The organism is Xanthomonas sp. NCPPB 2632, assembly GCF_041228075.2.
Classification (GTDB): Bacteria; Pseudomonadota; Gammaproteobacteria; order Xanthomonadales; family Rhodanobacteraceae; genus Luteibacter.
In genome coordinates this window covers 2925311-2979774 of record NZ_CM192979.1, presented here as the reverse complement: position 1 = coordinate 2979774, position 54464 = coordinate 2925311, and the positions used below count along the sequence as shown (strand labels likewise).

General features: G+C 66.7%; 60 protein-coding genes (1 of these 60 cut by a window edge). 24 read left to right on the top strand and 36 right to left on the bottom strand.

All coding sequences use genetic code 11. From position 1 onward, the window contains the following. Window positions 1–18 precede the first annotated feature (18 nt). The 7 genes from AB8808_RS12560 to AB8808_RS12530 all read right to left on the bottom strand — a co-directional run bounded on the left by AB8808_RS12560 (window position 19) and on the right by AB8808_RS12530 (window position 8332). On the bottom strand, window positions 19–708 hold the full coding sequence (locus AB8808_RS12560; RefSeq protein WP_285401520.1) for a secreted signal peptide protein: 690 nt from the start codon (window positions 706–708) through the stop codon (window positions 19–21). Window positions 709–770: 62 nt separating this feature from the next. Then, complete coding sequence (locus AB8808_RS12555) at window positions 771–1598, bottom strand: hypothetical protein (protein WP_369929838.1); 828 nt, start codon at window positions 1596–1598, stop codon at window positions 771–773. A 114-nt stretch (window positions 1599–1712) separates the two neighbouring features. Further along, complete coding sequence (locus AB8808_RS12550; RefSeq protein ID WP_369929836.1) at window positions 1713–3416, bottom strand: outer membrane protein assembly factor BamB family protein; 1704 nt, start codon at window positions 3414–3416, stop codon at window positions 1713–1715. Further along, window positions 3413–4318, bottom strand: coding sequence for a dienelactone hydrolase family protein (locus tag AB8808_RS12545; protein ID WP_285401525.1), 906 nt, complete (start codon window positions 4316–4318; stop codon window positions 3413–3415). Before AB8808_RS12545 ends, AB8808_RS12550 begins: the two co-directional genes overlap by 4 nt. A gap of 32 nt (window positions 4319–4350) precedes the next feature. After that, window positions 4351–4917: a 2OG-Fe(II) oxygenase gene (locus tag AB8808_RS12540; RefSeq protein WP_369929833.1), complete on the bottom strand. Its 567-nt coding sequence runs from the start codon at window positions 4915–4917 to the stop codon at window positions 4351–4353. 2 nt (window positions 4918–4919) lie between these two features. Next, complete coding sequence (locus AB8808_RS12535; RefSeq protein ID WP_285401529.1) at window positions 4920–7061, bottom strand: peptidase domain-containing ABC transporter; 2142 nt, start codon at window positions 7059–7061, stop codon at window positions 4920–4922. Next, window positions 7058–8332: a beta-barrel domain-containing protein gene (locus tag AB8808_RS12530; RefSeq protein ID WP_285401531.1), complete on the bottom strand. Its 1275-nt coding sequence runs from the start codon at window positions 8330–8332 to the stop codon at window positions 7058–7060. The genes AB8808_RS12535 and AB8808_RS12530 overlap by 4 nt, the downstream gene beginning before the upstream one ends. Before the next feature lie 190 nt (window positions 8333–8522). Between AB8808_RS12530 and AB8808_RS12525 the strand changes: the two genes are divergently transcribed. After that, the gene (locus AB8808_RS12525) at window positions 8523–9188 is read left to right on the top strand and encodes a response regulator (RefSeq protein WP_285401533.1); all 666 of its coding nucleotides are present in this window, start codon (window positions 8523–8525) and stop codon (window positions 9186–9188) included. A 417-nt stretch (window positions 9189–9605) separates the two neighbouring features. Here AB8808_RS12525 and AB8808_RS12520 read toward each other — a convergent pair whose 3' ends face one another. From AB8808_RS12520 to AB8808_RS12435, 18 genes are all read right to left on the bottom strand, one after another. Then, on the bottom strand, window positions 9606–10184 hold the full coding sequence (locus AB8808_RS12520) for a cysteine dioxygenase family protein (protein WP_369929829.1): 579 nt from the start codon (window positions 10182–10184) through the stop codon (window positions 9606–9608). 89 nt (window positions 10185–10273) lie between these two features. Next, window positions 10274–11380 carry a homoserine O-acetyltransferase MetX gene (metX, locus tag AB8808_RS12515; RefSeq protein ID WP_285401537.1) on the bottom strand — a complete coding sequence of 369 codons (1107 nt, stop codon included), beginning with the start codon at window positions 11378–11380 and terminating at the stop codon, window positions 10274–10276. Window positions 11381–11436: 56 nt separating this feature from the next. Further along, window positions 11437–12135, bottom strand: a complete 699-nt coding sequence (locus tag AB8808_RS12510; protein ID WP_369929826.1) for a tetratricopeptide repeat protein — start codon at window positions 12133–12135, stop codon at window positions 11437–11439. Continuing rightward, complete coding sequence (locus AB8808_RS12505; protein ID WP_369929825.1) at window positions 12132–12647, bottom strand: cytochrome c-type biogenesis protein; 516 nt, start codon at window positions 12645–12647, stop codon at window positions 12132–12134. The genes AB8808_RS12510 and AB8808_RS12505 overlap by 4 nt, the downstream gene beginning before the upstream one ends. Beyond that, the gene (locus AB8808_RS12500; RefSeq protein WP_369929823.1) at window positions 12644–13189 is read right to left on the bottom strand and encodes a DsbE family thiol:disulfide interchange protein; all 546 of its coding nucleotides are present in this window, start codon (window positions 13187–13189) and stop codon (window positions 12644–12646) included. Before AB8808_RS12500 ends, AB8808_RS12505 begins: the two co-directional genes overlap by 4 nt. Continuing rightward, window positions 13186–15144: a heme lyase CcmF/NrfE family subunit gene (locus AB8808_RS12495; protein ID WP_369929821.1), complete on the bottom strand. Its 1959-nt coding sequence runs from the start codon at window positions 15142–15144 to the stop codon at window positions 13186–13188. The genes AB8808_RS12500 and AB8808_RS12495 overlap by 4 nt, the downstream gene beginning before the upstream one ends. Continuing rightward, the gene (gene ccmE / locus AB8808_RS12490; protein WP_369929819.1) at window positions 15141–15626 is read right to left on the bottom strand and encodes a cytochrome c maturation protein CcmE; all 486 of its coding nucleotides are present in this window, start codon (window positions 15624–15626) and stop codon (window positions 15141–15143) included. The genes AB8808_RS12495 and ccmE overlap by 4 nt, the downstream gene beginning before the upstream one ends. Continuing rightward, window positions 15610–15810, bottom strand: a complete 201-nt coding sequence (gene ccmD / locus AB8808_RS12485) for a heme exporter protein CcmD (protein WP_354512713.1) — start codon at window positions 15808–15810, stop codon at window positions 15610–15612. The genes ccmE and ccmD overlap by 17 nt, the downstream gene beginning before the upstream one ends. Continuing rightward, window positions 15807–16577 (bottom strand): heme ABC transporter permease, encoded by a 771-nt coding sequence (locus tag AB8808_RS12480; protein WP_369929816.1) that lies wholly within the window; start codon window positions 16575–16577, stop codon window positions 15807–15809. Before AB8808_RS12480 ends, ccmD begins: the two co-directional genes overlap by 4 nt. Before the next feature lie 66 nt (window positions 16578–16643). Continuing rightward, entirely contained in the window at window positions 16644–17330 is a 687-nt protein-coding gene (gene ccmB, locus AB8808_RS12475; RefSeq protein ID WP_369929814.1) for a heme exporter protein CcmB, read from the bottom strand. Then, the gene (ccmA, locus tag AB8808_RS12470) at window positions 17327–17956 is read right to left on the bottom strand and encodes a heme ABC exporter ATP-binding protein CcmA (protein WP_369929812.1); all 630 of its coding nucleotides are present in this window, start codon (window positions 17954–17956) and stop codon (window positions 17327–17329) included. Before ccmA ends, ccmB begins: the two co-directional genes overlap by 4 nt. Beyond that, entirely contained in the window at window positions 17953–19356 is a 1404-nt protein-coding gene (locus AB8808_RS12465) for an FAD-dependent oxidoreductase (RefSeq protein WP_369929811.1), read from the bottom strand. Before AB8808_RS12465 ends, ccmA begins: the two co-directional genes overlap by 4 nt. Window positions 19357–19443: 87 nt before the next feature. Beyond that, on the bottom strand, window positions 19444–19947 hold the full coding sequence (gene phaR / locus AB8808_RS12460; RefSeq protein ID WP_369929809.1) for a polyhydroxyalkanoate synthesis repressor PhaR: 504 nt from the start codon (window positions 19945–19947) through the stop codon (window positions 19444–19446). Window positions 19948–20118: 171 nt separating this feature from the next. Then, a complete protein-coding gene (locus AB8808_RS12455) occupies window positions 20119–21690 on the bottom strand; it encodes a DHA2 family efflux MFS transporter permease subunit (protein ID WP_369929807.1) in 1572 nt (523 codons plus the stop codon). Then, window positions 21687–22886, bottom strand: coding sequence for an HlyD family secretion protein (locus AB8808_RS12450; protein ID WP_369929805.1), 1200 nt, complete (start codon window positions 22884–22886; stop codon window positions 21687–21689). Before AB8808_RS12450 ends, AB8808_RS12455 begins: the two co-directional genes overlap by 4 nt. Next, on the bottom strand, window positions 22883–24343 hold the full coding sequence (locus AB8808_RS12445; RefSeq protein ID WP_369929803.1) for an efflux transporter outer membrane subunit: 1461 nt from the start codon (window positions 24341–24343) through the stop codon (window positions 22883–22885). The genes AB8808_RS12450 and AB8808_RS12445 overlap by 4 nt, the downstream gene beginning before the upstream one ends. Continuing rightward, entirely contained in the window at window positions 24340–24855 is a 516-nt protein-coding gene (locus AB8808_RS12440) for a MarR family winged helix-turn-helix transcriptional regulator (protein ID WP_369929801.1), read from the bottom strand. The genes AB8808_RS12445 and AB8808_RS12440 overlap by 4 nt, the downstream gene beginning before the upstream one ends. Before the next feature lie 67 nt (window positions 24856–24922). Next, window positions 24923–25690, bottom strand: coding sequence for a TatD family hydrolase (locus tag AB8808_RS12435; RefSeq protein ID WP_369929799.1), 768 nt, complete (start codon window positions 25688–25690; stop codon window positions 24923–24925). Between the two features lie 144 nt (window positions 25691–25834). Here AB8808_RS12435 and AB8808_RS12430 point away from each other — a divergent pair, with 144 nt between their 5' ends. Continuing rightward, window positions 25835–26437 carry a glycine zipper 2TM domain-containing protein gene (locus tag AB8808_RS12430; protein WP_369929797.1) on the top strand — a complete coding sequence of 201 codons (603 nt, stop codon included), beginning with the start codon at window positions 25835–25837 and terminating at the stop codon, window positions 26435–26437. Between the two features lie 33 nt (window positions 26438–26470). Next, the gene (locus AB8808_RS12425) at window positions 26471–26938 is read left to right on the top strand and encodes an outer membrane lipoprotein (RefSeq protein WP_036140980.1); all 468 of its coding nucleotides are present in this window, start codon (window positions 26471–26473) and stop codon (window positions 26936–26938) included. A 167-nt stretch (window positions 26939–27105) separates the two neighbouring features. On the opposite strand, the gene AB8808_RS12420 is transcribed toward AB8808_RS12425, so the two are convergent. Both AB8808_RS12420 and ygfZ read right to left on the bottom strand, forming a co-directional pair. After that, window positions 27106–27540 (bottom strand): cell wall hydrolase, encoded by a 435-nt coding sequence (locus AB8808_RS12420; RefSeq protein WP_036140981.1) that lies wholly within the window; start codon window positions 27538–27540, stop codon window positions 27106–27108. A gap of 496 nt (window positions 27541–28036) precedes the next feature. After that, on the bottom strand, window positions 28037–28819 hold the full coding sequence (gene ygfZ / locus AB8808_RS12415) for a CAF17-like 4Fe-4S cluster assembly/insertion protein YgfZ (protein ID WP_369929794.1): 783 nt from the start codon (window positions 28817–28819) through the stop codon (window positions 28037–28039). A gap of 126 nt (window positions 28820–28945) precedes the next feature. On the opposite strand from ygfZ, the gene AB8808_RS12410 reads away from it, so the two are divergent. From AB8808_RS12410 to lolD, 9 genes are all read left to right on the top strand, one after another. Then, window positions 28946–29113, top strand: a complete 168-nt coding sequence (locus AB8808_RS12410; RefSeq protein WP_369929792.1) for a DUF1674 domain-containing protein — start codon at window positions 28946–28948, stop codon at window positions 29111–29113. Window positions 29114–29171: 58 nt separating this feature from the next. Next, window positions 29172–29564 carry a succinate dehydrogenase, cytochrome b556 subunit gene (sdhC, locus tag AB8808_RS12405; RefSeq protein WP_369929790.1) on the top strand — a complete coding sequence of 131 codons (393 nt, stop codon included), beginning with the start codon at window positions 29172–29174 and terminating at the stop codon, window positions 29562–29564. Next, entirely contained in the window at window positions 29561–29947 is a 387-nt protein-coding gene (sdhD, locus tag AB8808_RS12400; protein ID WP_285401573.1) for a succinate dehydrogenase, hydrophobic membrane anchor protein, read from the top strand. Before sdhC ends, sdhD begins: the two co-directional genes overlap by 4 nt. A gap of 3 nt (window positions 29948–29950) precedes the next feature. After that, window positions 29951–31735 (top strand): succinate dehydrogenase flavoprotein subunit, encoded by a 1785-nt coding sequence (sdhA, locus tag AB8808_RS12395; protein ID WP_369929788.1) that lies wholly within the window; start codon window positions 29951–29953, stop codon window positions 31733–31735. 21 nt (window positions 31736–31756) lie between these two features. Then, entirely contained in the window at window positions 31757–32542 is a 786-nt protein-coding gene (locus AB8808_RS12390; RefSeq protein ID WP_285401577.1) for a succinate dehydrogenase iron-sulfur subunit, read from the top strand. A gap of 214 nt (window positions 32543–32756) precedes the next feature. Beyond that, window positions 32757–33005 (top strand): FAD assembly factor SdhE, encoded by a 249-nt coding sequence (locus tag AB8808_RS12385; protein ID WP_369931254.1) that lies wholly within the window; start codon window positions 32757–32759, stop codon window positions 33003–33005. Further along, window positions 32938–33411 (top strand): hypothetical protein, encoded by a 474-nt coding sequence (locus AB8808_RS12380; protein WP_369929785.1) that lies wholly within the window; start codon window positions 32938–32940, stop codon window positions 33409–33411. The genes AB8808_RS12385 and AB8808_RS12380 overlap by 68 nt, the downstream gene beginning before the upstream one ends. Before the next feature lie 143 nt (window positions 33412–33554). After that, window positions 33555–34796: a lipoprotein-releasing ABC transporter permease subunit gene (locus tag AB8808_RS12375; RefSeq protein ID WP_369929783.1), complete on the top strand. Its 1242-nt coding sequence runs from the start codon at window positions 33555–33557 to the stop codon at window positions 34794–34796. Continuing rightward, window positions 34789–35481: a lipoprotein-releasing ABC transporter ATP-binding protein LolD gene (gene lolD / locus AB8808_RS12370; protein WP_369929781.1), complete on the top strand. Its 693-nt coding sequence runs from the start codon at window positions 34789–34791 to the stop codon at window positions 35479–35481. Before AB8808_RS12375 ends, lolD begins: the two co-directional genes overlap by 8 nt. Window positions 35482–35504: 23 nt before the next feature. Here the strand turns inward: lolD and AB8808_RS12365 are convergent, their stop codons facing one another. Next, window positions 35505–36254: an anti-sigma factor family protein gene (locus AB8808_RS12365; RefSeq protein WP_369929779.1), complete on the bottom strand. Its 750-nt coding sequence runs from the start codon at window positions 36252–36254 to the stop codon at window positions 35505–35507. After that, complete coding sequence (locus AB8808_RS12360; RefSeq protein ID WP_369929777.1) at window positions 36251–36772, bottom strand: sigma-70 family RNA polymerase sigma factor; 522 nt, start codon at window positions 36770–36772, stop codon at window positions 36251–36253. The genes AB8808_RS12365 and AB8808_RS12360 overlap by 4 nt, the downstream gene beginning before the upstream one ends. Window positions 36773–36903: 131 nt before the next feature. Here AB8808_RS12360 and AB8808_RS12355 point away from each other — a divergent pair, with 131 nt between their 5' ends. From AB8808_RS12355 to AB8808_RS12345, 3 genes are read left to right on the top strand one after another with little or no spacing between them, the layout of a single operon-like run. After that, window positions 36904–37986, top strand: a complete 1083-nt coding sequence (locus AB8808_RS12355; RefSeq protein ID WP_369929776.1) for a catalase family peroxidase — start codon at window positions 36904–36906, stop codon at window positions 37984–37986. Then, window positions 37983–38525 (top strand): cytochrome b, encoded by a 543-nt coding sequence (locus tag AB8808_RS12350; RefSeq protein ID WP_369929774.1) that lies wholly within the window; start codon window positions 37983–37985, stop codon window positions 38523–38525. The genes AB8808_RS12355 and AB8808_RS12350 overlap by 4 nt, the downstream gene beginning before the upstream one ends. Window positions 38526–38549: 24 nt before the next feature. Then, window positions 38550–39581, top strand: coding sequence for an aminopeptidase (locus AB8808_RS12345; RefSeq protein ID WP_369929772.1), 1032 nt, complete (start codon window positions 38550–38552; stop codon window positions 39579–39581). A gap of 19 nt (window positions 39582–39600) precedes the next feature. On the opposite strand, the gene AB8808_RS12340 is transcribed toward AB8808_RS12345, so the two are convergent. Continuing rightward, complete coding sequence (locus AB8808_RS12340; protein WP_369929770.1) at window positions 39601–40689, bottom strand: alkene reductase; 1089 nt, start codon at window positions 40687–40689, stop codon at window positions 39601–39603. Window positions 40690–40852: 163 nt separating this feature from the next. Between AB8808_RS12340 and AB8808_RS12335 the strand changes: the two genes are divergently transcribed. The 3 genes from AB8808_RS12335 (at window position 40853) to AB8808_RS12325 (ending at window position 44244) form a co-directional block, all read left to right on the top strand. Next, on the top strand, window positions 40853–42142 hold the full coding sequence (locus tag AB8808_RS12335; RefSeq protein WP_369929768.1) for a dicarboxylate/amino acid:cation symporter: 1290 nt from the start codon (window positions 40853–40855) through the stop codon (window positions 42140–42142). Continuing rightward, window positions 42126–42260: a DUF2256 domain-containing protein gene (locus AB8808_RS12330; protein WP_081916541.1), complete on the top strand. Its 135-nt coding sequence runs from the start codon at window positions 42126–42128 to the stop codon at window positions 42258–42260. Before AB8808_RS12335 ends, AB8808_RS12330 begins: the two co-directional genes overlap by 17 nt. A gap of 193 nt (window positions 42261–42453) precedes the next feature. Continuing rightward, complete coding sequence (locus AB8808_RS12325; protein WP_369929766.1) at window positions 42454–44244, top strand: XVIPCD domain-containing protein; 1791 nt, start codon at window positions 42454–42456, stop codon at window positions 44242–44244. Window positions 44245–44292: 48 nt separating this feature from the next. Here the strand turns inward: AB8808_RS12325 and AB8808_RS12320 are convergent, their stop codons facing one another. Beyond that, entirely contained in the window at window positions 44293–45108 is an 816-nt protein-coding gene (locus AB8808_RS12320; RefSeq protein WP_369929764.1) for a cytochrome c, read from the bottom strand. Between the two features lie 108 nt (window positions 45109–45216). On the opposite strand from AB8808_RS12320, the gene AB8808_RS12315 reads away from it, so the two are divergent. Together AB8808_RS12315 and pncB are read left to right on the top strand one after the other, a co-directional pair. Next, a complete protein-coding gene (locus AB8808_RS12315) occupies window positions 45217–45600 on the top strand; it encodes a thioredoxin family protein (RefSeq protein ID WP_369929762.1) in 384 nt (127 codons plus the stop codon). After that, window positions 45597–46775, top strand: coding sequence for a nicotinate phosphoribosyltransferase (gene pncB / locus AB8808_RS12310; protein WP_369929760.1), 1179 nt, complete (start codon window positions 45597–45599; stop codon window positions 46773–46775). The genes AB8808_RS12315 and pncB overlap by 4 nt, the downstream gene beginning before the upstream one ends. A 1-nt stretch (window position 46776) precedes the next feature. On the opposite strand, the gene AB8808_RS12305 is transcribed toward pncB, so the two are convergent. The 3 genes from AB8808_RS12305 to AB8808_RS12295 form a co-directional block, all read right to left on the bottom strand. Next, complete coding sequence (locus AB8808_RS12305) at window positions 46777–47586, bottom strand: MetQ/NlpA family ABC transporter substrate-binding protein (protein ID WP_369929758.1); 810 nt, start codon at window positions 47584–47586, stop codon at window positions 46777–46779. Between the two features lie 69 nt (window positions 47587–47655). Then, window positions 47656–48330, bottom strand: a complete 675-nt coding sequence (locus AB8808_RS12300; protein WP_285401634.1) for a methionine ABC transporter permease — start codon at window positions 48328–48330, stop codon at window positions 47656–47658. Then, the gene (locus AB8808_RS12295; RefSeq protein ID WP_369929755.1) at window positions 48327–49331 is read right to left on the bottom strand and encodes a methionine ABC transporter ATP-binding protein; all 1005 of its coding nucleotides are present in this window, start codon (window positions 49329–49331) and stop codon (window positions 48327–48329) included. Before AB8808_RS12295 ends, AB8808_RS12300 begins: the two co-directional genes overlap by 4 nt. A gap of 127 nt (window positions 49332–49458) precedes the next feature. On the opposite strand from AB8808_RS12295, the gene AB8808_RS12290 reads away from it, so the two are divergent. Further along, a complete protein-coding gene (locus tag AB8808_RS12290; protein ID WP_369929753.1) occupies window positions 49459–49941 on the top strand; it encodes a glutathione peroxidase in 483 nt (160 codons plus the stop codon). A 4-nt stretch (window positions 49942–49945) separates the two neighbouring features. On the opposite strand, the gene AB8808_RS12285 is transcribed toward AB8808_RS12290, so the two are convergent. Then, a complete protein-coding gene (locus AB8808_RS12285) occupies window positions 49946–50731 on the bottom strand; it encodes an enoyl-CoA hydratase-related protein (RefSeq protein WP_369929751.1) in 786 nt (261 codons plus the stop codon). Window positions 50732–50837: 106 nt separating this feature from the next. On the opposite strand from AB8808_RS12285, the gene AB8808_RS12280 reads away from it, so the two are divergent. Genes AB8808_RS12280 through AB8808_RS12270 form a run of 3 tightly spaced genes read left to right on the top strand, consistent with a single transcriptional unit; the run spans window position 50838 to window position 53223 of the window. Continuing rightward, window positions 50838–51083 (top strand): FeoA family protein, encoded by a 246-nt coding sequence (locus tag AB8808_RS12280; RefSeq protein WP_036141014.1) that lies wholly within the window; start codon window positions 50838–50840, stop codon window positions 51081–51083. Beyond that, window positions 51080–52927: a ferrous iron transporter B gene (feoB, locus tag AB8808_RS12275; RefSeq protein ID WP_369929750.1), complete on the top strand. Its 1848-nt coding sequence runs from the start codon at window positions 51080–51082 to the stop codon at window positions 52925–52927. Before AB8808_RS12280 ends, feoB begins: the two co-directional genes overlap by 4 nt. Further along, on the top strand, window positions 52924–53223 hold the full coding sequence (locus AB8808_RS12270; protein WP_369929748.1) for a DUF6587 family protein: 300 nt from the start codon (window positions 52924–52926) through the stop codon (window positions 53221–53223). The genes feoB and AB8808_RS12270 overlap by 4 nt, the downstream gene beginning before the upstream one ends. 12 nt (window positions 53224–53235) lie before the next feature. Here the strand turns inward: AB8808_RS12270 and AB8808_RS12265 are convergent, their stop codons facing one another. Then, window positions 53236–54464 carry the 3' portion of a phospholipase D-like domain-containing protein gene (locus tag AB8808_RS12265; protein ID WP_369929746.1) on the bottom strand. The gene runs 247 nt beyond the window's last position, so only the last 1229 of its 1476 coding nucleotides appear in the window; its start codon lies off the right edge, out of view; it ends in the stop codon at window positions 53236–53238.

Sequence of the window (54464 nt, the reverse complement as noted above, 5' to 3'; positions counted from 1 at the left end):
TTAGGTAGCCGGCGAGCATCAGTGGAAGCCATTGACCAGGCCGCTCGCCTTGTCCTTCGTCAGGTTCAGCCCCTGGCCGCTGAAAGTTGCCAGGCTGGTCATCCGGTCGGCGATATCGACGCCGACCAGGCCCGCGGTATCCGGGTCCACGCTCAGCGCGAAAGGCACGGACGGGAACTGCACGTAGTCACGGCTGGCATTCCATTGGGGATGGCCACCCAACGCCGCCATCAGGCCGTCGATCTTCGTTCCGGCCGGTTGTCCCAGCAGGGCGAACGGCAAGGGCGCCTTGGCATTGGCAAACGTCGAAATGGCGGTGACCTTGTCCTGCTGGATGCGGACGCGGAGCTGGCTGTAGGCGATCTGGTCGGCGGTCACCGGCTTTCGGGCCAGCTGCGCGTTGAGGTCGCGGGGATAGACATAAAGCAGGTCGGCGGTGCCGGGATGATCCTTCGCGGTGCGCTCTTTGTCCGGCGCACCCATGGCGGCCAGGACCTGGCTGCGGGTCATGCCGAGCGCCAGTGGGCCGAGGTGCGTGCACGCATCGGGCAGGGTGGCGTGGGCGCTGGTATCGACGGTGTCGTTCGCGGTCGCGAATTCATGGTGGAGGGCGCCGACGCAATCGTCCGCCATGCCGTTGGCATGCACCGGGAAGGCGACGATGCCGAGGACGAGCAGACCGTACAGGGGGATGATGTGGCTTCTCACGCGAATCTCCAGGCGGCGTATCGGAAGGGAGGGGCCGGAAACGGTTCCCGGCCCCGGCGAACTCAGTTCCCGTGCCAGCCTTCACGATGCCCGTAGGCCGTGATGAAGGCATTCTGCTGCGCACCGGTCAGGGAACTCCACTGCGCGGAGGGCGACAGGCCCGAGTTGTTCGTGATGGTCGTGATCATCTCGGCCGTGGGGTTCTCGCTAGGCGGAGACCACGTGGTGATGATCTGGCTGAGGGTAGCCGTACCACCCGCATTGTTGTTGATACGGTCCATGTTGGCTACGGCGGCATCCAGACCTGCCTGCGGGCTGGCGAAGATGGCGAAGCCACGATCGTCGCCGAGTGAACCGTTGTTCGTCGCGACCGTGCCCGAACGGATGTCGAGCGGGTTGTTGTCGCGGTTGGGGTGGGTCCCCGTGATGGACTGCGTGGAACCGTCGGCGGCCGTGTAGGTTACGGTCGTGCCGGACGCCGATGCGGCTGTGGCCGGGTTGGCATTGCTGCCGGCGCCACCGTCGCCTTCGCCGCCGTCGCCATCGCCACCATCACCGTCGCCGCCGTCACCCTCGCCACCATCTCCCTCGCCGCCTTCGCCGCCTTCACCTCCCTCACCGCCTTCTCCACCCTCACCACCTTCACCACCTTCGCCGCCTTCGCCACCCTCACCGCCTTCGCCACCCTCAGCGATCGGCTCCTCGTACTCGTTGGTGGTGTGCACCGCACCGGCCTTGTGGATCGCCGCATGGTGGTGCGCCTTCTTGGCGTGGTGCACTTTCTTGTGCGCCTTGGCGTGATGGATGGATGTGGACAGCGGATGGGCGCCGATGGATGCGCGCATACCGCCTGCCACCATATCGATTTCAATGATGTCGAGCGTTCTCATGGTGATCCCTTGATACATGGTTGCGGGGAAAGAGCCGTCCTCGCGTCGGCTGACCCGTGTCACGCCGCGCAGGGGCAGCGCCACACGGGTCGGTTTCCTCGACCGGGTAGCGCGCTACGACACGGCACGCAGATCGTGTGGCTGCGTGCCTTGCACGGCATCGTCCGGACGCTCGAAGGCATAGAGGTGGTTCATATAGGTCGAGACGAAGATGCGCCGACCGTCGGGCGAAACCGCTACGCCGTTGGTCACCGCATCCGGAAGTTGCAGGATGCCTTTCACCTGCAACGTGTCGATGTCGATCTCGTAGACCTTGCCGCCGTTGCTGCCTACGATGATCCGGTTGCCGATCCGCCGCGGCGAGGCATAGACGCGCGAGCGCAGGTTGATCTTCGCCACCAGCTGCATGGTGTCGACATCGATCACGTACAGGTGCCGGTCGCCCGAGCCGCAGAACAGCTTGTTGCCGGCGAACAGGGGCGTCGTGTAGCAGATTTCGTCCGTTTTCCACTCGCCACGTTTTTCACCGGTTTCGACATCCAGGATGTAGATCGATTTGTCGAACGAGGCAAAGGCGGTGAGCTTGCGCGCCTCGTCCACGGCGGGCGCGTATTTCACGGAGCGGCGCGTGGGGAAACGCCAGACGATGCGGCCCGTCCTGGCTTCCAGCGCCAGCGTCTCGTGATCGGCGCTGCCCCAGATGACCAGGTCGCCGCCTTGCCAGTAGCCGGGGGAGCCGTGTTGCAGTTTCTCGACCTGGTGTTCCCAGATCTTCTCGCCGGTATCCATGTCGTAGGCACCCAGGCTGCCCTGGGCCCAGGGGCGCACGTATTCCACGCCGACACAGATCAGGTTGTGCCGGGCCACGACCAGCGGCGATGCACCGACCCACTCCCCGTCGGGGTGAGTCCAGATTTCCTCGCCGCTGTGCGCGTCCAGGCAATAGACCGTGCCGTTGTAGGCGCCGAAATAAAGCCGGCCGTCGTGGTAGGCGGGGCAGGACCATATGCCTTTTTTCGTGTACGCGGCACCGGTGACCGCGTACTCCCAGACCAGGCCGCCCGTCTCGGCGGAAAACGCCTGCATCTTCGCGGCGTCGCAGCCGCGGAAGATGAGGTTGTCGACCAGCAGCGGCGCCGATTTGGGAACGACGTGGAACGCGAAGCCTCCGGGTGTCGCGGTTCGCCACAGTTCGCGATAGGTCTGGGTGGGAAAGGGCGCGCGCACGTCGTCGGGAAGGTCGAAGTCCTTCAGCGTGAACAAGGTCTGCACCGTGATGCCGTGGGTGTCGCGCCAGGCCAGGCCCGCCCGGGAGACGAAATCCACCACCACGAACATCTCCGCGAGACGGTGCCCCGCCATGCCGATCACGGTACGCGCTTTTTCCGCACTGCTGCCGGAGTTGAGCGAATCGTCCACCAGGATGATCGGCAGGTCGAGCACGTCGCCTTCGATCGCGTTACCCATGCCGGTGGTCTTGCGATCCTTGCGGATGATGAAGCCGTTGACCGGGCCCCGTTCCGCGGGTGCGGTGAGCATCAGCGCCGTGAGCAACGGGATGGCCGCGGTTTCCAGGCCGCCAAGCTGGAACGGCTCGCGCGCGGCGTTGCGCTCCCAGAACGCATGCGCGATCTGGAGCAGGGTGTCGCGTTGCATGAACACACGACGCAGGTCGAACAGCCAGGTATAGGCGCCGCCCTTCTTCGTGATCAGCGGAATGTTTTCCGCCTGCGTGTGCAGTCCGATCGCCTGGATGGTGTTCCTGATCGCCTCGATGGTCATCGTCGATTCCGCGGTGGGTGTAAAGAGGGGTGTCATGGCGAAGCCGACGCGTTAGACGTGGCGAGGAAGGCCTCGATGGGAGGCCCCCACGTGGCCGAGCCACCGCGCCCGAAGAACAGGTGATGCCCGTCGTCGCCATACGCGGCGGGCATGATGCGCTGCGCCTTGCCGCCCGCCTGGGTGAATGCCTGGTACATCGACGTCACCAGTTCCGGGTTGAAATAGCTGTCGTTGGGCGTGTAGATCCACAGCACCGGCGTGCTGGCCGTCGTCCCGAAGCGACGCGCGGCCTCCACCAGCCTGTCGGCATGGCAGTTGGTGTTCGGCGTGCCGTGAAAGTGACCGCCGCGCCCACCGGCCATGTCGATGAAGGCGGCCACCTGCGGATGCGGCATGCTGTCGTAGGCCAGGGTGCCCCAACCGCCGGCGGACTGGCCCACCACGACCACGCCGCTGGGCGCATACCCAGGCAGTGCCGTCACGAAATCGACGATGGTCTTGATCTGGCGCGCGGTCTCCATGCCTGCTTTGTAGTAATCGGCGTTGTCACAACCATCGTAGCCTTCCGTCCACGGGCCGCCCGTCGCGCCATAGCCCAGCCGCAGCGCAAGCACGACCGCGTAATGCCGTTGCATGAACCACTGCACGGATTCCGCCCGGCAGTTGGCCAGCGTCATGTGGGGACGATCCGCCGCATCGGGGGGCGATCCATGGTTGATGACCACCAGCCGTGGACGCGTCACGCCTTCCGGACGGCACAGGCGTCCCTGCATCGTCCACGCCTGGCCGGTGTCGTCGCGTATCGGAATGTGCAGCGCATCGCCCTCGTCGCCATGCAGCGAAGCGATGTGTTCCGCCGCCGCCGCCGCCGGCCCCGATGCGACGCCGAGCCAAAGTGTCGCGAGCAGCAGCGAAAGGGTGCATGGACTGTGTCGCATCGTCGTGTTCATCCTGGAGGGCATCCCGCCGGTCAGCGGCGGATGCGTCGCATATGGAACGACAACGTCGTGCATAACGTGGGGCACTCCCGCGCGGGCGCCCGCGAAGCACGCACGATCGATCCGTCGAACAGCAGCAGCCGACCGGGCCGCGGGCGGACGGAAATGCATTCGCGCGCCGCATCGTAGAAGACCGTTTCACCCGCCCAGCCGTCCTTCCATTCCGCATTGGTATAGACCAGCGCGACCAGTTCGTGGTCGGACGGCTTCGCGGTGTGATGTGCCTCACCGTCCATGCCGTACGTATGGCCGTTGGCATAGGCCCGCACCAGGCCGTAGTCCGGCGCCAGCTCTTCGCGGATGTGCACCCATATCTCGTTGAGCGCCTGCAGGCCTGGCGTGGCGTTGAGCACGTCGTCGTGGATCGCCCGTTCCAGCGGATTGCGGCTACCGCACAGGTGCGTGTGCCACGACGGATGGGTGTCTCCCAGCAGGCCTGGGTAGATGCCGTACGACCAGCTGGCCTGGCCCGGCACCTGCGCCACGTCGAGGAAGTGGTTGACGACCTTCAGGGATGACGGTTCCGGCGACGACACCATGGTTACCTCGTGGATTCGTGGATGAAGCGGGCGGGCGGCGCAACGGCCGCGTCGCGTGGGCGTATGGCGCCGTCGACGAGTTCCAGGACACGATCGGCGTGGGCGATGGTCTCCGGACGATGCGCGATGACGATGCGCGTGATGTTCAAGGCCTTGATCGCCTGGTTGAGCTGGCGCTCCATGGCCACGTCGAGGTGGCTGGTCGCCTCGTCCAGCACCAGGATCTGCGGACGACGATAGAGGGCGCGCGCGAGGAAGAGCCGTTGCTGTTGCCCGCCTGACAGGGACGAGCCCATGTCGCCGACCAGGCTGTGGTAGCCCATCGGCATCGCGACGATATCGTCGTGCACGCCGGCGATGCGCGCCGCGGCTTCGATGTCGTCCTGCGTGGCGAGGGCATCGAACAGGCTGATGTTCTCGGCGATGGAGCCGGTGAACAGCTGGTCGTCCTGCATGACGCTGCTGGTCATGGAGCGATACGTGGCCTTGCCCAGCCGGCGCAGGTCCATGCCACCGATCTCGATACTGCCTTGCTGTGGATCGAGCAAGCCAAGGAGCAGGCGGATCAGGGTGCTCTTGCCGCAGCCCGAGGGTCCGACGATGGCCACCGATTCGCCCGGCCGCACCTCGAAGCTGCACTCGCGCAGTATCCACGGTTCGCCTTCGGCGTAGCGAAAGCCCACCTTCTGGAAAGCGACCCCCGCCGTGGGCAAGGGGCCTACGTGTTCGCTGGTGGCATAGGCCTCGGGCGCGGTGAGGACGATGTCGGCAAGTCGCTCCGCCTGCAGCCGCAGCATGCGCAACTCGATGGTGTAGTCGATCAGGCTGGCGACGCGGCTGCTGAACTGGTCGCCATAGGCTACGAAGGCCGTCAGCATGCCCACGGTGAACTGGCCCTTGAGCCCCAGCCATGCACCGATCCAGAGCACGCCCAGCCGCTGGCCACCCGTGGCCAATCCTTGCAGGGCGGTGAAAAGCATGTCCAGGCGCTGCACGGCGATCGACGTGTTGAGCGTTTCCGCCGCCGCGTTGAGGTAACGCGAGGTCTGCGCCGCTTCCTGGTTGTGCAGGCGGATGGTTTGTACGCCGCGTACCGCTTCGAGGAACCGGCTGTGCTGCCGGGCGCTCACGGTGATCTGGCTGAGGTTGGCCTCGCGATAGATCCTGAAATACAGCAGGCGCAGGCCCGCGTAGATGGCCGCGGCGCCGATGGTGACCGCCGCCAGCAACGGGCTGTAGATGAACAGCACCACCAGCGTGACGCTGGCCAGCAGGCCGTCCAGCATGATCTCGACGAAGCGCGTGGTCAGGGTCTGCTGGATGGTGTCGATGGCGCCGAAGCGCGAGACGATGTCACCCAGGTGGCGCGAACCGAAATACGCTTGCGGCAGGCGGATGAGGTGCGCGAAGACGTTGCCGGTCCAGCCCAGGTTGAAGTGCGTGCTCAACCACATCACCGTCCAGCTGCGCAGCGCGGAGACCAGCGTCTCGAGCACGATCAGCAGGGCGAAACTCAAGCCGAGAAACGTGAGCAGGTCATGGTCGCCGTCGGCGATCACCTGGTCCACGACCAACTGCATGAACAGCGGCGCCAGCAGGGCGAACAATTCCAGCACCAGCGCCAGACCGAAGATCTGAACCAGGCCGCGCCCCAACCCGCGGACCGACCCAGCCAGCGAGCGCAGGGATACCGGCGGGGGCGCCTGTTGCCTCTGGAACGTCGGGCCCCGGGAAAACTCGATCGCCACGCCGGTGAAGTGCCGCGCCACATCGGCCGCACTGAGCGTGCGCACGCCCACGGCCGGATCGTGGATCACGACCTTCCGCTTGCCCACATGGCGCAGCACGACGAAGTGGTCCATGTCCCAATGCAGCACGCAAGGCGTCTGCAACTGGGCCAGTTCTTCCATCTCCAGTTGCAGCGGTCGGCATTGCAGGCCCAGGGTGTGGGCGATGTCGAGCAGGCGGCGCGCGGTCATGCCCTTGAGCGACAACGTGAACCGTCGGCGCATGGCTGGAAGGTCGGTCTGGTGCCCGTGGTACGCCGCGATCATGACCAGGCAGGCCAGGCCGCACTCGGCCGACTCCGCCTGTAGCACGCTGGGCAGCGCGCGTTCGCGCCCGAAGTGCAGCCCGTCGCTCACGCGCCGTTGCTCCAGCGATGGCCCATGCCGTAAAGCGGCTCGAAGATCCATTCGACGATGCGTCGTCGGTCCAGCAGCATGTCGGCTTCCAGCGCCATGCCCGGGCGCAGGGGTTCGTCGTGGCCGTAGGCGTTGACGCTCTGCGATTTCAGGTCCACGTGGGCCAGGTACAGGGAATCAGGCGAGGGCGACGTGCCGCCGCCCAGCAGCAGCGTGACTTCCGAGGGCGTGAGCGCGCTGCGCGACACGCTGGTCACCACGCCATGCTGCAGGCCGAACTTCTGGTAGGGAAACGACGGGTAGTGGAGCGTGACATCGGTGCCGGGGTGCACGAAACCGACCGCCTGGCTTGGCACGAGGATCTGCGCCTGGAGGTTGGAGCCGTCCGGCACGATCGACAGCAACGGTTGCCCCATGGCCACGGACGCGCCGGGCTTGACCGTTACCGACGACACGATGCCGCTGGAGGGTGCACGCAATTCACTGGCGCGACTGGCCTCGTTTTGCGCCAGGGCCTGTTCGATCTGCGACAGCTGTCGGCGCAGTTCGTTGAGTTTGGCCGACACGGCCAGCGGCAACTGGGTGAGCTGGTCGTCCAGCGCGGTCACCTGCTGCTGTGTACTGTAGCGTTGCTGCTGCAACGACTTCAGCTGGGATTCGTCGGCCAGCAGCGCGGATTGTTCCTGCTCCACCTGCAACGAGGAGATATAGCCTTTCGATACCAGGCCCGACCATTTGGTCACGAGTTCCTGGACGAGTGCCATCTGTTTTTTCTGGATGACGATCTGCGCATCGATCTGCGCCAGCTGGCCCTTCAGCAAACCCTGCTGCGTACGATTGTCGTCGGCCTGCTTGCCTTGCAGCGTGAGCGTGTCACGGATGTCCTGCGACAGGCTGACGGCTTCGTGCTGCAATTGCAGGCTTACGCCGGCCGCGGTATTGCCGAGCGATTTGCTGGTGCGCTCCCCGGACAGGGCGACCAACAGCTGGCCCTTCGTCACGCGGTCGCCTTCCACCACCGCCACGCGATCCACGATGCCGACGCTGTTCGCCGTGATGCCGATCAGGCCGGCCCGCGGGACCAGAAGGCCTGTCACGTGGACACGCTGCGTGTAATGACCGGTGAACAACCACGTCAGGATGGCAGCCCCGAGCACCAGGGCGAACACCGTCCATACCTGGGTAGAAACTGGCGTGGCCAGGCGCACGACACCCAACCACTCCTGGCTGCCCGCGTCGGTCAGTTGCTTGCGAAAAAGCGAGGTTTCCATGTCCCATCCATCCCTTCGGTCTTCGCGCAAGCACGGATAATCGCTGGCGGAATCGATCCCCTTTTTTCGATGATGCCGCGACTTCCTGACGGGATTCTGACGCGAATCTTTCTTGAATCTGTCGGTGTCGAATTTACGATTTGCTGCGCTATGCTGCGGCCCTCGACGATGTCTTGCGGGCGGGGGCCTGATGCGAATTCTTTTGGTCGACGACGACGAGACGTTCGCGGTTGCCATGCGCCGCGGCCTGACCGACGAAGGATTTACCGTGGAACATGTCGTTTCCGCGGAGCAGGCGAGGGCATCGCTGGCGGTAGGCGATTTCGATCTGGCGGTGGTCGATACAGGCCTGCCTGGAGACGGTGGCAACGGTTTCCTCAAGGCACTACGTAAATCCGGCAATATGTTGCCGGTGGTGATGGTGGCTGCACGCGACTGCGTTTCCGATCGCATCGTGACGTTGGATCTGGGCGCCGACGATGTCCTCGTCAAGCCGTTTTCCCTGCTGGAACTGGCGGCGCGCTGTCGTGTGGTGGTCCGGCGCGTGCGTACGCTGGCCAGCTCCGAGCTGCGCGTGGGCGGACTTCACATGGATCTTTCCGGACGCATGGCATCCGTGGACAAGGTGCCGGTCGAACTGACCCGTCGCGAATGGTGCGTCCTGGAATCGCTGGCGTTGCGGGTGGGTCATGTCGTGAGCAAGGAAAAACTGCTGCACGCTATCGCATCGTGGGACTGCGACTCGTCCATCAACGCCGTGGAGATGCAGGTGTCGCGCCTGCGCGTCAAGCTGGGCGCCAGCGTGATGGTGCGTACCGTGCGCGGCGAAGGCTATCGCCTCGAACACGCGAACTGACGAAAAAAAACCACCCCCGCAAGACGGAAGTGGTTTTCATGTTTGGTGCCCGAGGCCGGAATCGAACCGGCACGCCTTGCGGCGGGGGATTTTCGTACCACTTCGGCTTTCGCCGCCGACACTTCCTTGCGAAAGCGACGTTCGTGGTCTGGAGCACGCCTTCACCGTAGCGCCGCGTTGGATCGCTTTGCCTTAGGTGCCCGCCGTCTGCTCTCTACACCTTCCGCCGGACCTTTCGGTGCCGGGGCTTGGCTCGGTATTAGCTCGGACTTGCGTCCAGGGCCTTCGCCGAGTTTGACGGGCTTCACCTCGGGGGTTTCCCCCTGAGGGCTCAATTTCTGGTCTGAGTCCCCTGCGTCTACCAGTTTCACCACTCGGGCCGACGCAAAACGTTACAACACGTGGATTATGCGGGATTCAATGGATCTGGTCGAGACCCAGCTTGCGCTCGTCGCGGTGGTACCAGTTGTTGCCCTCCGGATTGAACACCGCGCACTGGGTCATGCGACCGGAGTAGATGTGCAGGCTGACCGCGACGGCATCCTCGCTGGGATTGCGGATGGTGTGGTACTCGTGCGGCGGGATCAGGCTGCCGGCCGAGCCGGGGCCAGCCTGGATCGAGCCCACGGCGCGGAACTGGTAGCGCTCTGCCTCGTGGCCGAGCAGCTCGTACTGGACGATTTCCAGCGCGCCGTTCCAGACGCCCTCCACGCACCACATGCCGCTGTGGTCGTGGATCAGGGTGCCCTGGCCTGGACCCCAGGTCATGGCGACCACGCTGTAACCGTGCTCGTCGCTGCGGTAGAGCTCGCGGCGGGCGTAGTGGTCGCCGGTGGACTCGAAGACGCAGGCTGGCAGGATGACTTCCTGCGAGCGGATCAACCGGCACAGCGCATTGCGCAGGGTGTCGGTGATGGCCGGGGTATCCGGCTGCACGACGGAGGCGTCGATCGCATCGATGAGCTTGCGGCTGCCGGGGAAGTCGACCGTGATCATGCGTTTTACCTCTGGCGGCGGATAGGGCGTGGCAATGCCCGATACCTTCCATGATAGCAGGGCGCGCCGCGCGCCAGCGTCACGATGCCTCAGAGCGACCCCAGGAAACCACCGATGGCCTGGCTGTAGCTGGCGATGTCGACCAGGAAGGCATCGTGGCCCTGGGGCGAGTCCAGTGCCACGAATTCCACGGCGGCACCGGCCGCTTCCAGGCCCCGGGCGATGGTTTCCTGTTGCTCTAGCGGAAACAGGATGTCGGTGCTGACGCCGATCACCAGTGCGCGCTGCACATGGATGCGTGCCAGGCCGCGCATGACGTCGCCTTCGCCGTGTTCGGCCATGTCGAACCAGTCGCTGGCGCGCGACAGATAAAGGTAGCTGTTGGGATCGAACTGGCGATTGAAACGCCGGGCGTGGCCTTCGAGATAGGACTCGACCTGGAACTCGAAACCGAACGGCTCGTTTTCCTCGCGCTGCTCGGCATCCAGGCGGATACGTGCGAAGCGGCCGTTCCATTCCATCGCGGAGCGGTACGTGATGACCCCGAGCTTGCGCGCGATGCTCATGCCGTGTTCCGGCCAGGCTTCATCGCCGTAGTTGCCGCCGTTCCAGTGTGGATCGAGGCGGATGGCCTCGCGCTGCAGGGAGCGGATGGCGATGGCGAACGGTTGTGCCTGCGGGGCCGTATCCACGCTGATGTGCGTGCGCACCGTGCCCGGGTGCAGCAGCATGAACGCCAGCGCGCTCATGCCGCCCATGGAGCACCCGACCAGGCAGGCCAGGCGCTCGATGCCCAGCCCGGCGAGGACGACCTCGTGCGCGGCGTTGGCGACGTCTTCCAGCGAAAGCTCGGGGAAGGTCAGGCGATAGGGCTGCCCGGTGGCGGGGTCGATCGACGCGGGGCAGGTGGAGCCCTTGTCGCTGCCCAGCGAGTTGACGCAGACCACGAACCAGCGGTCGGTGTCGAACGCCTTGCCGGGGCCGATCATCTCCTGCCACCAGCCCGGCGTGGGGTCCTCGTCGTTGGACGTGGCGTGCGCGCTGGGCGAGAGGCCGGTAAGGATGAGGATAGCGTTGTCGCCTGCTGCGGCCAGTGTGCCCCAGGTTTCGTAGGCAACGCACGCGCCGTGCAGTTCGCCGCCGCGCTTCATGCGGAACGGTGAGGAAAGTGCGTGGTAGCGGCGGGCGTCACCCATGGGTCGTTCCTTCGTTGGAGGCGGTCGATACTGCCACGGCCACCGTGGGCGCCAGGTCAGCGTGACGAGGCGGGTGCCGGTACCGGGGCGTTATCGCCGGCGCCGGCGCGCTTGTCGGCCTCGGCGATCTGCTGGGCCACCGCGTGGGCGACGTTGGAGTCCGGGTCCAGCAGCGGTTGCAGGCTGCGCCAGGTGGCGGCGGCTTCCGCGAAACGCTGCTGCTGGAACTGGGCGATGCCGAGCAGCCACAGGGCCTTCTGGTTCTGCGGGTTGTCGGTCACGGCCGCCTGCAGCAGGTCGAAGCCACGCCCGACGATGCGGTGATCGTCGCGCAGCAGCGAATCCGCTTCCGCCCAGCCGACCATGGCCGCACCGTTGTGGGCATCGGTGTCCAGCGCATGCTCATAGGCATCGCGTGCCTGGGCGGGCTGCTTGAGCATGGTGTAGGTCTGGCCCAGCAGGAGCCAGCCCGGCACATCGTCCGGGTGCGCCTTCAGGCGGGCCTGCAGCGCAGCAATGGCCTCGTCCACGTCCATGTCTTTGGGCGGCGCCACGCCAGACAGGGTGGCGGGCTTGCCCACGAGCACGTAAATACCGACGCTGGCCAGCGGCAACAGCACGGCCAGGGCGACGACGAGTGCGAAGACGCCACGCGATCGCCCATGCAGGCGGCCCTGGCGAATCAGCGGAACGAGGATCAGCGCGAGGGCGACCAGCAGCATCGCAGTGGCGAGTAGATAGAACACGGTGCTCACCAGTCGTCCCCGGTATCGTGGGCCGGCATCTCGCCGCCGGCATGCTGGCGTGCGCGGCGGCGCACCTGGACGGCGACCAGCGTGCCGCCCAGGGCGAGCACCAGCAACGGGCCGAACCAGAGTAGCCAGGTCTTCGGCGACACCGGCGGTTCGTAGAGCACGAAATCCGAATAGCGCTCGACCAGGAAGGCCTTGATCTGCGCGTCGGTCTTGCCGGCCTGCATCATCTCGAAGATCTGCCGGCGCAGGTCGTGCGCGATGGGCGCGTTGGAGTCGGCCAGGGTTTCGTTCTGGCACATCGGGCAGCGTAGTTCGGCGCTGAGGGTCTGGAAGCGAATTTCTTCGGCGCGGTTGCGGAAGGGGAGGGGCTGGATGGCCTGGGCCAGGGTGGGGAGGGTAAGGAGCAGCAAAAGCAGGGTTAGCGCGGCCTTGGATGGTGTGGCACGGAGCCATCGCGCACATCGTGCGCTCCTACCGAGCGGGCGCGGGGACGGATACGGGCGCGAGGTCATGGGGCGGCCTCGTGGGAGAGCGCCTGCAGGGCGGGGCGGAATTCCCGGGTGACGACATCGGGCGTGATGGGGCCGACGTGCTTGTAGCGGATCACGCCTTTGCCGTCGATCAGGAAGGTTTCCGGCGCGCCATACACGCCGAAGTCGATGCCGACGCGCCCGTCGCGGTCGGCGATCACCACGTCGAACGGGTTGCCGTGCTCGCCTAGCCAGGCCGTCGCGTCGGCCGGGTCGTCCTTGTAGTCGAGCCCGATCAGCGGCAGGCCCAGGGCTTTCACTTCGCGGGACAGTACCGGGTGCTCGTGCACACACTCGATGCACCAGCTGCCGAACACGTTGAGGAAGTACGGCTTGCCCAGCAGCGAGGCCTTGTCGACGTGGCGGGCGGGCTCTCCCAGCACGGGCAGCGAAAACGCGGGCGCGGGCTTGTCGATCAGCGGCGAGACGATCTCGTGCTGGTCGTGCTGCGTGTTCCACCAGATGCCGAAGCCGAACAGGCCGCACAGCGCGAGGAAGACGAACAAAGGCATCAGGCGACTCATGCCGGCGACCCCGTACCCGGCAACGCGGCAGGCGACTTCTTCGCACGGAAACGGCGGTCGCTGGCGGCGAGGAAGCCGCCCAACATCATGATCAGGCCACCCAGCCAGATCCAGCGCACGAAGGGCTTGTAGTACAGCCGCAGCGCCCATGCCCCCTCGACGTCGGTGGCCTGCATCGGCTCGCCCAGGGCGACATAGATGTCACGGAACAGGCCGGCATCGATGGCCGATTCCGTCTGTACCTGGCCGCGCGAATAGGTGCGCTTCTGCGGCCGCACGGTGGCCAGCGTGGCGCCGTCGCGCTGGATGGCGACCGTGCCTTCGTCGGCGCGCCAGTTCGGGCCCTGCGTCTCGTGCACGCCGTCGAAGCGGAACACGTAGCCGGCGATGGTCTGGGTGTCGCCCGGGGCCATACGCACGTCGCGCTCCACGCTCAGCGATTCGGAGAGCATGACGCCGATCAGGAACACGGCGACGCCGGTGTGGGCCACCAGCATGCCTGCCATCTCGGCGGGGTAGCGGCGACCGCGTGGCATCTCGCGCCAGCGCTTCACCACATAGGACAACGTGCCCACGGCCACCCACGTGGCCCCGGCCACGCCGGCGATCGCCCGTGCATGGCCCGCCGCGAACACGGCGGCGACGATCGCGCAGACCACCGCGGCGATGCCGGCGCGCGCCGCCATTGCGGTCAGCTGCCGGCCCTCGGCGCGCCCCCAGCGAAGGTACGGCCCGAACGGCAGTAGCAGGATCGCGGGGGCCATCAGCGCGACGAAGAGGAAGCCGAAATACGGCGGCCCGACCGAGATGCGTCCCAGGTTCAGCGCATCGCCGATCAGCGGGAACAGCGTGCCCAGCAGCACCATGGCGGCGGCCGTGGTGAACAGCAGGTTGGCGACCATGATGCCGGTCTCGCGCGACAGCGCCGCGAACGGCTTGCCCGTCGCCACCTTGGGCGCACGCACCGCGTACAGCAGCAGCGAGCCGCCGATCACCACGATCAGGAAACCCAGGATGTAGAGGCCGCGACGTGGGTCCGAGGCGAAGGCGTGCACCGAGGTGAGCACGCCGGAGCGGACCAGGAAGGTTCCCAGCAGCGACAGGGAAAACGCGAACAGCGACAGCAGGATCGTCCACGCGGGCAGCGACCCGCGTTTCTCGGTCACGGCCTGGGCGTGGATCAGCGCGACGCCCACCAGCCAGGGCATGAACGAGGCGTTCTCGACCGGGTCCCAGAACCACCACCCGCCCCAGCCCAGTTCCGCGTAGGCCCACCAGCTGCCGGCCACGATACCCATGGTGAGGAACGCCCAGGACACGTTGGTCCAAGGACGCGCCCAGCGCACCCAGCCCTGTTCCAGCTCACCGCCGAGCAAGGCGGCAATGGAGAAGGCGAAGGCCACCGAGAAACCGACGTAGCCCATGTACAAGACGGGCGGGTGGAAGGTCATGCCGGGGTCCTGCAGCACCGGGTTCAGGTCGCCGCCGTCGCCGGGCATCGGCAGCTCGCGCAGGAACGGGTTGGAGGTGAACAGGATGAAGGCGAGGAAGCCGACGCCGATCAGGCCCAGCACACCGAGCACGCGGGAAGCGAAGGGCGTGGGCAGGTGGCGGCTGAGCAAGGCCAGCGCCAGCGACCATACGTTGAGGATGAACACCCACAACAGCATCGAGCCCTCATGCGCGCCCCATACCGCGGTGATGCGGTAGTACCAGGGCAGGGCGAGGTTGGAATTGTCCGCGACGTAGGCGACCGAGAAATCGAACGCCAGGAACGCATGGATCAGCACGCCCATGGCGAGGAAGACGAACAGCGCCTGCCCCACGGCAGCCGGCCGGGCCACGGCCATCAGCGTGGCGTTGCCACGCCAGGCGCCCACGATCGGCAGGATGCCCTGGACCAGCGCCAGCAGCAGCGCGAGCACGAGCGCGAACTGGCCCAGCTCCGGGATCATTCCGGCGTACCCGGCGCCATGGCCTTGTCGCCCGTGGCCTTTTCGTCGATCTTGCGGTTCTCGTGCGCCTTGGCCATGGCGTCCTTCAGTTCCTTCGGCATGTAGTTCTCGTCGTGCTTGGCCAGCACTTCGCTGGCGATGAAGCGCGCATCGTCCATGCGGCCCGTGGCGATCACCGACTGGTTGTCGCGGAACAGGTCGGGAAGGATGCCGGTGTATTCCACGGGCATCGCGCCGTCGGCGTCGACCACGATGAAACTGACCTTGAGGCTGTCCTTCGCCCGCTGGATGGAGCCGGCCTTGACCATGCCGCCGAGGCGGAAGTTGCTGTACTGGGTGGCCTGGCCCTGCTGCACCTGGCTGGGAGTGAAGAGATAATTCATGTTCCGCTGCAAGGCGAACACGGTGAGTCCCACCGCCACGACGGCGGCAAGGAGCACCGACACGACGATGGCGAGACGACGTTTACGGGTGGGGTTCATTACGGGGAGCGGTTCCGGGACGGCGGCGGTTTTCCTGGCGCGCGAGGCGCGCGCGCAGGTCGCGCAGGTTGCGTCGACGCCTGGCCAGGGGGGCCAGGGTGTCGAACAGGAGGATCAGGAGGAAGACGGCGAGCGATGTCCACACGTAGACGCCATAGGCGCCCATCGACAGGTCCGGTGTCATGCGGCGGCATCCTGCGTGGTGGTGCCCAGGGCGATGTCGCGCACCCAGGCCTTGCCGCCTTCCGCCACGACCAGTTCGGCGCGAACGCGCGCGAACAGGCTGGCGACGTAGTAGAGCTTGGTGGCGGCCATCATGGTCAGCAGCGGCCAGAGCATGCTGGCGTCGATGTGAGAGGGGCCGAGCAGGCGGATGGTGGCGCCCTGGTGCAGCGTGTTCCACCAGTTCACCGAGAAATGCACGATGGGTACGTTCACCGCGCCCACCAGCACCAGGAACGACGCCGCGCGCGCGCCCTGGCGCCGATCCTCGAACGAGCGATAGAGTCCGACGATGCCCAGATAGATGAACAGCAACACCAGTTCGGAGGTGAGCCGGGCGTCCCATGTCCACCAGGTGCCCCACATCGGCTTGCCCCAGAGCGAACCGGTGACCAGGGTGATGAGCGTGAACGCCGCGCCGACGGGTGCGGATTCCATCGCCACCGTTTCGGCGAGCTTGATCCGCCAGACCAGGCCGACGAACGCCGCCAAGGTCATCACGCCGTAGATGAAGAGGCTCATCCAGGCGCTGGGCACATGGATGAAGATGATGCGGTAGGCGTCGCCTTGCTGGTAGTCGGCCGGTGCCACGAACAGGCCGCCGTAGAGCGCCACGGCGCCCAGCAAAACGGCCAGTCCCAAAGCCCAGGGACGCACTGCGCCCGCGAAGCGATAGAACACGGGGGGTGAGCCGAGCCGGTGCAGCCAGAGGGGAACCCAGTTAGCCATCGATCCTCGTTGCCGTTTGGTGCGAGAAGGGGTGAGTCCGGATTCCGTGCCCGACGGTTGCATGCATCACGAATCCATCGCGATGCGCAGTGCCGACGCGCAGGCCAGCGGCGCCAGCACGAGGGCCATGACCAGGCCGGCGCCCAACCAGGCGACCGGCGCGATCCAGGGCAGACCCTCCTGCGCGGCAGCCACGGCCCCGGCGGCGAAGATCACCACCGGCACGCACAGCGGCAACAACATGAGCGCCAGAAGCATACCAGAGCGTCGCGAGCCGGCCGTCAGCGCCACCAGGATCGCACCGAGCAGGCACAGCAGCGGCGTGACCAGGACGAGGGTGAGCAACAGCACCGGCATGGCCGCCGACGGCAGTTTCAGCATGCCGGCGATCAGCGGCGCCACGACGATGAGGGGCAGCGACGACACGATCCAGTGCGCCAGGATCTTGCTGGCCACCAGCAGCGCGAGCGGCTGCGGCGCCAGCATCAGCAGTTCCATCGAGCCGTCTTCGATGTCCGTGCGGAACAGGGTATCCAGGGAAAGCAGGATCGCCAGCACCACCGTCACCAGCACCACGCCGGCGGCGAGGCGTGCCAGCAGCGCCGGGTCCGGACCCAATGCGAACGGAAACAGCGTGGCCACGATGATCGCGTACAGCACGGGCAGGGCGATGTCGCCGCGCCGACGCCAGGCCAGTGTGAGGTCGCGCCGCAGCAGCGCGGCGCAGGCGGCCGGTGTGCTTCCCGGCGTCATGCGTGCAGCCGGATGCGGCGCAGGGCGTCGCCCGCGAACGTCACCGCACCGTGGCTGGTGACGAGGGCCGCGCCGCCACGGGCCGCGTGGCCGTCGAGCAGGCGGTTGACCAGGGCGATGCCTTCGCGGTCGAGGTTGGCGTACGGCTCGTCCAGCAGCCACACCCGCGCGGGAAGCATGAGCAGCCGGGCCAGCGCCACGCGCTTCTTCTGCCCGGCGGACAACCGGCGCACGGCCTCGTCCTCGTAGCCCGCCAGGCCCACGTCGGCCAGGGCGTCGTCGACGTCGGCACCGGTGCGTACCCCGTAGAGGCCGGCGGCGAAGTGCAGGTTCTCGCGTGGCGACAGGTCGGCCTTGAGTCCGGGATGATGGCCCAGGAACACCACGGCCCCGGCCACGGTATCCAGTGAAAACGCCGCCCCGTCGAGCAGCACATCGCCTGAGGCGGCGCGCAGCGTGCCGGTAAGCACGCGCATCAGCGTGGTCTTGCCGCTGCCGTTGTCACCTTCCACCAGGGCGATCTCGCCCGCGCGCAGCGCGAAATCCACCGGGCCGAACACGGGTTCGTCCTGGCGCCGGAAACACAACGAGCGGGCTTCCAGCAGCACCGCGGCGGCCGCCGTCATGCGCCGCCCAGGGCCGGGCGAAGGCCGTGCTCGAACGCCTCGGCCGGCAGCGGCGGCAGCGTGGCCCGCAGGGCGCGCACGGCGGCATCGATATCGACCGTGCCCACGTCGTCGTGGCCCTTGAGCAGTTGCTCGACCAGCGTGTCCTGCGCCTGGCCGCGCTCCAGCGCGTATGCGTAGGGCAGGTGGGTGAAGGTGACCATGCGGTAGCGCGGCAGGTAATGCGACGGGCAGCGCTCGGTCAGCAGGGCGCCCAGTTCGCGCTTGCGCAGGAACACGGGGTCGGCCACCTTGTCGCGCATCTCCACGTAGTTTTCCAGCGCCATGCGCGCGATGGCGTCGGCGTTCGGTTTGCGTCGGGTTTCGAAGGCGGCGAACACCGCGGCCGGATCGGTCGGGTCGGCCGCGAACAGGTCGGCCAGTTCGGCGGCGTCCTCGAAGCCGCAGTTCATCCCCTGGCCGTGGAACGGCACGATGGCGTGCGCGGCGTCGCCGATCAGCAGGGCGCGGCCGCCGATGTGCCAGCGATCGAGGTACAGCGTGGCCAGCATGCCCACCGGATGGGCGGCCCAGTCGTGGGCGAAGGTCGGCATGAGCGCCAGGGCGTCGGGGAAGTCGGCGCGGAAGAAGGCTTCGGCCGCGCTGGTGTCCGCGATGCTGCGGAAGCTGGGGTGCTCGCCCTCGTTGGGCAGGAACAGCGTGACGGTGAAGCTGCCTTCGCGGTTGGGCAGCGCGATGCACATGTAATGCCCGCGCGGCCAGATGTGCAGCGCGTGGGGCTCGATGGCGAAAGGCGCAGCCGGGTCGCAGCCGGGCGGGATCTCCAGTTCCTTGTAGCCGTGGCCGAGTTCTTCGATCCGTTCGCCCAGCGGCGTGTTCCGGTGCATCTGCGTGCGGAGGGCGGAACCGGCACCGTCGGCGCCAATGACCACCGGCGCGTCGATGCTGCGCTGCGTCGCGTCCGTGCTGCGCAGCATGAGCGTGCCCGCGTCCAGGTCGGCGGACGCCAGGCCCTGTCCGAAGTGGAACGTGGCGCCCGCGGCCTCGGCGGCGTCGAGCATCAGGCCGTTCAGCCCCTCGCGGGACACCGACCAGATCACCTCGGAGTCGTCCGCGCCATAGCGCTGCAGGGCGCTGTGGCCGGCCGGATCGTGGACCATGCGGCCGCGCATCATCACCGACTGCGCCAGCACCTGTTCGGCCAGCCCGGTGGCGCGCAGGGCGTGCAGACCGCGTTCGGCCAGGGCGAGATTGATCGAGCGCCCCCCCTGGACGCCGGCTCGGCGCGGGTCGGGACGTTTTTCGAACACGCTGACGCGAAAGCCGCGTTGGGTCAGAAGCGTGGCCACCATGGCGCCGACCAGTCCGGCGCCGACCACGGCGATGTCGTTACGGGGCATGACGGCCTGTTGTCGCGGCGCGATAGGGCAAGGCAGCGCATCGTGCGCCGCCGCGTCGCCGGGAGCAAGCCCGGGCGACGCGATGGATCAGCCGGCTTTCTTGCCGGGACGGGCCTGGCGCGCGGCGGCGGGCTCGGCCGGCTTGGCCGTGGCCGCGTCGAGGAAACCGCGCTGCATCGACTTCCACACGTCGAGGTTGCGCTCGGTCATCTCGTTGAGCATGGACCAGGGGGTCTGGCCCATCAGGCTGTTGAGCTGGTTGCGGAACTGCTGCTGCTGGTCGAGGAACACCTGCAGGCTGCGCTCCAGGTAGGGGCCCATGAAGCCCTGCAGCGAATCGCCGTAGAAACGGATGATGTGCGAGAGCAGCTGCGGCGAGAGCATCGGCTGGCCGTGCTCCTCGTGCTCCGCGATGATCTGCAGCAACACGGAGCGGGTCAGGTCTTCACCGGACTTGGCGTCGCGGACTTCGAAAGTTTCACCGTCGAGGACCAGCTGGCGGACTTCTTCCAGCGTGATGTAGCTCGAGATTTCCGTATCGTAGAGACGACGGTTCGGATACTTCTTAATGATGCGTAGGGTTTGTGCCATGCGGCGAAAGCTACCACGAGGTATTGCGCCGCACCAGTTGCCATAAGTCCATGCAATCGTTTGCGTTCTTCACCTTTCCGATTGGAACGATTTAAATAACCGCAATTTAATGTTGCGCAGCATGATCGTCGTTCGTGCGGCGCACCCGGCTCGGGGTGCGCCGAGGTTTCGTCAGTGCGCGGCGGCGCCCGCGGCACTGCCGAACGGCGGCTTCGCCAGCCACAGGATCGGGATCAGTGCCAGGAACAGCAGGCCGCAGAGCCAGAACACGTCGTTCACGGCCAGGGTCAGCGCCTCACGGCTGACGACCTGGTCGAGCACGGCGCGCTGCGATGCGCCATGCAGGTTCAGCGATTGCAGGCGTCCCACATACGCCATGGTGGCCGGCGAGGCCGGATTGACGTATTCGGTGAGCGAGGCATGGTGCGCTTCGCCGCGGTGCTGCCAGATGGTCACCGTGAGCGCGGTGGATACGCTCGAGGCCAGCGTGCGGCAGAAGTTGGCGAGGCCGGAGGCGCCGGCGATCTGGTCGGGCCGCAGGTCGGACAGGAAGATCTGGTTCAGCGGGATGAAGAAGCACGCGATGCCGATGCCCATGACGAAGCGGGGCAGCACCAGGGCGGCGAATGACGCGCCGCTGGTGAAGGTCGAGAACCAGAACGCGGTGAAGGCGAAGACCAGGAAGGCGAAGGTCACCACCGAGCGAAGTTCCAGCCGCTGGATGTTCTTGCCGATGATGGGCGACATGAGGAACGCGAGGACGCCCACGGGCGCCGTGGCCAGGCCGGCCCACGTGGCCGTATAGCCCAGGGTGGTCTGCAGCCACAGCGGAAACACCACGGTGATGCCGAAAAACCCCAGCATGCCCAGCGACAGCGCACTGACGCCCACGGCGAAGTTGCGCCGCGCGAACAGCGACAGATCCACCACCGGAAACTTCGCCGTCAGCTCCCAGATGACCAGGAAGGTCAGGGCGACCAAAGCCACGAGGCCCAGCGTGAGGATGAGCGGCGAGGCGAACCAGTCGTGGTCGTTGCCGTTGTCCAGCATGAATTGCAGGCAGCCCACGCCCAGCACCAGCAGGAACAATCCCACCGAATCGATCGGCGCGCGCACCGTCTTCGTTTCCCGCGAGCGCAGGATCGTCCAGGTGATGACACCGGCCGCCGCGCCTACCGGCACGTTGATGTAGAAGATCCACGGCCACGAGAAGTTGTCGGTGAGGTAGCCGCCGAGGATCGGGCCGAAGATGGGTGCCACGACCACGGTCATCGCCCACATCGCCAGCGCGATGCCCTGTTTCTCCTTCGGATAGCTGGACAGCAGCAACGATAGCGACAACGCCACCATCGGTCCGGAACCCGCGCCCTGCAGCAGGCGGAACATCACCAGCATGGGCATGCTGGTGGCCAGGCCGCACAGCATCGAGAACACGACGAACAACGCCACGGAAACGCAGAAGGTCTTCACTTCGCCGAAGCGCTTGGCGATCCAGCCGGTCAGTGGCTGCATGATCGCGCTGGCGAGCGCGTAGGAACTGATCGCCCAGGTGCCCTCGTTGGAACTCACGCCGAGGCTGCCCGCGATGTGCGGCACGGCCACGTTGACGATCGTCATGTCCAGGATCTCCATGAACGTCGAGAACGCGACGGCCATGGTGAGCAGAACCAGGGCACCGCCTTGCAGCGGTTTCGGGCCGCCAGGGGCGGGCGCGGCATCCGGGATGGCGGGCGCGTCGCTCAAGGCACGCCCGCTCCGAGGTTGTCGCGCACGATGGCATCGGCCGCGGCGTCGGCCTTGGCGGCCACGTCGTCATAGACGGTGGTCTGCGCCACCGGTGTCGTGGCCGGCGACTTCGCCAGTACGTCGCCGTCGTCATGGGAGATATCGACGGTGACCGCCGTGGACAGGCCGATGCGCAGGGGATGCTTGTCGAGGTCGCTCGCATCGAGCGCGATGCGCACGGGGATGCGTTGCACCACCTTGATCCAGTTGCCCGTGGCGTTCTGCGCCGGCAGCAGCGAGAACGCGCTGCCGGTGCCCGCGCCCAGGCCGATCACCTTGCCGTGGTACTCGACACCGCTGCCGTAGATGTCCGCTTCGATGCGGGCCGGCTGGCCGATGCGAACATGGCGCAGCTGGCTTTCCTTGAAGTTGGCGTCTACCCACAGGTCGTGCAGCGGAATGACCGTCATCAGCTGCTGGCCCGGCTGCACGCTGTTGCCGAGCTGGACGCTGCGCTGGGCCACGTAGCCGTCGATGGGCGCGACGATGGCGTTGCGCTGCGCGGCCACCCAGGCCTGACGAAAATTGGCGCGTGCCTGGTCCACCGCCGGGTTCGACGCGACGTCGCCGCCGTCGATCAGGGCGCGCGAGGCATCGGCCTGGCGTTGCGCGGATTCCAGCGCGGACTGCGCGCTATCCACGGCGTCGCGTGCATGCTGCACCTCTTCCGGCGCCACGGCTTTTTCGGCCAGCAGGGGAATACGGCGGCGCAGATCGTCCTGCGCGCGTTTGAGGTCGTTCCGACGTGCACCCAGCGCGGCGTCCGCGCCGGCCGCCGACTGGGTCTGCTGGCGTACCTGGCGCACGGCCTGCGCCAGCGCACTGCTGGCCTTGCGCAGGGCGACGTCGGCATCGGTGGCGTCCAGGCGCACCAGCACCTGGCCGGCATTGACGCGCTGCGTGTCGTCGGCGAACACGCCGGTGACGATGCCCGGCACCTGGGCGGAGATGCCCACCTGGTTGCCGCCGACATACGCGTCATCGGTGGTTTCGCGCAGCGAGAAGACGAACATCCACAGCAGGAACCACGCCACGGCGGCGACGATGAAGACGAGCAGGGCGATCAGCAGCGCGCGGTTCCGTTTGTGCTTGTTCTTGGGCGCGTTGCCGCTTTCGTCCTGGGGTCGCGGCGTGTCGGTCGGGTTGGCGCTCATGGGCTCGGGGTTCCGTTCGTGCGGGGCGTGGAAGGGGTATCGGTGGGTTCGGCGCGATAGCCGCCACCCAGTGACTTGATGAGGGCGATGTCGGTGGACAGGGCCTGACCTTGCAGGTCGGCATCCGCGTCCAGTTGCTGCACCAGCGCGGCCTCGCCGGCGAGCGACTCGCGATCGTCGCGTACGCCACGTGCGGCGCGTGCCCTGGCACTGGCGAGCAACGTGTTGGCGGCGTCGATCTGCTCGGCCTGCTGCGTGCGCCGCGCGGCCAGTTGCTGGGCGCTGAGCGCCTGGGTGGCCACGTCGCGCGCGGCGGACACGACGGTCGCGTTGTACTGCGCCACGGCGGCCGCAAGCTGCGCGCGGCTGACGCCGTGGTTCGCTTCCAGCGTGCCGCCCTCGAAGATCGGCAGGTGCAGCGCCGGGGTCAGCGCGAAGACCCGACTGTCCGCGGAGAACATCTTGTCCATGTCGATGCTGGACAGTCCGGCCATGCCGGTGAGGCTGATGTCCGGGAAGAACTGGGCGCGCGCGGCATCCGTGCGGCGCAGGGCCGCTTCCACCTGCCAGCGGCTGGCCGCGATGTCCGGACGCCGGGCCATCAGGTCGCTGCCGACGTTGGCCGGGAGGCCGGTGCCGACGACGGGCAGCGGACGCGGCAGCAGCGGCGGCAGTTGGGCGGGTGACACGCCGACCAGCGTGGCCAGGGCCGCGCGGCGGATATCGGCCGAGCCCTGCAACGCGACACGTTGCTGGCGTGCGCCGGATAGTTCAGCACGTGCCTGCTGTGCCGTGTCCGGCACGTCCACCCCTTGCTTCACGCGCAGCTCGGCGATGCGCAGGGCGCGCTCGCGGGCGGCGATCAGGCGGTCGGCGAGGGCGACACGCGAGGTGTCCGCCAGCCAGCCGAAATAGGTGTCCGCCACCATCGCCTGGATCGCCAGCGACGATGCGGAGCGTTCCGCCTCGGCGGCCCGCGCGCTGTCGATGGCGGATTCGAGGGTGAAGCGCTTCTTGCCCCACCAGTCGAAGTCGTAGCTGGCCTGGATGCCGATATCGGCCTGGTTGTACCAGGTGAAACCGAGGAACTGCGCCGGGATCAGGCCGTGCTCGCTCATGCGCTGGCGCGCCACCTGGGCGCTGCCGTCCACGCGCAGGCCTGTCTGCGCGGCTGCCACGCGGATGTCCTGCTGGGCGCTGTCCACGCGCGTCTTCGCCTGGGCGAGGTCCGGCGCGCCGCGCAGCGCCATGGTCATCAGCGTGTCCAGCTGCGGGTCGCCGTAGGCGCGCCACCACTCGGCGGCCGGCCAGCCAGGGCGCTGGTCGGTGACCAGGCCGGCCAGCGGCACGTCGTCGCGGAGCGCAGGGCGGTCGATCTTCGCCGGCACGTGGCACGCGGCGAGCGCGATGGCGATCAACCCGGCGAGCACGGCGGGACGGGACGGGATTCGGTTCATGGGCTGTCCGATGTATCCATGTGCAGGGCGAGCTTTTTCAGCAGGCCTTCGAGGGTGAGGCGTTCCGCGTCGCTGAAGCAGGTGAAGCGGGAGACCAGATCGGGAAACATCGGCGGCAGGAGTTCGAGTACGAACCGCCGGCCCTCGGCGGTGATCGTCAGCATCACCTGGCGCCGGTCGTGCGTGGCGTGGGAGCGGGTGATGAGTCCCCGCTTCGCCAGCAGGTTGGTGATGCGGGTCATGTTGGTCGGCTTCTGCTCGGCCAGCGCGCACAGTTCGCCGGGTGTGGAACGGCCGTCTTCCGACGAATACAGCATCATCAGCGTGCGGAAATCGCTGTCGTTCATGTCGTGCGGATCGAGCCTTGCCTGCACCTCCCGGCGCAGGGCCTCGCCGGTCAGCAGCAGCAGGCGGATCAGGAGCACCTCGCGCCGTGGGACGCCCGGGATGATCTCGACGACACGATCGATCCCTTCGTACAGGGCGTCGACGCACGGCTTGAGGCTAGTCATTTCGCTGGCTAATAGTTCACTGGTGAACTACAAGGTTAACAAGCCCACCGGTGGCGTGCAAGCGGCGCTAGGTCAGCCGGAACAGCGCCGAGGCGTTGGCGGTCGTGGCGGCGGCGATGATGTCGCGCGTCTCGCCCCGCAGCCTTGCCACCGTGTCGAGCACCTCGAGCATGAAGGCCGGCTCGTTGCGCTCGCCACGATGCCCGGCGCAGGGCTGGTCAGGCGCATCGGTTTCCAGCAGCAGCCACGAGAGCGGCATGGTGCTGACGACGCGCCGGATGCGTGCGGCACGTTCGTAGGTCACGGGGCCGCCGATGCCCAGATGAAATCCGAGGTCGAACAACTGCCGTGCCTGTTCCTCGCTGCCGGCGAAGCTGTGCACGACGCCGCGCAGGCCGCCCACGCGCCGCAGGGTATGGATCACTTCTTCGAAGGCCCGCCGCCCGTGCACGATCACCGGCAGGTCGTGTTCCCTCGCGATCTCAAGCTGACGCTGGAAGATCGTCCGCTGCCGGGCAAAATCCAGTCCCTCCACGTACGCGTCGAGGCCGATTTCGCCGACAGCGACGGCGCCGTGTCCTTCCAGCCAGGCCGGTAGCTCGGCAAGGTGGCGATCCTCGTGGCGGTCGACGAACAGGGGGTGCAGGCCGAAGGCGGCCGACACGCCCGGTCGCGTGCGGGCGAGGGCGTGGACGGCCTCCCAGTTGGCCCGCTCGATCGCCGGGACCACCCAGCGCCGCACGCCGGCCTGCGCCGAGCGTGCATATATTTCATCGCCGTCGGCGCCGAAAGAGGCATCGTCCAGGTGTGCGTGGGTATCCACCAGATCGAGCATGCGGGTGTTATCCCTGAATGAAGCAAAGGACAGTCTAAGGCGTCGTTCAGTTTAACGAATGTCAAATGTGATCCGAGGGCGACTTCCGGGTGATGGGGCTCGTGCGCCATCGAGGTCGTAGACCTTTTTCAGGAGAGTAAGGTGATGAACAGCTTGAAGATTTCCGTCCTGAATGTGGCACTGGGCGCGGTACTGGTGTGTGGTCTGTCCGCCTGCAATCGCGATGCGAATGCCGACGTCTCCTACCGTGGCGACGGCAGTGCAGCCCCGGGCGCGGCCGCGGCACCGGCTCCGGCCGGTCCCAAGTACGGTCGCGTCGTGAGCGTCGACCCGGTGCGCGAGGCGGCTTCCTCGCCGCAGCGCGAGTGCCACGACGAAGTGGTGACCCGGCACGTGCCGGTGCGCGACGAACACCAGCTTGCCGGCACGGCCATCGGTGCGGTGGCGGGCGGCTTGCTGGGCAACCAGATCGGCGGCGGCAAGGGCCGTACGCTGGCCACGGTGGCCGGTGCGGTCGGTGGCGGTTATGCCGGCCACGAGATCCAGGAGCGTCGCCAGGAAACCAACACCACTACCAGCACGGTCAGGAAGTGCAATACGGTGGCGGGCTCGGCGGGCGACAAGATCGTGGCCTACGACGTGCGTTACGAATACAACGGCGTGACCCGCACGGTGCGCATGGACCACGACCCGGGCGACCGTGTCGAAGTGCAGGAAGGTGTGTCGGTCGTCTCCGACGCGCGTTGATCCTTCATCCCTCGTCTATTCCAAGGCGCCATCATGCACAGCATCGTTCGTAAGTCCGGCCTCGTCGCCGTCGCTATCGCCACGCTTTCCCTGACCGCGTGCTACGACCAGCCGCGTCGCGTGTACCGGGAAGATCGCGTGGTTTACCAGGGTGCACCCCGCGGGTGCGACCAGTGCGGCGTCGTCCAGGATGTCGAGCAGGTCTACACGCAGCGCGATTCGTCGCCGCTGGGCGCGGTCATCGGCGCGGTTGCCGGCGGCCTGCTAGGCAATACGGTGGGCAAGGGTGACGGTCGTTCCGCGGCTACCGTGGGCGGTGCCGTCGTCGGTGGCCTGGTCGGCAACCAGGTGGGCAAGCGCAACGGTGGCGACGATGTCGCGTTCCGTGTCCGCATCCGCCTGGACGATGGCCGCTGGGCCACCGTTACGCAGGTGGACGACCCGCAACTTCGTCGCGGCGATTACGTCGAGGTGCGAGGCGACCACGTCTACAGGCGTTGATCGTTTAGCCGTATGGACGTCCAAAGAAAAAGCCCGCGAAAGCGGGCTTTTTCTTTGGACGAAAAATTCTTCGGACAAAAAAAGACCCTCATCCGAGGGCCCCTTTTCCCGGGAATCCCAAGCTGCCCGCTCGGATTCCTTTTTCCCCCGCCGGTTCACTCGCCGTGTCAGTTGACGGCGTAGAACGCGTGGTCGCCGATCTTGCGCACGATGCGGCTGGCGGACCAGCTCGGTATCACCGCGGCCGTGGCGAAATGATCGGCCTGTGGAACATAAACGAGTCGTTCACTCTTGGGCAGGCTCCAGTTGTTCAGGGAGTCGCCCGCCACCTTCCATGCCTTCGACCACGACACCAGGTCGGTGATCTCGAAATCCTTCGGCGTGGTGGTGATCGCAAACTGATGCGGTGCCGACACCACGTCGCACACTTTTTCGCCGCCCATGCCGCGGTCGCGGCGTCGTAGGGCGACTTCCGCCACGGCGTACTGGCCAATGGTGGGTTCGCTACGTGCTTCCAGGTAAACCGTCGTCGCCAGGCACGTCTGGTCGGCAAGGTGGCTCGGAAGGACGGACGCCATCCAGAGCAAAGCGGAAAGTTTCATGTGTATCTGCCTCCAACGAGCTTTTCCGTCACTTGCGGCGTCTTTCGTGAAAAAGGCCATGGGAAACGTATGAGCGGTAGACGGGCGGGCAGGCCGTTACTACCTGGACCAACCGACTTTCATCCGAGGGTGTCTCTGTGGAAGGTACGGATGAAGCGGGCGTCACACACTGTGACTGTACTGGGCGACTGTCCGGAGTCGCCTGGTATGGGGGTATACCGAAAGGGAGCGGCATCGCGATGCGGCGGCTCCGTCGGTCGACTACGCGCTACTCATGGGCTGCGCGTCGCTTTCAACTCCGGCTTTCGCCGGGTCGCGCCAGAACCGTCATCGTCGACGGATCGTCGCGGGTGTCGCCGTGGAAACATCGCCACGGCCACGTGAATGGATCGGCGGAGCCTAGTGGCGCTGCACGAATTCTGCAAGTGCGCGCGCCTTCCGATTCAGCTTCGACTCACGCATATCGTGAAACCTATTCTTGCGAAGGCGCAGAAGATCACGCTTCGAATGTAGACACGATGTGTAGACGAACGCTGTCCGTTTCAACCATGCTGCCATCGGCGCAGCTGTCGTCCATTACGACCAGCGACCTATTGAAGTCATGCGATGCATGGCACATCAATACGTTCCCGACCTCCCGTCCGTTTATCCGTAACGATGCGCCTTCTTGCAACGCAGCATCGCTGTGCACGACACGCAGGTGCTTCTTGTGACCGCCAAGAAAGTGCAGTCGCGCGGCAATTTCCTGTCCCGGGAAACACCCCTTGTCGAACGCCACGGCGTGCAGGCGTTCCATCGACAACGCCGGTGGCAACAGGCGATCGAGCAGGTCGTCGGGCAACCATGCAAAGCCTCTTTCTATATGACGCGGCAACCATGCGTCGTCGCCACGCACAACGCCGATGCGCAACGACGCATCGCCTTCGCCGAGCACGATGACATTACCGTCTTCTTCCGCGCTCATCGCGTCGCGCGCGTCGCCATCGGCCACCTCGAGTACGTCGGATACCGCGATCTTCACCCTGGCGCGGAACACGAAGCGCTTCAGGTCGGTGGCCAGCGCGTCGCCGTCGCCGCCGCGGGGCACGACCACGAAGCGGTGCTCTTCCAGGCGGGCGAGCTGGAGCAGGGCGCGAACCCGTCCTTTCGGATCCATCCAGCCGCTCCACTGCCAGCGGCCGACCGCCAGGTCGGGCACGGCACTGCCGAACTGGGCGTTGGCGAACGTGGCCGCGTCGGGTCCGGTGAGGGTGATGCTGCGAGTGGTACGGCTCGGCATGGGCGGGCGCCGGTGGTGACGGAGGCGTAGGATATACGGCCGGCCCAAGGCCAAACCAAGGCGTGGCCCACCGGCCGAGGTTGTGCTGCGGTGGCACAGGTATTACCCTTTTAGGGCTTTATAACCATGTCCGACAACTCCTCCAAACCCCAGGACGCGACCGATTCCGCTCCGGCGAAGCCGCTCGTTCCGCCGCTCGTCCCCACGAACGGCGAGACAGGACTCGAAAAAGCGCCTCTGGACCCCACCCGCTACGGCGACTGGGAAAAGAACGGTCGCTGCATCGACTTCTGACCATCGGGGGCGGGGGAGGGCCGTCGGGCATCAGCGATTCCAATCCAGGATAGCCGCCATGGCACAAACGGGACGACCGCTCTCACCGCATCTTCAGGTCTACAAATGGCAAGTGCAGATGGCTTCGTCCATCCTGCATCGCGCCACGGGGATCATCCTCGCCGTAGGCAGCCTGATCATCGTCTGGGGGCTGTGTGCCCTCGCCGCCGGCGCCGACGCCTTCTCGTCGTTCTCGGCCGTCGCCGGCAGCCTCGCCGGCACGGTCGTCATGATCGGCTGGACCCTGGCGTTCTTCTACCACCTCGCCAACGGCATCCGTCATCTGGTGCAGGACACGGGCAGGGGCTACGCCATTTCCTCGTTCGTTCTGTCCAGCTGGCTGTCGATCATCGTCGCCATCGTGCTGACCGTGCTCGTCTGGGCCTATCTGCTGCTCGGAGGCAACGCATGAGCAAGGATCTGCGCAACCCGCTCGCCCGTGCCCGTGGCCTGGGCTCCGCGAAAGAAGGTGTCGGTCACTGGATGCAGCAGCGGATCACCGCGCTGGCCCTGGTGTTCCTCACGGTCTGGTTCGTTCTCGTGGTGCTCAGTCTGGTCCATACGGACTACGCCACGGCCCGCGCGACCATCGCCCGGCCCTGGAACGCCGTCCTGCTCGTCGCCCTCATCGTCACGATGTTCAAGCATGCCGTCCTCGGGCTGCAGGTCGTGATCGAAGACTACGTCCACACGCGCTGGCTCGAAGTCGCGTCGCTGGTGGCCATCAAGTTCATCGCCGTACTCGCCGCGCTCTCGGGTGTGCTGGCCGTGCTGCGCATCGCGCTCGGAAACTGATCGATGGAAGCCTATAAGGTTCAGCAACACAAATACGACGTGATCGTGGTCGGCGCCGGTGGCGCGGGCCTGCGTGCCACGTTCGGCCTGGCGGAAAAAGGGCTGAAGGCGGCGTGCATCACCAAGGTCTTCCCGACCCGTTCTCACACGGTCGCCGCGCAGGGCGGTATCTCCGCCGCGCTGGGCAACATGGGTGAAGACGACTGGCGTTTCCATTTCTACGATACGATCAAGGGCTCCGACTGGCTCGGTGACCAGGACGCCATCGAGTACATGTGCCGGGAAGCCATCCCCGCCATCATCGAACTCGAGCACTACGGCGTGCCGTTCTCGCGTACCGAGGAAGGCAAGATCTACCAGCGCCCGTTCGGCGGCATGACCACGCACTACGGCCAGGGCACCGCGCAGCGCACCTGCGCCGCGGCCGACCGTACCGGTCACGCCATCCTGCATACGCTCTACCAGCAGGCGCTGGCCCACGACGCCACCTTCTTCATCGAATACTTCGCCATTGACCTCGTGTTCGAGGACGGCAAGTGCGTGGGCGTGCTCGCCCTCGACATGAACGAAGGCACGCTGCACCTGTTCCGCGGCCATGCCGTGGTGATGGCCACGGGCGGTTACGGCCGCGCGTACTTCAGCGCCACGTCGGCGCACACGTGCACGGGCGACGGTGGCGGCATGGTGCTTCGCGCCGGCCTGCCGCTGCAGGACATGGAGTTCGTGCAGTTCCATCCGACCGGCATCTATGGCGCCGGCTGCCTGATCACCGAAGGCGTTCGCGGCGAAGGTGGCTACCTCACCAACTCCGAGGGCGAGCGCTTCATGGAGCGCTATGCGCCCAACGCGAAGGATCTCGCCTCGCGCGACGTGGTCAGCCGTGCCATGACCATCGAGATCCGCGAAGGCCGCGGTGTGGGCCCCAACAAGGATCACATCCACCTCAACCTGATGCACCTGGGTCCCGAGGTCATCAACGAGCGCCTGCCGGGCATCGCCGAGTCGGCACGCATCTTCGCCGGCGTGGACGTCACCAAGGAGCCGATCCCGGTCCTGCCGACCGTTCACTACAACATGGGCGGCATCCCGACGAACTACCACGGCGAAGTGGTCACCAAGCGCGACGACAATCCGGATTCGATCGTGCCGGGCCTGTTCGCCATCGGCGAAGCGGCCTGCGTGTCGGTGCACGGCGCCAATCGCCTGGGTTCCAACTCGCTGCTCGATCTGGTGGTCTTCGGCCGCGCCGTGTCGCACCGCTGCGCCGAACTGATCAAGCCCGGTACGCCGCACAAGGATCTTCCGGCCAACGCGCTGGATACCATCCTCGGTCGTTTCGACGCGCTGCGCCACGCGGACGGCACCAAGCCGACCGCGGCCATCCGCGCCGAGATGCAGAAGACCATGCAGTCCGACGCGGCCGTGTTCCGCACGGGCGATACGCTCAAGGAAGGCAAGGCGAAGATCTCCGAGGTGTTCACTTCGTTCCAGCAGGTGAAGGTCAGCGACCGCTCGCTGGTGTGGAACTCCGACCTGATCGAGACGCTGGAACTGGCCAACCTGCTCGCGCAGGCCGTCGCCACCATGCATTCGGCCGAGCAGCGTCCGGAAAGCCGTGGCGCGCATGCCCGCGAGGATTTTCCGGACCGTGACGACCACGACTGGCAGAAGCACACGCTGGTGTGGATCGACGAGGCCGGCAAGTCCAGCTTCGACTTCCGCCCGGTGCACATGTACACCCTGACGGACGACGTCGAAGTCGTGCCGCCGAAAAAGCGCGTTTACTGATACCGGACCGGAGAGGCAATCGTGGCAGAGTTCACGCTACCCAAGAATTCCAAGATTACGGCCGGCAAGCATTTCCCGGCGAAGGATGCGAAGAAGACCCGCACCTTCAAGATTTACCGCTGGACGCCGGACGACGGCCAGAATCCCCGCACCGACACGTACGAGGTCGACCTCGAAACGTGCGGTCCGATGGTCCTGGACGCCCTGCTCAAGATCAAGAACGAGATCGACTCGACGCTCTCGCTGCGTCGCTCGTGCCGTGAAGGCATCTGCGGCTCGTGCGCGATGAACATCGACGGCACCAACACGCTGGCATGCACCAAGGCCATCGAGGACTGCGGTGGCGGTACGGTCAACATCTATCCGCTGCCGCACATGCCGGTGGTTAAGGACCTCGTGCCCGATCTCACCCACTTCTACGCCCAGTTCGCGTCGATCAAGCCGTGGATGCGCACGCAGAGCCCCGCGCCGGCCGACAAGGAGCGCCTGCAGTCGCCGGAAGACCGCAAGAAGCTCGACGGTCTGTACGAGTGCATCCTGTGCGCCTGCTGCTCCACGTCCTGCCCCAGCTACTGGTGGAACGGCGACCGCTACCTCGGCCCGGCCATCCTGTTGCAGGCGTACCGCTGGATCGTCGACAGCCGCGACGAAGACACCGGCAACCGCCTGGACGACCTTGAAGACCCGTTCAAGCTCTACCGTTGCCACACGATCATGAACTGCGCGCGCACCTGCCCCAAGGGCCTCAACCCGGCCAAGGCGATCGCGGAGATCAAGAAGCTGATCGTGCAGCGCCGCTCGGCCTGACCCGGCGCAGGTGTGTATGTAGGAGCGCACGATGTGCGCGACATGTGTTGAGGCCGAGCCTGTGGGCTGGCGCATAAACCCATGGACCGACGCGAACACATGTCGCGCACATCGTGCGCTCCTACACCGTAATCGTGTCGATTGGCGCGAAGACATATCGCGCACATCGTGCGCTCCTACATGGGCACGGGGTGGTGGGAGCATGGAAATGAATGTGGATGACGCACGGCTCAAGCGACTGCGGTGGCGCACCCGTCGCGGTACGCGCGAGCTGGATCGCCTGTTCGGCGGCTGGCTGGACGAGCGGTACGCCGACGCCGACGAGGCGTGCAGGACGGCATTCGATGCGCTGATGGACGTGCAGGATCCGGATCTCTGGGATTGGGTGATGGGCCATGCCCGTGCCCCCCGCGACGACTGGCAGGGCATCATCGATGACATCCGCGCGAGGCATCGACTTTGACATCCGGCCGTCGCGGCACCTGACCTGCTGGCTGGGGGTACTGCTCGCCCTGGCCACCGCGGCACCCCTGTTCACCGCCTTGCCCCTGCCGGTCCGTTGGCTGTTGTCGGCGGCCGTCGTCGTCGATGGTGTTCGCCGGATCCATCGCTACCGGCATCCTGCCTGCCGCCGCCTTTCCTGGGCCGCCGACGGGGCTTGGACCGTGACCGGTCGCCATGGCCCGGCCACGGAGGCGGAGCTGCGGGCCGCGAGGCGGGTGGGGCAGGGCGTCTGCCTGTCGCTGCGCTGGCGCCGGCGGTGGCTACATCTGCTGTTCCTCCCGGATAATACGCCCGCAGCGGACCTGCGCATGCTGCGAGCCCGCTTGAAGCGGGTGCGGGCCGCACCGGCGGATGGCCTGCCCTGACGGCGGGCGCCACCGGCGAAAGCTGAAGCCCGGCCGGCCGGTCTCCTCCTTCGGCTTGCCCCGGCGCGCCGCATCGTGCACTCTGCCGCGCGGTGCGTGCCTTTCGCGGCGGGCCCACTCCTTCAAGGCTGCGACCCACAGGTATGTTCAGACCCCTCGAGCTCTTCATCGGACTGCGCTACACGCGCGCCAAGCGTCGCAACCAGTTCATTTCCTTCATCTCCACGGTGTCGATCGTCTGCATCGCCATCAGCGTGACCGCGCTCATCACGGTCATGTCGGTGATGAACGGTTTCGACAGCGAACTGCGCAATCGCATCCTGGGCGCCGTCTCGCACATCACCATCTCGGGTATCGACGACACGGTGCAGGACTGGCAGTCCGCCGTGAAGACGGCCGAGGCCACCCCGCACGTGAAGGGCGCGGCCCCGTATGTCGAGATCCAGGCCTTCCTGCAGGCGCGCCGCCCGAGCGGCGCGCTGATCCGCGGCATCGTGCCGTCGATGGAACCGAGGGTGTCGGACATCGACACGCACATGGTCCACGGCAAGATGACCGACCTGACCGATCGCAGCTGGAAGATCGCGCTGGGCAGCGAGCTGGCCACGCAGCTCGGCGTGCAGGTGGGCGACAAGGTCACGGTGGTGGTGCCGCAGTTCACGGCCACGCCGATGGGCGCGGTGCCCAAGCTGCGCAGCTTCACCGTCAGCGGCATCTTCGAGCTGGGCATGCAGGAATACGATGCCAACCTCGCGCTGATCTCGATGGAGGACGCGCAGCGACTCAACGGCCTGAACGGGCCGACCGGCATCCGCCTGAAGCTGGACGACATGCGCGAGGCCTTCCCGGTGGCGCAGGAACTGTCCAACAAGCTGGGCCAGACCTACCGCATCCAAACCTGGATGGACACCCACGCCAACTTCTTCCGCGCCATCGACATGGAGAAGACGGTGATGTTCGTGATCCTCTCGCTGATCATCCTGGTAGCGGTGATCAACCTTATTTCCATGCTGATGATGCTGGTGACCGACAAGCAGGCCGACATCGCCATCCTCCGCACGCTGGGTTCCACCCCGCGCAGCATCATGGGCATGTTCATGGTGCAGGGCCTGCTGGTGGGCATCGTCGGCATCGCCAGCGGCGTCGCCCTGGGCGCGCTGCTGTCGTACAACCTGCCGGCCATCGTCAAGTGGATCGAGCATGTCACAGGGCAGAATTTCCTCTCGCCGGACGTGTATTACATCAGCGAGCTGCCCAGCCAGCTGCTCTGGTCCGACGTGGGCTGGGTGGTGCTGGTGACCTTCGCGTTCTCGCTGCTGGCCACGTTGTATCCCGCATGGCGTGCCTCGCGCACGCAGCCCGCCCAGGCGCTCCGCTATGAATAATCCCACCGACGACATCGTGCTGCGCGCCACCGGGGTGGCCAAGGTCTACGAAGAGGGCGACCTGCGTACGGGCGTGCTGTCCAATGTGAATTTCTCACTGCGCCGTGGCGAGACGATGTCCATCGTCGGCGCCTCGGGCTCGGGCAAATCCACGCTGCTGCATATCATCGGCGGGCTGGACACGCTCACGGCCGGCAAGGTGGAGGTCAACGGTCGCGTGCTCTCCGATCTTTCGGATGCCGAGCGTGGCCGCGAGCGCAATCGCTCGCTGGGCTTCATCTACCAGTTCCACCATCTGCTGCCGGAATTCACGTCGCTGGAAAACGTGTGCATGCCTTTGCTGATCCGCGGCGTGTCCATCGCGCAGGCCCAGAAGGAGGCCACGGCGCTGCTGGAGCGGGTCGGGCTGTCGTCGCGTCTGCGCCATCGCCCGGCCGAGATGTCCGGCGGCGAGCGCCAGCGCTGCGCGGTGGCCCGTGCCCTGGTCACGCGCCCGGCTTGCGTGCTGGGCGACGAGCCCACGGGCAACCTCGACGAGGCCAACGCCGCGCAGGTGTATGCCCTGATGCTGGAGCTCAACCGCGAAATCGGCACCAGCTTCGTGCTGGTCACGCACGACACGCGCCTGGCCGGCCGCATGGACCGCACGCTGGAGCTGCAGAACGGCGAGCTCCACGAGCGCTAGGCCCGCCGCCGGGCGTCAATCCTTCAGATGATCCGCGCGGCGATCCGCTGCGCCGCCGAACGCCCGGACGGGTTGGCCTGTGCCACCACCGCATAGTTGTGGCCGCCTTCCGACCAGTAGTCCGCCAGCAGGCCGTCGTCCTCGCGGCTGCCGTGTGGCAGCAGGTGGCGCGCCGGACCCGGCGGCCTTACGTAGAAACTGATCGTGTGCCCGCCGCCGTCGTCGTAGAGCACCATGGCGGCCGTGCCCTGGTCCGTGGCGAACAGCCGCCCCCCCATGGGGCGGAACCCGGCATCGGAGAGGTCCGGCAGGCGCACGCTGGCGCCCACCCGTCCTGCCAGCCAGGCACGCAGGTCGCGTTCGTTGGCGGTGGTGATGTCCATGCCCACGCCATGGTCGAGCGCCAGCAGCCGATAGGCCTGCATCGCATCGGCCATCGGCGCGTTGGCGCCACTGCCCATGCCACGCGCGACCCAGCCGGCGCCGCTCCCAAGCGCGAGGCACAGCAGCAGGCTGGCCGCGGTGGCCAGGCGGACGAAGCGGCGGCGGGCCATGCGCTGGCGTAGCGCGGTCGGATCCGCCGTCGTCGAGGGTGCCAGGTCGCCGGCAAGCAGGGTGCGCAGTTGCTGGGCATCCTGGCGCCAGCCCTGGATTTCCTCGGCCTGCTCGGGGTGGCGCGCGAGGTAGCGCTCTACCTCGCTGCGGTGCGGCTGCTCGAGCTGCCCGTCGACATAGGCGTGGATGTCGTGCTCGCTGGGAGGCGTGTGGGTCATTTCAGCAGTCGCAGGGCAGGTGTTTCGGGAGCGCCCTCGCCGAGGCGGCGCAGTGCGGCACGCGCGCGGGAAAGGCGGGACATGACCGTGCCGATCGGGACCTGCAGGATATCGGCTACTTCCTGGTAGCTCAGGCCTTCCACGGTGATCCAGATCAGCAGGCTGCGCTGCTCCGTCGGTAGCGAGGCGAAGGTGGCCAGGGTGGCGTTGGCCATGGCGACCCGCTCGGCGGAGGGCCAGGTCGGCTCGTCGGGGGCGCCGCGCCCCAGCATGGCCAGCAGGCGCGCGTAACGGCTGGAACGGCGCTTTCCGTCCAGGAACAGCCGGTACTGGATGGAGAACAGCCACGCCCGCAGGCTTTCGTCGTCGCGACGCAGGTGCCATCTGGACAGGGCGCGCTCCACAGTCGACTGGACGAGGTCGTCCGCCGCGTGCGTGTCACGGGTCAGCCACAGGGCGAAACGCCGCAGTCGTGGCAGCAGGGAGCGCAGTGCATCGTCGATGCGTGAGTCGGACATGCCGGGCCTTCTTGCCGGATTACAGGAGGTAGGACGAGTATCGTGGCCACATAGTCCTCCCGAAGGGAATAAAAATCGCGGACATACGTCCCACCCTTGTCAGCACATCCATCAGCACGGGAGACGAATACATGCACGAGACCGGAAAGAGGCGCCCGCCGCCGAACGTGGGCCTGCGCTGGGCCATCATCGGGCTGGTCGTAGCCGGCTCCGCCGCGGCGTTCGGTTATGTCGGCGGCTGGCTGGCGCCCGACCGGCTCTCGCCGAAGAAAGTCGTCGACGTATTGCAGGCGAGCGGCGGCGAACACCCAGGCTACCGGCGCAACCATGCCAAGGGTATCTGCGTCGGCGGCCACTTCGACTCCAACGGTGCCCTGCAGGGCGACTCGCGGGCGGCATTGTTCGCACCCGGCGTCAGCACCCCGGTGGTCGGCCGTCTGGCGCTACCCGGCGGCAATCCGTATGCCGCGGACAGCTCGGTGCCCATCCGCAGTTTCGCCCTGCGCTTCGACCTCGCCGACGGCGAGCAGTGGCGCACCGGCATGAACGCCATGCCCGTCTTCCCGGTGTCCACGCCGAAGGCGTTCTACGACCTCCAGGTGGCCACCGGGCCCGACCCGAAGACCGGCAAGCCCGATCCGGCGAAGGCCGGCGCGTTCTTTGCCGCCCATCCGGAGGCTGGCCCGTTCCTGGGCTGGGTGAAGACGGCCAAGCCGCCGGCCAGTTACGCCACCGAGACCTACGGCAGCATCAACGCCTTCTATCTGCGCGACGCGGCCGGTGTGCGCCGCGCGGTGCGCTGGAAGGTGGTGCCGGAGACGCCGGCCGCGGGCGACGGTTCCCCGACCGCGGGCGATACCGATTACCTGGCCGCCGACCTGGTGAAGCGCCTGGCCGCCGGACCCTTGCGCTGGCACCTGGTCATGAGCTTCGCCGCGGACGGCGATGCGGTGGACGATGCCGCCGTGGCCTGGCCGGACAGCCGCCGGAGCGTCGATGCGGGCACCCTCGTGATCGACAGCTGGCAAGCACAGGCCGACGGCCCGTGCCGCGACGTGAACTACGACCCCACCATCCTGCCGCAGGGCATCGAGGCGTCCGGCGATCCGTTGCTGGCGGCACGGTCCGCCGCTTATGCGGAGTCCTACCTGCGGCGCACCCGTGAAGAGGGTCACCTTCCCGGCGCCGCCCGCCCCAAGGAGACCCGGCCATGAACCACGCCAGCGCGTTCCACCCGTTCGCCCGCCTGCTGCACTGGCTGATGGCGATCATGATCCTCGCCATGTTGTTCATCGGGGCGGGCATGGTCAGCACCGTGGCGGAAAAGCACGACACGCTGGTGGCGATCCACCGTCCGCTGGGCATCGTGATCTTCGTGCTCGCGTTGATCCGGCTGGGCTTTCGCCTGACCCATCGCGCACCTCCGCTGCCGTCCGACCTGCCGCTGTGGCAGAGGCTGGCGGCCCACGGTTCCCACGTCATGCTGTATGGCCTGATGATCGCCATGCCGCTGATCGGCTGGGGCATGCTCTCGGCGGGCAACTATCCGGTGACGATGTTCGCGGGTGTGCACCTGCCGAAGATCCTGCCGTCCGACCCGGCGCTGTTCGCCTGGTTGCGCGAATCGCACCGGTACCTGGCGTGGCTGTTCTTCCTGACCTTCCTGGCCCACATGGGCGCGGCGCTGATGCATGGGCTGATCCGTCGCGACGGCGTGCTGCCGAGCATGACGGGAGGCCGGTCCGACGTGTGAGCGCGCATGCGGCACAATGGCCGCATGCGTCCGATCCTCTTCGTCGTTCTCCTCATCGCCGGTCTTACGGGCTGCCGCACGCTGGGCTATTACGCGCACGTCGCGCACGGACAGGCGGCGCTGCTGACGCAGCGTCGCCCCGTGGCGGAGGTGTTGCACGATCCCGCCACGCCGGAGCGGGTACGCCAGCGCCTGGCGTTGTCCAGTGAGGCGCGGCGCTTCGCCTCCGACACCCTGGGGCTGCCGGACAATCGCAGCTACACCTACTACGTGGCCCTGGATCGTCCCTGGGTGGCATGGAACGTGTTCGCCACGCCGGTGTTTTCCGTCGCGCCGGTCACGCACTGCTTTCCGATCGCCGGTTGCGTGGCGTATCGGGGCTATTTCCGCAAGGAACTGGCCGATCGCGAAGCGGCTCGCCTGAGGGCTGGCGGGGATGACGTGGCGTTGGGGGAGGTACCCGCGTACTCGACGCTCGGCTGGTTCGCCGATCCCATCTTGAGCAGCATGCTCTACTGGGACGACGACACCCTGGCCGGCACGATCTTCCACGAGCTGGCACACCAGCAGTTCTACGTGAAGGACGACTCCGCGTTCAACGAGTCGTATGCCAGTTTCGTCGAGGATGAGGGCGTGCGTGAGTGGCGTCGATCGCGCGGCTTGCCACCGCCGGAGGGCGACGACGCCGTCGATCGTTCGTTCACCGTGCGTGTGCTCGCCCTGCGGGAGCAGTTGGGGCGCCTCTACGCAGAGCACATGGCCGGTGAAGCCATGGGTATCGCCAAGGCTGAAGCCTTCGAGGTATTCCGTGGCGATTACCTGGCGTGGCGTGCCCACGTTGCCGGAGGCGATCGCCGCTACGACCGCTGGATGGCGAAGCCGCTGAACAACGCCACCCTGTTGCCGTTCGGTCTTTACGACACCTGGAAGCCGGCCTTCGCCGCCTTGTTCGAGCGCAGCGATCGGCAGTGGCCGGTGTTCTTCGCGCGCGTGGCCGTCCTGGGGAGGAAGCCTGCCACCGAGCGCACGCGCGAGCTGCAGGCGTTACTGCCCTAGCGCGGCGCCCGGCCTGTGCTCAGGCCGCGTACACCGGATAAGTGGTGTAGCCCTCGGCACCGCCGCCATACAGCGTCGTGGGGTTGGGACGCGCCAGCGGCCAGCCATGGCGAAGGCGGTCCACCAGGTCCGGGTTGGCGATGAACGGGCGGCCGAAGGCCACGAGATCCGCGCGGCCGCTGCCCACCGCGTCGATCGCCATGGCGCGGTCGTAACCGTTGTTGACCATCCACGGACCGTTGCCGTGGCGGCGGTGCAGCGCTTCGTAGTCGAACGGTTCGACGTCGCGCGGCCCACCTGTGGCGCCTTCGATCACGTGCACGTAAGCCAGCTTGTGTGCCTTCAGCGCATCGATGGCCGCGGTGAACACGGCCGTCGGGTTGGAGTCGGCCATGTCGTTGGCGGGTGTGGTGGGGGAGAGGCGGATGCCCGTGCGGCCGGCTCCGGCGACCCCGACGACTGCCTCGACCACCTCGCGCAGGAAGCGCAGGCGGTTGGGAATGCTGCCGCCCCACGCGTCGGTGCGGTGGTTGGTCTTGTCGCGCAGGAACTGGTCGATCAGGTAACCGTTGGCGGCGTGGATTTCCACGCCGTCGAAACCGGCGTCCAGCGCAAGCTCCGTAGCGCGCCTGTAATCGTTGACGATCAGCGGGATCTCGCCGGCCTCGAGCGCGCGGCATGCCGACACGGGCTCGAAACCGTTCGCGGTAAAGGTCTTGCCGTCGGCGCGAATGGCAGATGGCGCCACGGGCGCCGCACCGCCGGGCTGCAGGCTGGTGTGCGAGATGCGCCCCACATGCCACAGCTGCAAGACGATCTTGCCGCCCTTGGCGTGCACGGCGTCGGTGACCTTCTTCCAGCCACGCACCTGCTCGCCGCTGTAGATGCCCGGCGTATCAAGGTAGCCCTGGCCCTGAGGCGAGATCTGCGTGGCCTCGGCGATGATGAGGCCCGCGGCGGCGCGTTGCGCGTAGTACTCCACGGCGATCGGACGCGGTACCAGACCCGGACCGGCGCGGTCGCGTGTCAGCGGTGCCATGACGATGCGGTTGGCCAGTTCGATGTCGCCGGCGCGGAAGGGTTCGAACAGGGTGTGCGGGTCGGTCATGTCGGGTCCTGTGATGCGATGGAAAAAGCGGCAGGCCATGGGGCACGCGTTCCGCCATGCAACCCCTCACTGTTCGTGACGGGAAACGCAGCGTTTCGACATGGCCGTCCAGATGGCCGTGTCTCGCGTTAACGTGCGGAGTCCGTCTTCCGTGGTGTGTCGCATGTCCTGGTTCAGTTACTGGTTCCGCATCCGTTTCTGGAAGCGTGTCGCAGCGGGCTTCGTGTTCGGTGCGCTGGCAGGCTGGCTGATCGGCCCTGCCGCGGCGACGTGGTTCGGCCCGCTCGGTACGCTCTACGTCACGTTGATCAAGATGATCGCGGTGCCCTTGGTCTTCTTCGCCGTACTACACAGCGTGTCGAGCCTGCACGGCGTGAAGGACGTCGCGGCGCTTGGCGGCCGTACCTTCGCGTGGTTCGCCGCCACGGCCACGCTGGCGGTACTGGTCGGGTTGCTGGTGGCGCACGTGCTGCAACCCGGCCTGGGCGTGCAGGGGTTGACCGCGCCGGTCGGCTGGCAACCGCGCGCGGTGCCGCAGCCGGTACAGGTGTTGCTGGACATCGTGCCGGCCAACCCGTTCCACGCGCTGAGTGAGGGCAAGATCCTCCAGGTGATTTTCTTCGCCGGCCTGCTCGGGCTGGCGCTGGTGAAGATTGGCGAGAAGTCGGCCCGGCTGCGTGCGCTGGCGGGAGAGGCCAACGATGGCATGATCCAGGTCACCCGCTTCGTCCTGGAGGTGACGCCGATCGGCACGTTCGGGCTCATCGCGGCACTGGTGGGCAGTTACGGTTTCGAGAAGCTGCTGCCGCTGGCCACGTTCGTCGGTGCGCTGTACCTAGCCTGCGTGTTGCAGATCGTGGTGGTATACGGCGGGTTGTTGCTCGCGCACGGGCTGAATCCACTGGCCTTCCTCCGCGCGGCGTTTCCGGCCATGCAGGTGGCTTTCACGTCGTCGTCGAGCTTTGCCGCGATGCCGATCGCGTTGCGCAGCGTGGTCGCCAACATGGGCGTGAAGGAGGAATACGCGGCGTTTGCCGTGCCGCTGGGTGCAAGTATCAATATGGACGGCTGCGGAGCGATCTATCCGGCGATCGCCTCGGTGTTCATTGCGCAGTATTTCCACCTGGACCTGCAGCCTGCGCAGTATGTAGTGATCCTGCTGGCGTCGGTGCTGGGTTCGTTCGGTACGGCAGGTGTGCCGGGCACGGCTACGGTGATGGTAACGCTGGTGCTCAGTTCCGCGGGGTTGCCGTTGGAGGGTATTGGATACCTGGTGGCGATCGACCGGATACTGGACATGATGCGCACGCTGACCAACGTGACCGGGCAGATGGTGGTGCCGGTGCTGGTGGCGCGGGAGCGGGGGATTCTGGATTTGGGGGTTTACAATCAGCGGACGACGGGCGCCTCGCGACTGGGCGCAGGAGGATTCGACGATGTCCCGCATGCGTAAGAAATCCGAATTACCCACCAAGGTTTGCCAGAAGTGCGGGCGCCCGTTTGCCTGGCGTAAGAAGTGGGCCAGGGAATGGGAGAACGTTCGGTATTGTTCGGAGCGGTGTCGGGGGTGAGCGGCTTTCATGCTAAGGCGCTATGTCGTTAAGGAACTCCCCGATAAACCCACGCGACTTCGTATGAGCGCGAACTTGCGCGTCGCCGTTGCGTCAGACCTGAAGTTGGTATGATTATCAGCGAAGAATCAAACCGACGTTTTTGCACGAAGCAGGGATTCACTTTTCGCTTCGTCACTCGAAGAGAGTAACCATGGCAACGGAAACCAAGACGACGTTAGAAGTTAAGCCGACTGCGCACGGCGACACGCTAAGCGGCCAACAGAGCGCCGAATACAAGGAAAACATTGCCGGCGTAGGCGTGAAGCTTTCCGTCAGCGCTAGCGGGAAGCTCTCGACCGAAACCCGGCTCGAGAATGGAAATCTCAGCTGGACCGGTACGGCCGAGGTCTCCGCAACGACCAAGGGTGAGGTGAAAGGCGAGAAGGTGGGCGTGGGCATGGAGGAGCGCCAGGGCTTGCGCTCGACGTATAACGTCGTCGTGCCGGAGAAAGCGCTCGCAGACAGGGACCCGGCCACTATCACGCCGTACGATCCTGTTTCCATGCCCGTCGGCACGAAGGTGTCGATCGACAGCGCGAACTTCGAAAAAAGCAAACTCACCGGCACCTTCGACCACCTGGCGATCGAATCGCGTGTTTCGACCGAGCGTGGAAGCGGCGTCCTTGTCGAGAAGACGTCCGACCACATGGTGCGGGTCATGGCCGGGCCCAAGGACGCTTTGGAGAAGTACGACGGCATAGGTGTGGAATTCGGTAAGGCTCGCGCGCTTCTCGGACGAGAGGACAAGCTCGAGGGTAAGCAGTTGCAGACGGCCGAATTCGATCTGTCTACGCCGCAAGGGCAGGGAGCCTATAACCGTTTCCTCGGATTGGGGGTGCTGCCCAAAGAATCGGGTCCAGGTGTGTCGAACGTTTCCACGGTGGAGACCCATGACCTGTCGTCGGCCTCGCAGCTGGGAATCACGCTGGGTAAGTTCGAAAAAAGTATCGATCTTCAGAAGAACACGGGGGAACTTGTCGTAACGAAACGCCCCGATGGAAGCACGGAATCATCCGCGCTGAAGATCCATTACGACACGGGCGTGCCGCTGGCCATCGAATCGACGTTCGACAAGGACGGTCACGAGGTGGTGTCCGCGCGGCGCTACACCCTCACCTTTGATGCCAACGAGAATTCGTGTCCTAGCCTGAACAATCTTCCCTTGGAACGCGCAGGCGCGGATACACCGATAAAACCCGGTGACAAGGTGACGTTGACGCTCACGGAAGAGCAGATGCAAAAGCTCGCCAGTGACACCCAGCAAGCCAATCCAAGGCCATCCGACGCCAATTTTTGGGTGGAGCGGCGAGCGAATCTGGACGAAGGTTCCGACCCGTCCCAAGCCTTCGCTCTCAAGATGGCTGCTACACAGGGCAACCAGGTCAGGGTATTGGAAGCGTTGCAAAGAATTTATCCGAACGATCCATCGCACCCTCAGCAAACCCTGCCAGGAACGCTTCAGGTCCAGGGCAAGACCCCGGACCTCCAGCATGACCAGGAGGGGCCGTCGCACGGCGGCCCATCGGGTGTTCGTGCGCAACAGAGTGTGCCACTCGATGACCCCTCGCATCCGGGATATAAATTATTTACGCAAGTCCGTGATTACGTGCATGAGATGGACACCCGGTATAGAAAGTCGCCGGACGTGCAGAGCGACAATCTCTCTGGCGTTCTGACGGTGGCAGCGAAAGCCAACGGGATCACGCATGTAGGCGGCGTCGAACCCAACACCAAAGACGCATCGACGGTATTCGTCTACGGAACGGCGACCTCGGCAGGGGCGCATCGATATGCAGAGGTGCCCACGGTCCAGGCGCTCAATACGCCACTGGCGACGAGCTCAGAGCAGTACCACCAGGCCGGAGTCAAGCCATCGCTGGCCGAGACGCCGGAGCAGGCGCAACAGCAGGCAGTCGCGCAGTCGCCATTGATGGGCAGGTGACGCTTCAGCGACACCGCGTTGTTGGTTTTTCGCCCACATCGTGGGCTCCTACCGTGTCGGTGTGGGGGCGGGGCGGTGGGCGGCCATGTGTTTCAGGTAGGCGATCAGGTCGTCGAGGTCGTGGTCGGAGAGGGTGTCGGGGCTGAAACCGGGCATCTTGGACTGCGGCCACTGGCGTAGCGATTGCGGGTTGCGGATGAGGGTGCGCAGCATGTCTTCGCGCAGGTAGTCGGTGGGGCTGTGCGGGATGTTGAGGTCCGGGCCCAGCCGTGCGTCGCCCTGGCCGTTGAGGGTGTGGCAACTGAGGCAGTTGCGCTGGAAGACGGCGAAGCCGCGGCGGGCCGGGTCGTCCGGTGGCAGGTCGGCGGCGGGGCGCATCTTCGGGAAACGGGTCGCGGGGTCAGCAAGGAGCCGGACGGTGGCGATCTGGTAGGGCCATTGTTCCGGTCCGATGTGGCTGGTCTCGGGATGTAGCCAGACCAGGTAGAACGGGCCGGCGCCCGGTTTGTCCTTGCCCAGCGCCGGCCAGGGCGCGTCCGGCGGTTCGATGGCCAGCCAGGCCTCAGCACCCTTGCCCAGCACGAGGGACGCCGGCAGCTCTGCCGCGAAGCCGTCCAGGGCCACGAATTGCAGGTGCGCGGCCGGATCGATGCCGGGCAGCAGGGCCGTCAGGGGCACCGCACGGTAGCGCATGGCGGCGTGGTAAGAGACATCGCCGGGGACATCGACGACGCGCACATCGGGGCGGGCCAGCAGCTGCGCCGTGGTGAGACGTTGCACGCCCTTGCCCGTGTCGAGCGTCAGGGTGGCGGCCGGTGCGAGTGTGGCGAAGCAGAGCAAGGCGATGGCGATCAGTAGGCGCACGGCATGTCCTGTGTCCGAAGGATTAGATGGAAGGCAGCGCGGTCGGTACCCTCGGATTATCGCCCCATCGTCCCCACCTCGGGGATTCGACACGATCACGGATTCACCATGGCCGACACCACCATCCCCCGGTTCTTCGACGAATTCCCCATGCAGAAGGTCACCGACGCCGGGCTGGATGCCGAGCTGGCCCGCGACGACGGGCGCATCGCGATCCTGTTCCTGTGGGGCCGCGACTGCCCCAATTGCGATATCGCCAAGCGGCAGATCCTGCTGACGGCGGAGCGCTTCGCCTGGCCGGAGGTGCGCTGGTTGCACGATAACGTCTACGACGATCCGACCATGGGCACGCGCTTCGGCCTGCACGGCATCCCCGCGTTCTTCCTCTTCCATCGTGGCCGCAAGCTGGGCCGGATCACCTCGTGGCCCGGGGCGGATGCCTTCGTCGACGCGGTGAACAAACAGATCGGCCTGACCGGAGCCACCGCATGATCGTCACCTCGCTGCTGGACACCGACCTGTACAAGTTCACGATGATGCAGGTGGTGCTGCACCAGTATCCGGCCGCGCAGGTGGAATACCGCTTCCGCTGCCGTACGCCGGGTGTGGACCTGGTGCCGTTGATCGTGCGCATCCGCGAGGAACTGGATGGCCTCTGCGCGCTGCGTTTCACCGACGACGAACTGGCCTACCTGCGTGGCCTGCGCTTCATCGACAGCGATTTCGTCGACTTCCTCGGCCTGTTCCATCTCAATGCCAAGTACGTGTCGATCGCACCGTCGGCCACCGTGCCCGGCGAGATCGACATCGTGATCGAGGGGCCCTGGTTGCACACGATCATGTTCGAGGTGCCGCTGCTGGCGATCGTCAACGAGCTGTACTACCGGGCGACGCAACCGGACCTGGACCTGGCCGAGGGCAGGGCGCGCCTGCGGGCGAAGATCGCCCTGCTGCATGACACGCCGGGCTATGAGCGCGTGCGCATCGCCGATTACGGCACGCGTCGCCGGTTCTCCAGGGCCTGGCACGAGGAAATGCTGGCCACCCTGGCGGAGGGCCTGGGCACCCAGCTGGCCGGCACCAGCAACGTCCTGCTGGCGATGCAGCAGGGACTGGTGCCGATCGGCAGCATGGCGCACGAGTACCTGCAGGCGTTCCAGTCGCTGGGGCCGCGACTGCGCGACTCGCAGACAGCCGCACTGGAAGCGTGGGCCCGCGAGTACCGCGGTGACCTGGGTATCGCGTTGTCCGATGTCTACGGGCTGGATGCGTTCCTGCGCGACTTCGACATGTACTTCTGCAAGCTGTTCGACGGGGCACGGCACGATTCCGGCGACCCGTTCACCTGGGGCGACCGCGTGCTGTCGCACTACGTGGCCAACCGCGTGGACCCGCGGACCAAGACGCTGGTGTTCAGCGACAGCCTGGATATCCCGCGCGTGATGGACCTTTACCGTCACTTCGACGGCCGTTGCCTGCTCTCGTTCGGTGTCGGCACCAACCTGACCAACGACGTGGGCCCGGCACCGATCAACATCGTCATCAAGATGACCCGCTGCAACGGCCAGCCGGTGGCGAAGATTTCCGACTCGCCGGGCAAGAACATGAGCGACGACGTGGAATACGTGAGCTACCTGCGCAAGGTGTTCGGCATGCCGGTGGCCTGACTCAGAACGCGGGCAGCACGGCGCCGTTGTAGTTCTTCTCGATGAAGGCCTTGGCTTCGGGCGAGGTGAGCGCTGCGGCGAGCTTCTTCACGCGCGGGTCGTCCTTGTTGTCGTCGCGGCCGACCAGGTAATTGACGTACGGCGAATCCTTGTTCTCGATCAGCAGCGCATCCTTGACCGGGTTGAGCCCGGCGGCCAGGGCGTAGTTGGTGTTGATCAGCGCGAGGTCCACCTGGTCGAGCACGCGCGGCAGCATGGCCGCTTCGAGTTCACGGAACTTCAGGTGCCTGGGGTTCTCCACGACGTCCTTCAGGGTGGCGAGACGGTCGTTGGGGTTTTTCAGTTTCAGCAGGCCGTGGCTGGCCAGGAGCAGCAGTGCGCGGCTGTTGTTGCTGGGATCGTTGGGAATGACCACGTCGGCACCGTCGGGCAGTTGGTCGATCGCCTTGAACTTCTTCGAATACGCGCCGAACGGCTCGATGTGCACGCCGACCACCTTGACCAGATGCGTGCCGTGCTCCTTGTTGAAGGCATCGAGGTAGGGCTCGGTCTGGAAGAAGTTGACGTCGATCTGCTTCTGCGCAACCTGCATGTTGGGCTGCACGTAATCGGTGAACACCTTGATCTCGATGTTCACGCCCTGGCTGTCCAGCAGCGGCTTGATCTGTTTGAGGATCTCCGCATGCGGCACGGGCGTGGCGGCCACGGTGAGCGTGGCGGAGGCGTCCGCTTTGCCGTCACCCGCGTTGCCGGAGCACCCCGCGACGAAAAGGGCGAGGGCGGCAGTGAGGGGCAGCAGGTAGTTCTTCATGGCGGACGTCCGTGGCGGATGGTGCGGTCCACCAGCATAGACGTCCATACCGCCGTATGCAAAGGCGCCTCAGCGGCGCGTGTAACGCAGCACCAGGCGGTCGCCGAGCGATTGCAGGATCTGCACCAGCACCACCAGCAGCGCCACGGTCACCAGCATGTAATCGGGCTTGTAGCCGTTGTAACCGTACTGGTAGGCCAGTGCGCCCAGGCCACCGGCGCCGACGATGCCGCCCATGGCCGTGTAGCCGACCAGGGCCACGGCGGTGACCGTGGTGGCGGCGATCAGGCCGGGACGGGCCTCCGGCAACAGCACGCGGGTGACGATCTGCCACGTGGTGGCGCCCATGGCCTGGCTGGCCTCGATCACGCCGCGCTCCACCTCGCGCAGCGCGGTTTCCACCAGGCGGGCGAAGAACGGGGCGGCGCCGATCACCAGGGGCACGATGGCGCCGCGGATGCCGATGCTCACGCCCGTGATGGCCTGCGTGAGCGGGATCAGCAGGATCATCAGGATGATGAAGGGCACGGAACGCAGCACGTTGACCACCAGCGACAGCCCCGCGTACAGCCGCGGCCGCGCATGCAGTTGGCCGCGTGCGCTGAGGAACAGCCAGATACCCAGCGGAAGGCCGAGCGCCAGCGTGAACAGCAGCGAGCCGCCCAGCATCAGCAGGGTGTCGACGCAGGCCTGGGCGATCTCCGGCCAGTCGATGTTGGGGAACAGCGTCTGCATGGGGCTCATCGGGCCACCTCCTCGATATCCACGCCGGACGCGCGGAGTTGCGCGAGGGCTTCGTCCAGGCGCTGCCCGTGCATGGCCAGCGTGAGCTGCCCGTACGGGGTGTCCTTGATCCGGTCGACGCGGCCCGACAGCAGGTTGTATTCGATGCCGGTGTCACGCACCACGCGGGACAAGAGCGGTGAATAGGTGGCCTCGCCGCGGAAGGACAGCCGGAACAGGCGCCCGTCGATGCCGGGGAACGCCGGACCACGGCCCTCGCGATGGTCGGCCTCGTCCACGAAGCGCCGGGTGGTGGGGTGCTGCGGGTGCAGGAAGACGTCGGTGACATCGCCCACTTCGACCACTCGCCCCGCGTCGAGCACGGCCACGCGATCGCAGACGCGGCGGATCACGTCCATCTCGTGCGTGATCAGTACTATGGTGAGGCCGAGCTGACGATTGATGTCGGCCAGCAGTTCCAGCACCGACGCCGTGGTCTGCGGATCGAGGGCGCTGGTGGCCTCGTCGCAGAGCAGGATGGATGGTTTGCTGGCCAGGGCCCTTGCGATGCCGACGCGCTGTTTCTGGCCGCCCGAGAGCTGCGCGGGGTATTTGCGCGCGTGGTCGGTGAGGCCCACCAGGGCCAGCAGTTCGTCCACGCGTGCCTGGATCTGTTGCTCGTCATGCTCGCCGTGCAGGCGCAGCGGGAAGGCGACGTTGTCGGCCACCGTGCGCGACGACAGCAGGTTGAAGTGCTGGAAGATCATGCCGATGCCCGCGCGCAGACGGCGCAGTTCGGCGCCCTCGGCGTGCGTGACATCGCGGTCGGCGATGAACACCTGGCCGGCGGTGGGGCGCTCCAGCAGGTTGATCAGGCGCAGCAGCGTGGACTTGCCGGCGCCGGAATGGCCGATGATGCCGAACACCTCGCCCGCCTCGATGGTGAGATCGACGGGTTCCAGCGCGGGCACGAGGGTGCCCTCCACCCGATAGGATTTGGATGCGGAGGCGAAACGGATCACGGGGCGGGTGGCTCCAGCCGGTAACGGGCACCCATGGTAGCCGAAGCCGGCCGGCGGTCGGCAGCGCACGATGGCTGTCGTGCCGGGCGTAGACTGTGCCGATCTCCTTCGACGCCAGGAACCGCGCATGACCAGCATCTACGACTTCTCCGCACGCGACATCGACGGCAACGAGCGGTCGCTGGCGGAGTTCCGCGGCAAGGCCCTGCTCGTGGTGAACGTGGCGTCCAGGTGCGGGTTCACGCCGCAGTACAAGGGGCTGGAGCAACTGCACAAGACGTATGCGGCGCAAGGGTTCGAGGTACTGGGTTTTCCATGCGACCAGTTCGGTCATCAGGAGCCGGGCGACGAAGCGGACATTCGCGACTTCTGCTCGCTGACCTACGAGGTCAGCTTCCCGATGTTCTCGAAGGTGGAGGTGAACGGCGAGCAGGCGCACCCGCTGTTCCGCTGGATGAAATCGCAGAAGAAGGGCCTGCTGGGTACCGAGGGCATCAAGTGGAACTTCACCAAGTTCCTGGTCGATCGCGATGGCCAGGTCGTGGAACGCTACGCGCCCACCGACACGCCGGAGAAGATCGGCAAGGACCTGCCGCCGCTGCTGGGCTGATCGCTCAGTCCAGCCAGGCCGGCGTGGTCTTGTCCAGGAAGGCGGACAGGCCATGCTGGCCCTCGGGCGACACGCGCAGCCGTGCGATCAGCGCCGCGTTTTCCGTGTCGGTGCGTTCCGCGTCCGCCGGGGTGTGACCGCCCATCGCAAGCGCCAGCCGCTTCGCTTCGCGCTGCGCCACGGGGCCACCGCGCGTCAGCAGGCCCAGCACGCGTTCCACGGCCGCGTCCAGCTGGTCCGGCGGCACCACCTCGTGCACCAGGCCCATCGACAGTGCCGCGGCGCTGTCGATCAGTTCGCCGGTGATGAACAGCCGGCGGGCCTGGCGCAGGCCGATCGCGGCCACCACGTAGGGCGAGATCACCGCGGGCACCAGGCCGAGCTTGACCTCGGACAGCGCGAAGCGCGCGCTGTCCACCGTAACTGCGATGTCGCAGCACGCGATCAGGCCCACGCCGCCGCCGAAGGCCGCGCCGTTGACGCGTGCCACGGTCGGCTTCGCAAGAAATTGCAGGCGACGCATCAGCGCGGCCAGGCGTAGCGAGTCGGCCCGGTTGTCGGCTTCGCTGGCGGCGGCCATGCCGCGCATCCAGTTCAGGTCGGCCCCTGCGGAGAAACTGCCGCCACTGCCGGTCAACACCACGGCGCGTACGCCGTCGTCGTGCTCGACCTCGTCGATCGCGGCGGTCAACTCGGCGATCAGGCCGTCGTCGAAGGCGTTGTGCACCTCGGGACGGTTCATCACCAGATGGGCGGTGCTGCCGTGACGGCGGAGTTCGACGGCGGACATGGGCAATCTCCGGGGCAGGGCGCAAGATCATAATAGGCCGGCACCGCATGTGCAGCCCTCGCGCTAAAGGCATACAATGCGAACAGTTCTTATTTGAGTATTCGCTGTGCGCCTCTCCGACGCGCCGAAAGGTGCCAAAGCCGTGGTCCAGTCCGTCACCGATGCCCATCCCGCCGATCCCATCGCGCAGCGTCTGCGCGACCTGGGCTTCGTGGCCGGCGAGCCGGTGCGCCTGGTGGCGCGCGGGCCGCTCGGTGGCGATCCCCTGCTGATCCAGATCGGCTCGACCCGTTTCGCGCTGCGCCGTACCGAGGCCGCGCGCGTCACCATCGCCATGGAGGACGCCGCATGAGCGCCATCGCCACCCGCATCGCCCTGGTCGGCAATCCCAACTGCGGCAAGACGGCCCTGTTCAACCAGCTCACCGGCGGCCGGCAGAAGGTCGCCAACTACGCCGGTGTCACCGTGGAACGCAAGGAGGGCCGCTTCGTCACGCCCTCCGGGCGCACGTTGCAGATCCTCGATCTGCCGGGTACCTACAGCTTCGACGCGACCAGTCCCGACGAGGCGATCACGCGTGACGTCTGCCAGGGGCGCTATCCCGGCGAGGCGCCGCCGGACCTGATCGTCTGCGTGGCCGATGCCACCAACCTGCGCCTGCACCTGCGCTTCGTGCTGGAAGTGCGCCGCCTGGGTCGTCCCGTGGTGCTCGCGCTGAACATGATGGACGCCGCGCGCCGCCGCGGCATGGTCATCGACGTGGACGCGCTGTCGCGGCGGCTCGGCGTGCCCGTGGTGGAGACGATCGCGGTGAAGCGCGGCGGCGCGCAGGCGCTGATCGACCGCATCGACCGGGCCGTCCCGTCCATCCAGCCGGCCGAGATCGACACGGCCGACCGCGACCGCCTGCATGCCGAGGTGCGTTCCATCCTCGCCGAGACGGTCACGTTGCCGCGCGACACCGCGGCCCTCGACGACGCCATCGACCGCTGGGTGCTGCATCCCGTGTTCGGCCTGGCGATCCTCGCGGCGCTCATGTTCATGATCTTCCAGGCCGTGTTCTCGTGGGCGCAACCGGTCATGGACGGCATCCAGGCCGGTATCGCCGCGCTGGGCGATGGGCTCACCGGGTTCCTGCCCGAGGGCAGCGCGCTGCACAGCCTGCTCAAGGATGGTTTGTTCGCCGGGTTGGGCGCGGTGCTGGTGTTCCTGCCGCAGATCCTCATCCTGTTCCTCTTCATCCTGGTGCTGGAGGAATCCGGTTACCTGCCGCGCGCGGCGTTCCTGCTCGACCGGATGATGTTCCGCGTGGGCCTGACGGGCAGGGCGTTCATTCCGTTGCTGTCCAGCTTCGCCTGCGCCATCCCCGGCATCATGGCCACGCGCAGCATCCAGGATCCGCGCGATCGCCTCACCACGATCCTTGTTGCGCCGTTGATGACCTGCTCGGCGCGCCTGCCGGTGTACACGCTGCTGATCGCCGCGTTCATTCCCAACCACACGGTGGCGGGCATCTTCAACCTGCAGGGCGTGGTGCTGTTCACGCTGTACTTCGCAGGCATCTTCAGCGCGCTGCTGGTCGCGTTCGTGATCAAGCGGCTGCGCAAGGATCGCAGCGAGCACGCGCTGATCATGGAGCTGCCGTCGTACCGTCTGCCCAACGTGCGCGACATCGGCCTGGGCTTGTGGGAGCGTGCGCTGATCTTCCTCAAGCGGGTGGGGGGCATCATCCTCGCGCTCACCGTGCTGCTGTGGTTCCTGTCCAGCTTCCCGGGGCCGCCCGAGGGCGCCACGGGCCCGGCCATCGACTACAGCATGGCGGGCCGCCTGGGCCGGCTGCTGGAATACGTGTTCGCGCCGATCGGATTCAACTGGCAGATCTGCATCGCACTGGTACCGGGCCTGGCGGCGCGCGAGGTTGCCGTGGCCGCGCTGGGCACGGTGTATGCCATGTCCGGCAGCGACGACACCGTGGCCTCGCAGCTGGGTCCGGTGATCTCGCACTCCTGGTCGCTGGCCACCGCCCTGTCGCTGCTGGCCTGGTACGTGTTCGCGCCGCAGTGCATGTCCACGCTGGCGGTGATCCGCCGCGAGACCAACTCATGGCGCAACGTGGCCGTGGCCGCCGGCTACCTGTTCGGCCTGGCCTACCTGGCCTCGCTGGCCACCTACCAGATCGCGAGGGCGCTCTCATGAGCACGTTCGATATCGTCCAGGGTGTCGTCATCGCGGTCGTCGTGCTCGCGGCCGCCTATGTCGCGTTCCGCAAGCTGCTGCCGAAGACCTCGGTGCGGGCCATGGCGCGCGTCTCGGCCGCGCTCAACCGCGATGGTCGCCCCGGCATGCTTCGCGCACTGGGCCGGCGTATCCAGCCGGCGGTGGCCACCGGCAGCTGCGGCGACGGCTGCGGCTCGTGCGGCTCGTGCGGGCCTGCGCCCTCGGCCGGCCCGGCCATCGAGAGCCAGCCGCTGACCTTCAAGCCCCGGAGCTAGCCAGCCCCGGCTTCAGTCGTCCGCACCCTGGCCGGCCGCCGTGCCGTGCTTCCGGCGCTTCTCCCGCAGCGTCCACCAACTGACGGCGAGGTTGACGGTGAACCACGCGCCCAGCAGCGCCAGCGGCCAGGCGATCACCGCCGGCCAGGACATGGCGACCACGGTCAGCACCAGCGCGGCGGCGAAGCCGGCCAGCAACGGCCCGGTTTCGGTGTCGCCCAGCACCCGGTGCTGGGAAATCGCCGCACCCACGGTGTTGGCGATGCGCAAAGCGCCGGCTGCCGCGCGGCCCGAGCTTCCACCCCCGCGACGGGGACGCGGCGGATGCGGCGCGCTGCTGCGCACGCGCTCGTTGCCCGACCGGCGCCGCCGGGGCTGCAGCAGGATCTCGGTGGCGTTTTCCAGGTCGGCCTCGTACTGGGCCTCGAGCTGCGTGGCGAAACCGGCGTCCTCGATTGCTACGTCGATTTCCCGATTGCTGAGCCAGCTGGCGATGTTCAGGTTGGACGAGCCCACGCGGGCCCAGCGGCCGTCGGCCACGGCCGTTTTGGCATGCAGCATCGAGCCGTTCCATTCGAACACGCGGATGCCGGCCTTCAGCAGGGGCCGGTAACCGGAACGCGACATGCCGGCGACCATGGGGATATCGCTGGTGCCGGGCACCAGCAGGCGGACATCGACGCCGTCGCGCGCGGCCGCGGAAAGCGCCTGCACATAGGGCGCCACGCCCACGAAGTAGGCATCGGTCAGCCACAGGGTCTTGTGCGCCATCGCCGCCACCATCTGGTCCAGCCGGTACATGCCGGCGGTGCTGGGCTGCGTGGCGATGACGCGCAGGGCGACCTGGCCGGCCTCGACGGGGGTGGCGACGGGCGACAGCCGCGTGTCGTCCGGCAGGGGTTCGCCGGCCTCGCGCCAGCTGTCGGCGAAGGCGTGTTCCAGTTCCGCCACGGCCGGTCCGCGCAGCGCCACGCCGGTATCGCGCCAGGGCGGTACGTCGCGGCCCGGCTCGCCCAGCCACTTCTCGCTCAGGCACACGCCGGACAGGAAGCCGACCTCGCCGTCGACCACCAGCAGCTTGCGATGGTCGCGGCTGATCCAGCCGAACGAGCTGCCCAGGCGGGGCGGGTTGTAGATGCGGACCAGGCCGCCGGCCGCGCGCAGCGGCGCCCAGAACGACGAGCGCGACTGGCCCAGGCAGCCACCCCAGTCGCCGATCACGGCCACGAACACGCCGGCCT

Coding starts and splice junctions, on each gene's coding strand:
- AB8808_RS12555 (WP_369929838.1), bottom strand. CDS start 1,598: ATGAGAACGCTCGACATCATTGAAATCGATATGGTGGCAGGCGGTATG.
- AB8808_RS12550 (WP_369929836.1), bottom strand. CDS start 3,416: ATGACACCCCTCTTTACACCCACCGCGGAATCGACGATGACCATCGAG.
- AB8808_RS12545 (WP_285401525.1), bottom strand. CDS start 4,318: ATGCGACACAGTCCATGCACCCTTTCGCTGCTGCTCGCGACACTTTGG.
- AB8808_RS12540 (WP_369929833.1), bottom strand. CDS start 4,917: ATGGTGTCGTCGCCGGAACCGTCATCCCTGAAGGTCGTCAACCACTTC.
- AB8808_RS12530 (WP_285401531.1), bottom strand. CDS start 8,332: ATGGAAACCTCGCTTTTTCGCAAGCAACTGACCGACGCGGGCAGCCAG.
- AB8808_RS12525 (WP_285401533.1), top strand. CDS start 8,523: ATGCGAATTCTTTTGGTCGACGACGACGAGACGTTCGCGGTTGCCATG.
- AB8808_RS12520 (WP_369929829.1), bottom strand. CDS start 10,184: ATGATCACGGTCGACTTCCCCGGCAGCCGCAAGCTCATCGATGCGATC.
- metX (WP_285401537.1), bottom strand. CDS start 11,380: ATGGGTGACGCCCGCCGCTACCACGCACTTTCCTCACCGTTCCGCATG.
- AB8808_RS12505 (WP_369929825.1), bottom strand. CDS start 12,647: ATGACCTCGCGCCCGTATCCGTCCCCGCGCCCGCTCGGTAGGAGCGCA.
- AB8808_RS12500 (WP_369929823.1), bottom strand. CDS start 13,189: ATGAGTCGCCTGATGCCTTTGTTCGTCTTCCTCGCGCTGTGCGGCCTG.
- AB8808_RS12495 (WP_369929821.1), bottom strand. CDS start 15,144: ATGATCCCGGAGCTGGGCCAGTTCGCGCTCGTGCTCGCGCTGCTGCTG.
- ccmE (WP_369929819.1), bottom strand. CDS start 15,626: ATGAACCCCACCCGTAAACGTCGTCTCGCCATCGTCGTGTCGGTGCTC.
- ccmD (WP_354512713.1), bottom strand. CDS start 15,810: ATGACACCGGACCTGTCGATGGGCGCCTATGGCGTCTACGTGTGGACA.
- AB8808_RS12480 (WP_369929816.1), bottom strand. CDS start 16,577: ATGGCTAACTGGGTTCCCCTCTGGCTGCACCGGCTCGGCTCACCCCCC.
- ccmB (WP_369929814.1), bottom strand. CDS start 17,330: ATGACGCCGGGAAGCACACCGGCCGCCTGCGCCGCGCTGCTGCGGCGC.
- ccmA (WP_369929812.1), bottom strand. CDS start 17,956: ATGACGGCGGCCGCCGCGGTGCTGCTGGAAGCCCGCTCGTTGTGTTTC.
- AB8808_RS12465 (WP_369929811.1), bottom strand. CDS start 19,356: ATGCCCCGTAACGACATCGCCGTGGTCGGCGCCGGACTGGTCGGCGCC.
- phaR (WP_369929809.1), bottom strand. CDS start 19,947: ATGGCACAAACCCTACGCATCATTAAGAAGTATCCGAACCGTCGTCTC.
- AB8808_RS12450 (WP_369929805.1), bottom strand. CDS start 22,886: ATGAGCGCCAACCCGACCGACACGCCGCGACCCCAGGACGAAAGCGGC.
- AB8808_RS12445 (WP_369929803.1), bottom strand. CDS start 24,343: ATGAACCGAATCCCGTCCCGTCCCGCCGTGCTCGCCGGGTTGATCGCC.
- AB8808_RS12440 (WP_369929801.1), bottom strand. CDS start 24,855: ATGACTAGCCTCAAGCCGTGCGTCGACGCCCTGTACGAAGGGATCGAT.
- AB8808_RS12435 (WP_369929799.1), bottom strand. CDS start 25,690: ATGCTCGATCTGGTGGATACCCACGCACACCTGGACGATGCCTCTTTC.
- AB8808_RS12430 (WP_369929797.1), top strand. CDS start 25,835: ATGAACAGCTTGAAGATTTCCGTCCTGAATGTGGCACTGGGCGCGGTA.
- AB8808_RS12425 (WP_036140980.1), top strand. CDS start 26,471: ATGCACAGCATCGTTCGTAAGTCCGGCCTCGTCGCCGTCGCTATCGCC.
- AB8808_RS12420 (WP_036140981.1), bottom strand. CDS start 27,540: ATGAAACTTTCCGCTTTGCTCTGGATGGCGTCCGTCCTTCCGAGCCAC.
- ygfZ (WP_369929794.1), bottom strand. CDS start 28,819: ATGCCGAGCCGTACCACTCGCAGCATCACCCTCACCGGACCCGACGCG.
- AB8808_RS12410 (WP_369929792.1), top strand. CDS start 28,946: ATGTCCGACAACTCCTCCAAACCCCAGGACGCGACCGATTCCGCTCCG.
- sdhC (WP_369929790.1), top strand. CDS start 29,172: ATGGCACAAACGGGACGACCGCTCTCACCGCATCTTCAGGTCTACAAA.
- sdhD (WP_285401573.1), top strand. CDS start 29,561: ATGAGCAAGGATCTGCGCAACCCGCTCGCCCGTGCCCGTGGCCTGGGC.
- sdhA (WP_369929788.1), top strand. CDS start 29,951: ATGGAAGCCTATAAGGTTCAGCAACACAAATACGACGTGATCGTGGTC.
- AB8808_RS12380 (WP_369929785.1), top strand. CDS start 32,938: ATGCCCGTGCCCCCCGCGACGACTGGCAGGGCATCATCGATGACATCC.
- AB8808_RS12375 (WP_369929783.1), top strand. CDS start 33,555: ATGTTCAGACCCCTCGAGCTCTTCATCGGACTGCGCTACACGCGCGCC.
- lolD (WP_369929781.1), top strand. CDS start 34,789: ATGAATAATCCCACCGACGACATCGTGCTGCGCGCCACCGGGGTGGCC.
- AB8808_RS12365 (WP_369929779.1), bottom strand. CDS start 36,254: ATGACCCACACGCCTCCCAGCGAGCACGACATCCACGCCTATGTCGAC.
- AB8808_RS12360 (WP_369929777.1), bottom strand. CDS start 36,772: ATGTCCGACTCACGCATCGACGATGCACTGCGCTCCCTGCTGCCACGA.
- AB8808_RS12355 (WP_369929776.1), top strand. CDS start 36,904: ATGCACGAGACCGGAAAGAGGCGCCCGCCGCCGAACGTGGGCCTGCGC.
- AB8808_RS12350 (WP_369929774.1), top strand. CDS start 37,983: ATGAACCACGCCAGCGCGTTCCACCCGTTCGCCCGCCTGCTGCACTGG.
- AB8808_RS12345 (WP_369929772.1), top strand. CDS start 38,550: ATGCGTCCGATCCTCTTCGTCGTTCTCCTCATCGCCGGTCTTACGGGC.
- AB8808_RS12340 (WP_369929770.1), bottom strand. CDS start 40,689: ATGACCGACCCGCACACCCTGTTCGAACCCTTCCGCGCCGGCGACATC.
- AB8808_RS12335 (WP_369929768.1), top strand. CDS start 40,853: ATGTCCTGGTTCAGTTACTGGTTCCGCATCCGTTTCTGGAAGCGTGTC.
- AB8808_RS12330 (WP_081916541.1), top strand. CDS start 42,126: ATGTCCCGCATGCGTAAGAAATCCGAATTACCCACCAAGGTTTGCCAG.
- AB8808_RS12325 (WP_369929766.1), top strand. CDS start 42,454: ATGGCAACGGAAACCAAGACGACGTTAGAAGTTAAGCCGACTGCGCAC.
- AB8808_RS12315 (WP_369929762.1), top strand. CDS start 45,217: ATGGCCGACACCACCATCCCCCGGTTCTTCGACGAATTCCCCATGCAG.
- pncB (WP_369929760.1), top strand. CDS start 45,597: ATGATCGTCACCTCGCTGCTGGACACCGACCTGTACAAGTTCACGATG.
- AB8808_RS12305 (WP_369929758.1), bottom strand. CDS start 47,586: ATGAAGAACTACCTGCTGCCCCTCACTGCCGCCCTCGCCCTTTTCGTC.
- AB8808_RS12300 (WP_285401634.1), bottom strand. CDS start 48,330: ATGAGCCCCATGCAGACGCTGTTCCCCAACATCGACTGGCCGGAGATC.
- AB8808_RS12290 (WP_369929753.1), top strand. CDS start 49,459: ATGACCAGCATCTACGACTTCTCCGCACGCGACATCGACGGCAACGAG.
- AB8808_RS12285 (WP_369929751.1), bottom strand. CDS start 50,731: ATGTCCGCCGTCGAACTCCGCCGTCACGGCAGCACCGCCCATCTGGTG.
- feoB (WP_369929750.1), top strand. CDS start 51,080: ATGAGCGCCATCGCCACCCGCATCGCCCTGGTCGGCAATCCCAACTGC.
- AB8808_RS12270 (WP_369929748.1), top strand. CDS start 52,924: ATGAGCACGTTCGATATCGTCCAGGGTGTCGTCATCGCGGTCGTCGTG.